At 60.6% G+C, this 57,671-nt stretch carries 45 protein-coding genes and 1 pseudogene (2 of these 46 running past the window's edge); 22 read left to right on the top strand and 24 right to left on the bottom strand.

Going from position 1 to position 57,671, the window contains the following annotated elements:
- The 8 genes from AC1D2Q_RS19225 to betI all read right to left on the bottom strand — a co-directional run.
- Positions 1-532, bottom strand: partial view of a BaiN/RdsA family NAD(P)/FAD-dependent oxidoreductase gene (locus AC1D2Q_RS19225; RefSeq protein WP_477814210.1) — the start only. The gene continues 647 nt to the left of window position 1, outside the view; 532 of the gene's 1,179 nt are visible here — the first part of the coding sequence; the start codon lies at positions 530-532; its stop codon lies beyond the left edge, outside the window.
- 150 nt (positions 533-682) lie between these two features.
- Complete coding sequence (gene dbpA / locus AC1D2Q_RS19220) at positions 683-2,020, bottom strand: ATP-dependent RNA helicase DbpA (protein WP_230175555.1); 1,338 nt, start codon at positions 2,018-2,020, stop codon at positions 683-685.
- A 105-nt stretch (positions 2,021-2,125) separates the two neighbouring features.
- Positions 2,126-3,553 carry a multidrug transporter subunit MdtD gene (gene mdtD, locus AC1D2Q_RS19215; RefSeq protein WP_477814203.1) on the bottom strand — a complete coding sequence of 476 codons (1,428 nt, stop codon included), beginning with the start codon at positions 3,551-3,553 and terminating at the stop codon, positions 2,126-2,128.
- Between the two features lie 145 nt (positions 3,554-3,698).
- A complete protein-coding gene (locus tag AC1D2Q_RS19210) occupies positions 3,699-5,036 on the bottom strand; it encodes a TldD/PmbA family protein (protein WP_477814202.1) in 1,338 nt (445 codons plus the stop codon).
- Positions 5,036-6,478, bottom strand: a complete 1,443-nt coding sequence (locus AC1D2Q_RS19205) for a TldD/PmbA family protein (protein WP_019580662.1) — start codon at positions 6,476-6,478, stop codon at positions 5,036-5,038. The genes AC1D2Q_RS19210 and AC1D2Q_RS19205 overlap by 1 nt, the downstream gene beginning before the upstream one ends.
- Before the next feature lie 274 nt (positions 6,479-6,752).
- Positions 6,753-8,450 carry a choline dehydrogenase gene (gene betA / locus AC1D2Q_RS19200; RefSeq protein ID WP_477814201.1) on the bottom strand — a complete coding sequence of 566 codons (1,698 nt, stop codon included), beginning with the start codon at positions 8,448-8,450 and terminating at the stop codon, positions 6,753-6,755.
- 154 nt (positions 8,451-8,604) lie between these two features.
- Positions 8,605-10,077, bottom strand: coding sequence for a betaine-aldehyde dehydrogenase (betB, locus tag AC1D2Q_RS19195; protein WP_477814200.1), 1,473 nt, complete (start codon positions 10,075-10,077; stop codon positions 8,605-8,607).
- A gap of 111 nt (positions 10,078-10,188) precedes the next feature.
- Positions 10,189-10,782, bottom strand: coding sequence for a transcriptional regulator BetI (gene betI / locus AC1D2Q_RS19190; RefSeq protein WP_018928769.1), 594 nt, complete (start codon positions 10,780-10,782; stop codon positions 10,189-10,191).
- Positions 10,783-11,162: 380 nt separating this feature from the next.
- Here betI and AC1D2Q_RS19185 point away from each other — a divergent pair, with 380 nt between their 5' ends.
- Entirely contained in the window at positions 11,163-13,112 is a 1,950-nt protein-coding gene (locus AC1D2Q_RS19185) for a BCCT family transporter (RefSeq protein WP_477814209.1), read from the top strand.
- A 230-nt stretch (positions 13,113-13,342) separates the two neighbouring features.
- Here the strand turns inward: AC1D2Q_RS19185 and choV are convergent, their stop codons facing one another.
- The 3 genes from choV to AC1D2Q_RS19170 form a co-directional block, all read right to left on the bottom strand.
- Positions 13,343-14,521, bottom strand: a complete 1,179-nt coding sequence (gene choV / locus AC1D2Q_RS19180; RefSeq protein ID WP_007937962.1) for a choline ABC transporter ATP-binding protein — start codon at positions 14,519-14,521, stop codon at positions 13,343-13,345.
- A complete protein-coding gene (gene choW / locus AC1D2Q_RS19175; protein ID WP_018928772.1) occupies positions 14,518-15,363 on the bottom strand; it encodes a choline ABC transporter permease subunit in 846 nt (281 codons plus the stop codon). The genes choV and choW overlap by 4 nt, the downstream gene beginning before the upstream one ends.
- A gap of 77 nt (positions 15,364-15,440) precedes the next feature.
- On the bottom strand, positions 15,441-16,391 hold the full coding sequence (locus tag AC1D2Q_RS19170; protein ID WP_477814199.1) for a choline ABC transporter substrate-binding protein: 951 nt from the start codon (positions 16,389-16,391) through the stop codon (positions 15,441-15,443).
- 436 nt (positions 16,392-16,827) lie between these two features.
- On the opposite strand from AC1D2Q_RS19170, the gene AC1D2Q_RS19165 reads away from it, so the two are divergent.
- Both AC1D2Q_RS19165 and gbdR read left to right on the top strand, forming a co-directional pair.
- Complete coding sequence (locus AC1D2Q_RS19165) at positions 16,828-18,204, top strand: L-serine ammonia-lyase (protein WP_477814198.1); 1,377 nt, start codon at positions 16,828-16,830, stop codon at positions 18,202-18,204.
- Positions 18,205-18,694: 490 nt separating this feature from the next.
- On the top strand, positions 18,695-19,798 hold the full coding sequence (gene gbdR, locus AC1D2Q_RS19160) for a choline metabolism transcriptional regulator GbdR (RefSeq protein ID WP_007975492.1): 1,104 nt from the start codon (positions 18,695-18,697) through the stop codon (positions 19,796-19,798).
- 131 nt (positions 19,799-19,929) lie between these two features.
- On the opposite strand, the gene AC1D2Q_RS19155 is transcribed toward gbdR, so the two are convergent.
- The 6 genes from AC1D2Q_RS19155 to AC1D2Q_RS19130 all read right to left on the bottom strand — a co-directional run bounded on the left by AC1D2Q_RS19155 (position 19,930) and on the right by AC1D2Q_RS19130 (position 25,409).
- On the bottom strand, positions 19,930-20,193 hold the full coding sequence (locus AC1D2Q_RS19155; protein WP_007937979.1) for a hypothetical protein: 264 nt from the start codon (positions 20,191-20,193) through the stop codon (positions 19,930-19,932).
- Between the two features lie 385 nt (positions 20,194-20,578).
- Positions 20,579-21,742 carry a gamma-butyrobetaine dioxygenase gene (locus AC1D2Q_RS19150; RefSeq protein WP_477814197.1) on the bottom strand — a complete coding sequence of 388 codons (1,164 nt, stop codon included), beginning with the start codon at positions 21,740-21,742 and terminating at the stop codon, positions 20,579-20,581.
- A 14-nt stretch (positions 21,743-21,756) separates the two neighbouring features.
- Entirely contained in the window at positions 21,757-22,233 is a 477-nt protein-coding gene (locus tag AC1D2Q_RS19145) for a thioesterase family protein (RefSeq protein ID WP_477814196.1), read from the bottom strand.
- Positions 22,234-22,368: 135 nt separating this feature from the next.
- Positions 22,369-23,334, bottom strand: a complete 966-nt coding sequence (locus AC1D2Q_RS19140) for an L-carnitine dehydrogenase (protein WP_477814195.1) — start codon at positions 23,332-23,334, stop codon at positions 22,369-22,371.
- 142 nt (positions 23,335-23,476) lie between these two features.
- Complete coding sequence (cdhC, locus tag AC1D2Q_RS19135) at positions 23,477-24,364, bottom strand: 3-dehydrocarnitine:acetyl-CoA trimethylamine transferase CdhC (protein ID WP_477814194.1); 888 nt, start codon at positions 24,362-24,364, stop codon at positions 23,477-23,479.
- Between the two features lie 100 nt (positions 24,365-24,464).
- The gene (locus AC1D2Q_RS19130) at positions 24,465-25,409 is read right to left on the bottom strand and encodes a choline ABC transporter substrate-binding protein (protein WP_007937989.1); all 945 of its coding nucleotides are present in this window, start codon (positions 25,407-25,409) and stop codon (positions 24,465-24,467) included.
- A gap of 209 nt (positions 25,410-25,618) precedes the next feature.
- On the opposite strand from AC1D2Q_RS19130, the gene AC1D2Q_RS19125 reads away from it, so the two are divergent.
- Positions 25,619-26,566 carry a GlxA family transcriptional regulator gene (locus AC1D2Q_RS19125; RefSeq protein WP_477814193.1) on the top strand — a complete coding sequence of 316 codons (948 nt, stop codon included), beginning with the start codon at positions 25,619-25,621 and terminating at the stop codon, positions 26,564-26,566.
- A 26-nt stretch (positions 26,567-26,592) separates the two neighbouring features.
- On the opposite strand, the gene AC1D2Q_RS19120 is transcribed toward AC1D2Q_RS19125, so the two are convergent.
- From AC1D2Q_RS19120 to AC1D2Q_RS19110, 3 genes and pseudogenes are all read right to left on the bottom strand, one after another.
- Positions 26,593-27,009, bottom strand: a complete 417-nt coding sequence (locus AC1D2Q_RS19120; protein ID WP_477814192.1) for a DUF3010 family protein — start codon at positions 27,007-27,009, stop codon at positions 26,593-26,595.
- 32 nt (positions 27,010-27,041) lie between these two features.
- Positions 27,042-27,365 carry a helix-turn-helix domain-containing protein gene (locus AC1D2Q_RS19115; RefSeq protein ID WP_477814191.1) on the bottom strand — a complete coding sequence of 108 codons (324 nt, stop codon included), beginning with the start codon at positions 27,363-27,365 and terminating at the stop codon, positions 27,042-27,044.
- Positions 27,349-27,602, bottom strand: a pseudogene (locus AC1D2Q_RS19110) (type II toxin-antitoxin system RelE family toxin). The gene AC1D2Q_RS19115 and the pseudogene AC1D2Q_RS19110 overlap by 17 nt, the downstream one beginning before the upstream one ends.
- On the opposite strand from AC1D2Q_RS19110, the gene AC1D2Q_RS19105 reads away from it, so the two are divergent.
- Positions 27,601-27,768: a hypothetical protein gene (locus AC1D2Q_RS19105; protein WP_477814190.1), complete on the top strand. Its 168-nt coding sequence runs from the start codon at positions 27,601-27,603 to the stop codon at positions 27,766-27,768. The pseudogene AC1D2Q_RS19110 and the gene AC1D2Q_RS19105 overlap by 2 nt on opposite strands.
- Before the next feature lie 46 nt (positions 27,769-27,814).
- Here the strand turns inward: AC1D2Q_RS19105 and AC1D2Q_RS19100 are convergent, their stop codons facing one another.
- A complete protein-coding gene (locus AC1D2Q_RS19100; RefSeq protein WP_258671396.1) occupies positions 27,815-28,216 on the bottom strand; it encodes a lysozyme inhibitor LprI family protein in 402 nt (133 codons plus the stop codon).
- A gap of 236 nt (positions 28,217-28,452) precedes the next feature.
- On the opposite strand from AC1D2Q_RS19100, the gene AC1D2Q_RS19095 reads away from it, so the two are divergent.
- The 10 genes from AC1D2Q_RS19095 (at position 28,453) to AC1D2Q_RS19050 (ending at position 45,311) form a co-directional block, all read left to right on the top strand.
- Positions 28,453-29,430, top strand: coding sequence for a dipeptidase (locus AC1D2Q_RS19095; protein ID WP_007907542.1), 978 nt, complete (start codon positions 28,453-28,455; stop codon positions 29,428-29,430).
- A 79-nt stretch (positions 29,431-29,509) separates the two neighbouring features.
- Entirely contained in the window at positions 29,510-30,040 is a 531-nt protein-coding gene (locus AC1D2Q_RS19090; protein WP_477814189.1) for a DUF5943 domain-containing protein, read from the top strand.
- 15 nt (positions 30,041-30,055) lie between these two features.
- Positions 30,056-32,116, top strand: coding sequence for a dimethylglycine demethylation protein DgcA (dgcA, locus tag AC1D2Q_RS19085; RefSeq protein WP_086944436.1), 2,061 nt, complete (start codon positions 30,056-30,058; stop codon positions 32,114-32,116).
- Positions 32,117-32,261: 145 nt separating this feature from the next.
- Positions 32,262-34,211: a dimethylglycine demethylation protein DgcB gene (gene dgcB / locus AC1D2Q_RS19080; protein WP_018928784.1), complete on the top strand. Its 1,950-nt coding sequence runs from the start codon at positions 32,262-32,264 to the stop codon at positions 34,209-34,211.
- Positions 34,211-35,431, top strand: coding sequence for an electron transfer flavoprotein subunit alpha (gene etfA, locus AC1D2Q_RS19075; RefSeq protein WP_477814188.1), 1,221 nt, complete (start codon positions 34,211-34,213; stop codon positions 35,429-35,431). The genes dgcB and etfA overlap by 1 nt, the downstream gene beginning before the upstream one ends.
- 15 nt (positions 35,432-35,446) lie before the next feature.
- Positions 35,447-36,223 (top strand): electron transfer flavoprotein subunit beta, encoded by a 777-nt coding sequence (etfB, locus tag AC1D2Q_RS19070; RefSeq protein ID WP_018928786.1) that lies wholly within the window; start codon positions 35,447-35,449, stop codon positions 36,221-36,223.
- 99 nt (positions 36,224-36,322) lie between these two features.
- Complete coding sequence (locus AC1D2Q_RS19065; RefSeq protein WP_477814187.1) at positions 36,323-36,889, top strand: N-acetyltransferase family protein; 567 nt, start codon at positions 36,323-36,325, stop codon at positions 36,887-36,889.
- Positions 36,890-38,581: 1,692 nt separating this feature from the next.
- Complete coding sequence (locus AC1D2Q_RS19060) at positions 38,582-42,034, top strand: GMC family oxidoreductase N-terminal domain-containing protein (RefSeq protein WP_477814186.1); 3,453 nt, start codon at positions 38,582-38,584, stop codon at positions 42,032-42,034.
- A gap of 131 nt (positions 42,035-42,165) precedes the next feature.
- Positions 42,166-44,034 carry a c-type cytochrome gene (locus tag AC1D2Q_RS19055; RefSeq protein ID WP_477814185.1) on the top strand — a complete coding sequence of 623 codons (1,869 nt, stop codon included), beginning with the start codon at positions 42,166-42,168 and terminating at the stop codon, positions 44,032-44,034.
- A gap of 26 nt (positions 44,035-44,060) precedes the next feature.
- Entirely contained in the window at positions 44,061-45,311 is a 1,251-nt protein-coding gene (locus AC1D2Q_RS19050) for a metallophosphoesterase family protein (protein ID WP_477814184.1), read from the top strand.
- A 100-nt stretch (positions 45,312-45,411) separates the two neighbouring features.
- On the opposite strand, the gene gbcA is transcribed toward AC1D2Q_RS19050, so the two are convergent.
- Positions 45,412-46,704: a glycine-betaine demethylase subunit GbcA gene (gene gbcA, locus AC1D2Q_RS19045; protein ID WP_477814183.1), complete on the bottom strand. Its 1,293-nt coding sequence runs from the start codon at positions 46,702-46,704 to the stop codon at positions 45,412-45,414.
- Between the two features lie 295 nt (positions 46,705-46,999).
- On the opposite strand from gbcA, the gene gbcB reads away from it, so the two are divergent.
- Positions 47,000-48,100 (top strand): glycine-betaine demethylase subunit GbcB, encoded by a 1,101-nt coding sequence (gene gbcB / locus AC1D2Q_RS19040; RefSeq protein ID WP_477814182.1) that lies wholly within the window; start codon positions 47,000-47,002, stop codon positions 48,098-48,100.
- A gap of 128 nt (positions 48,101-48,228) precedes the next feature.
- Here the strand turns inward: gbcB and AC1D2Q_RS19035 are convergent, their stop codons facing one another.
- Both AC1D2Q_RS19035 and AC1D2Q_RS19030 read right to left on the bottom strand, forming a co-directional pair.
- Positions 48,229-49,053, bottom strand: coding sequence for an SDR family oxidoreductase (locus AC1D2Q_RS19035; protein WP_477814181.1), 825 nt, complete (start codon positions 49,051-49,053; stop codon positions 48,229-48,231).
- Positions 49,054-49,277: 224 nt separating this feature from the next.
- Positions 49,278-50,318, bottom strand: coding sequence for a threonine aldolase family protein (locus AC1D2Q_RS19030; protein WP_018928794.1), 1,041 nt, complete (start codon positions 50,316-50,318; stop codon positions 49,278-49,280).
- A 127-nt stretch (positions 50,319-50,445) separates the two neighbouring features.
- Between AC1D2Q_RS19030 and AC1D2Q_RS19025 the strand changes: the two genes are divergently transcribed.
- From AC1D2Q_RS19025 to AC1D2Q_RS19000, 6 genes are all read left to right on the top strand, one after another.
- The gene (locus tag AC1D2Q_RS19025) at positions 50,446-51,162 is read left to right on the top strand and encodes a TraX family protein (protein ID WP_477814180.1); all 717 of its coding nucleotides are present in this window, start codon (positions 50,446-50,448) and stop codon (positions 51,160-51,162) included.
- A gap of 256 nt (positions 51,163-51,418) precedes the next feature.
- On the top strand, positions 51,419-52,672 hold the full coding sequence (gene glyA, locus AC1D2Q_RS19020) for a serine hydroxymethyltransferase (RefSeq protein ID WP_477814179.1): 1,254 nt from the start codon (positions 51,419-51,421) through the stop codon (positions 52,670-52,672).
- A gap of 23 nt (positions 52,673-52,695) precedes the next feature.
- The gene (locus AC1D2Q_RS19015; protein ID WP_007936415.1) at positions 52,696-53,946 is read left to right on the top strand and encodes a sarcosine oxidase subunit beta; all 1,251 of its coding nucleotides are present in this window, start codon (positions 52,696-52,698) and stop codon (positions 53,944-53,946) included.
- Between the two features lie 14 nt (positions 53,947-53,960).
- The gene (locus AC1D2Q_RS19010; protein WP_007907563.1) at positions 53,961-54,290 is read left to right on the top strand and encodes a sarcosine oxidase subunit delta; all 330 of its coding nucleotides are present in this window, start codon (positions 53,961-53,963) and stop codon (positions 54,288-54,290) included.
- Positions 54,287-57,304, top strand: coding sequence for a sarcosine oxidase subunit alpha (locus AC1D2Q_RS19005; RefSeq protein ID WP_477814178.1), 3,018 nt, complete (start codon positions 54,287-54,289; stop codon positions 57,302-57,304). The genes AC1D2Q_RS19010 and AC1D2Q_RS19005 overlap by 4 nt, the downstream gene beginning before the upstream one ends.
- Before the next feature lie 57 nt (positions 57,305-57,361).
- Positions 57,362-57,671, top strand: partial view of a sarcosine oxidase subunit gamma gene (locus AC1D2Q_RS19000; RefSeq protein ID WP_305410345.1) — the start only. Its footprint extends 323 nt past the window's final position; only the first 310 of its 633 coding nucleotides appear in the window; its start codon is at positions 57,362-57,364; its stop codon lies beyond the right edge, outside the window.

Here is a 57,671-nt window from a genome sequence, read left to right as displayed (position 1 = left end):
TGGCCACCTGATAGCCGAAACCGGTGGCGCCGAGGGTCGGAATCGACAGGCCGCCGGTGGCGATCACCAGGGATTGGCAAGTGATCTGACCCAGCGTGGTGTCCAGCAGATAACCGCTTTCGAGCTTCTCGATGGTCTGGATCGAAGTGTCCAGGTGCAGGCTGACGCCGACCTGATCGCATTCGTCGAGCAGCATGTCGAGGATGTCGCTGGATTTGTTATCGCAGAACAACTGGCCGAGTTTCTTCTCGTGGTATGGCACGCCGTGTTTGGCCACCAGACCGATGAAGTCCCACTGGGTGTAACGTGCCAACGCAGATTTGCAGAAATGTGCGTTCTGCGAGAGGAAATTGCCCGGCTCGGTGTACATGTTGGTGAAATTGCAGCGGCCACCGCCCGACATCAGGATTTTCTTGCCGGCCTTGTTCGCGTGGTCGAGCAACATCACCTTGCGCCCGCGCCCGGCGGCGGTCAGCGCACACATCAACCCTGCGGCGCCAGCGCCAATGATCACGACTTCGGTAGAGCGCAAAACGGTGTCCTCACACATTGATCGTTCCCACGCTCTGCGTGGGAATGCCGCCATGGACGCTCTGCGTCCGCCGTTATGTGACGCGGAGCGTCACGGGATGCATTACCACGCAGAGCGTGGGAACGTCAGCAACAGGGAAATACAGTGTTCTTACAGGATGCGAACGCGCAGCGAACGGCCTTTGATTTTACCGTCGTTCAGGCGCTGCAAGGCTTGCTTGGCGATCCCGCGCTCCACGGCCACATAGGCCTGGAAGTCGAAAATCGCGATCTTGCCGACCTGGGCGCCAGGAATGCCCGCCTCGCCGGTCAGTGCACCGAGAATGTCACCCGGACGGACTTTGTCTTTACGGCCCGCACCAATGCACAGCGTGCTCATCAGCGGCAGCAGCGGACCGCCGCCCTGGGACGTGAGGTTATCCACCTGATCCCAATTCAACGGCGACTTCTGCAGTTGCTCGATGGCTTGGGCGCGATGGGCTTCGGACGGTGCGACCAGGCTGATCGCAATGCCTTTCTCACCGGCACGACCGGTACGGCCGACACGGTGAATGTGGATTTCCGAGTCACGGGCCAGTTCGACGTTGATCACCATGTCCAGCGCATCGATGTCCAGGCCGCGTGCGGCGACGTCGGTGGCAACCAGTACCGACGTACTGCGGTTGGCGAACATTGCCAGTACCTGGTCGCGGTCACGCTGTTCCAGATCGCCGTGCAGGCCGACGGCGGAGATGCCTTTGGAGGTCAGGTGATCGACGGTTTCCTGAACCTGCTGCTTGGTGAAACAGAAGGCCACGCAGGACGCCGGGCGGAAGTGGCCGAGCACCTTGGTCACCGCGCTCATGCGCTCTTCCGGGGAGATTTCGTAGAAACGCTGCTCGATCTGCGTGTCGTCGTGGAACGCCTCGGCCTTCACTTGCTGCGGATTACGCATGAACTTCGATGCCAACTGCTTGATGCCCACCGGATAGGTGGCGGAGAACAGCAGGGTCTGGCGACGTTCCGGGCACTGGGCGATGATTTCTTCGATGGAATCGTAGAAACCCATGTCGAGCATGCGGTCGGCTTCGTCGAGAATCAGTGTGTTCAGGCCGTGAAGCACCAGCGAACCCTTGCGCAGGTGTTGCTGGATACGCCCCGGAGTGCCGACGATGATGTGCGCGCCGTGCTCCAGCGAGCCGATCTGCGGGCCGAAAGACACACCGCCGCACAGGGTCAGGACCTTGATGTTGTCTTCGGAACGGGCCAGGCGACGGATTTCCTTGGCGACTTGGTCGGCCAGCTCACGGGTCGGGCAGATGACCAGTGCCTGGCAACCGAAGAAGCGCGGATTGATCGGGTTCAACAGGCCGATACCGAAGGCGGCGGTCTTGCCGCTGCCGGTCTTGGCCTGGGCGATCAGGTCCATCCCCTTGAGGATCACCGGCAAGCTTTGCGCCTGGATCGGCGTCATCTGGGCATAACCGAGGGAGTCGAGGTTAGCCAGCATGGCGGCGGACAGCGGCAAAGTATTAAAAGCGGTGGCGATGGTGGTCACGGGACTGGCCTGCAAAACAAAATGTCGCGCAGTGTATCAGTCCCATGGCCATTCGCCCTAAGGCTCTATGTGTTGTTCCGGACGTTTGACGCGCCGTCCGTCTTCTCTCGACAGCTGCGAGAAGATGGTTGCAGCCAGCATCGCCATGATTCCTACCGTCACAAACGTCAGCTGGAACGCGCCCAGCACCGTGTCCACGTCGTCATTGCCCATCTCCGCCGTGAAGCCGCCGAGCAGCGCACCGGCGCACGCCACGCCCAGGCTCAGGGACAATTGCGCGACCACCGACAGCAAGCTGTTGCCGCTGCTGGCGCTGGCGTCGTCGAGGTCGATCAGTGTCACGGTATTCATCGCGGTGAACTGCAAGGAGTTGATTGCCCCCAGAATCGCCAACTGGCCCAGCAACAACCAATACGGCGTCTGCTCGCTGACCAGGCCCATGCTCGCCAGCATGATCCCCAGCGCCAGGGTGTTGCCGGTCAGCACGATGCGGTAGCCGAAACGTTCGATCAACGGCCGCGCCACCGATTTGGCGACCATCGCGGCCGCGGCCAGGGGCAGCATGCTCATCCCGGCCTGTGACGGCGAATAGCCCAGCGCCACTTGCAGCAGCAACGGCACCAGGAACGGCAATGCGCCGCTGCCCAGCCGGGCGAACAGGTTGCCGAGGATGCCCACGGCGAAGGTCCGGGTCTTGAACAGCGATGGCGCAAACAGCGGATTGTCGGTGTGCCCGGCCCGCAACCAATACGCCGCCAGACAGGCCATGCCGGCAAACAGCAGCAACATCACCCGCAAGTGCGGCAGGTGCAGTTCGCCGAGGCCCTCCATGGCGATGGTGATCAGCACCATCGCCGCGCCGAACAGCAAAAAGCCCAGGCTATCGAAGCGGGTGCGTTCACTGCCGCGCAGGTCGGGAATGAATTTCCACACGGCGTAGCAGCCGATCACACCCACCGGCAGGTTGATCAGGAAGATCCAGTGCCAGGTCAGGTATTGCACCATCCAGCCGCCCATGGTCGGGCCGATCAGCGGGCCGAGCAGGCCGGGAATGGTGATGAACCCCATGATCCGCACCAGATCCGAGCGCGGATACGCGCGCAGCACTACCAAGCGTCCGACCGGCAGCATCAAGGCGCCGCCCAGGCCCTGGATCACCCGGGCGCCGATCAGCATGCTCAGAGTGCTCGACAAGGCGCAGAGCAATGAGCCGATGCTGAACAACAGGATGGCGCCGAAGAAGATCTTCTTGGTGCCGAAACGGTCGGCGATCCAGCCGGAGGCGGGAATCAGCAAGGCGACGGTGAGCATGTAGGCGATGATCACACCCTGCATGCGCAGCGGGTCTTCGGCCAGGTCCCGGGCCATGGCGGGGAGGGCGGTGTTGAGGATTGTCCCGTCGAGGGACTGCATGAAGAAGGCAATGGCCACGACCCATGGCAACCAGCGGGCGGTGACGGCGTCGAGAGGTGGGCGGTTGGGCATGAGACCTCTTGGTGTCGGAAATGATCGTTCCCACGCTCCGCGTGGGAATGCCTCAATGGACGCTCCGCGTCCGCTTCGGTAGGGACGCGGAGCGTCCCGGGCTGCATTCCCACGCAGAGCGTGGGAATGATCTGCGCGAAGCTTTTTACAGGGTCAAGGTCAATCGGCTGACGAGCGCTCCCGGCAGCAATGCCGAAGACGTGTTCCGCTGACTGTAGGTGCTGGCCGACAACATCAGCTCGCGTTCCTCGGTCAACGCTTCCAGCTGCGAACCGAGCAGGCTGTAGGCGCTGTCATCGAAACGCATGGTGCTGACCGGTGCCTGAATCTCGCCGTTCTCGACCCAGAAGGTCGCGAACCGTGTCATGCCGGTCAGGCGCGCTGCCGGTTGGTCCGAGTAGTTCAGGTACCACAGGTTGCTGATGTACAAGCCGGTGCCCAGTTGCTTGAGAATCTCGGAGTCAGGTAAAGAGCCCGCCGCCATGTTCAATGCACTTGGGGCTTCACCGCCACCGGCACCGTTGGCGGTCAGGCCGTATTCGGCGGCGCTGCGTGAACCGACCAGTTGTTCGTCAGCCTTGCCATCCACAATCAGCCTCAGATCACTGCGCGGATAACCTTCACCGGAGAACGCCGGGCTCAGGGAGCCGCTGACTTTTTCATCCAGGGACACCAACGGGCTGAACGAACTGTCGCCACCGTAGAGCTTCTGCAACGGACTGCTCTTGCTGGCAATCGACTGCGCCGAGAACCCGCCCCAGCTGAGCATGCCCATGATTTCTTCCAGGGCCGCCGGCGCGAGGTAGGCGCGGTACTGACCCGGCGCCAGCGTGCGCAATGGCCGCCCGAGAAACGCCAACTGCTCGCGGGCCTGCTGGAAACGCCGGGCAAAGCCTTCGCTGTTCCAGTCGTGCCCGGCATAGCTGGCTTTCACCGCCTGACCGTTTTCATGGAACAGGCTGAAATCGAAGTTGAAGCTGTTGGCCTGATGCCAGCCGAACGCGCCCGAAGAACTGGCGAAACCGCGACTGATCGGCCCGGCGGCATAGAAACCGACCAGATCCAGCCCCTCGGCGGCCTGAGTGATTTCAGCGACCACTTGCTCGGTGTCCGGCAGCGGATGATTCTGCACGTTGTTGCTCTGCCAGTCGTCATGGTTGAGCAGCAGGTACGGGTCCTGAGGCAGCAACGGCAGGGTTTCGCGCAACTGCTGCAGCCCCTCGGCCAGACGCTGAAGATCGACTTCCGGATCGCCCGACAACGTGATATCGAGGTCGGCGTGGCGCCCATCGTTGATCAGTTTGAAGCCGATGCTTGCCTGCTGCACCTGCCCGGCCTGACGCACCTTGGCGTGGTTGAAACGCACGAAGGCCGACGATTCGGCGGCGTAGCTGAGGGTGAATTGTTCAGGCTCATGCAGCGCATCACGCAGCCAGTTGACCAATGTTTTAAACGACTCGGCCTGACCTTTGAATGTACTCATCAGGCATCTCCCCCAAACACATCAACGTTGCTGAACACACAGGCCGGCGACGCGTGGCCGACACGGATCACCTGGTTCGGTTCGCCCTTGCCGCAGTTCGGCGTCCCCAGCACCTTGAAGGTGCTGGCGTCACCGACGGCGCTCAGGCTCTTCCAGAATTGCGCGGAAATCGCCCGGTAATTCGGGTTCTTCACCACGCCTTTGAGTTCGCCGTTTTCGATCAACTGGCCCCATTCGCAACCGAACTGGAATTTGTTGCGCGCATCGTCGATGGACCACGAACGGTTGGTGCTCATCAAAATGCCGTGCTCGATGTTGCCGATCAGTTGCTCAAGCGGCTGATCGCCGGGCTCGATGTTGAGGTTGGCCATGCGGTCGATCGGCGGACGGTTCCAGCCGCAGGCGCGGCTGTTGGCCACGCCGTCGAGGCTGGCCCGGAACTGCGAGAGCGCGCCGCCCAATGGTCGCAGCAGCAAACCTTGCTTGATCAGGAATTGCTTGCTGGCGGCGGTGCCTTCGTCGTCATGGCCGTAGCTGGCGAGCTGTTCGGGGATGTCCGGGTCGAATGTCACGTTGAGCAGTTCGGAGCCGTATTGCAGGCGGCCGAAGTCTTGCGCCTTGACGAAACTGGTGCCGGCGTAATTGCGCTCGTCGCCCAGGATGCGGTCCAGTTCCAGCGGGTGACCGATGGACTCGTGGATCTGCAGCATCATCTGGTCGGGCATCAGCAACAGGTCGCGCGGGCCTTGTGGGGTGTTCGGTGCCAGCAGCAATTGCAACGCCTGGTCGGCGACTTTCGGGCCGGCGCCGATCAGGCCGCAGCGGCTGATCACATCAAAGCCGCCCTGCTGACCGAAATTCTCGCGGCCGAGGGTGCGGGTCTGGCTGTCGCTACCGTCGTAGGCGGTGACGTCCATGCTCGGGTAGACGAAGCGCTGGGCCTGGCGCAGTTCGGCGCCGGCGCTGTTGAGGTAGATCTGCTCGACGTTGGTGATACCGATGCTCGCCTGCCAGTTCACCAGGCGTTCGTCCTTGGGCACGGCGGCGGATTCGGCGCCGAGCAGTTGGTAGCAATCGCTGAGAGACGGGAAGGGCTGGTCGAGGCTCGGCGAGAAATAGTCGGCGCGCTCGCTGGAAACCGCTTGCTCACGCAAGTCGAGGAGGGCGTGTGGCTTGAGTCGACGGGCTTGTTGCTCGGCCTTCTCCAGCGCAGCTTGCAGCCCGGACTGGGACAAGTCGTTGGTCGCGGCATAGGCTTCGACGCCGTTGACCCGAACGGTCAGCATCGCACCTTCGTCCCGGCTCAGGCTCGGCGGTTCGGCGACGTTCTTGCGCACCGACAGGTACTGGCCGGACTCGCGCACATAACGCAGCGAAAAGAATTCAGCGCCCGTGCGCAAGGCAGCGAAGCGCTGCTTGAGCTGGGGGTGGAAATCGAACATTCGGGAACCTCCTTGGTATGGAGTGGCGGCGAATCGGTGTTGCGAGGGGGGGTGAAACGTTTGCGTGGCGCTAGATTAGGCCTGCGTGGGGGTAGGATCAAGTGAAGAGCGGTGTAGGAAGAGTTGAGGTTGGGTGAGTCAGGAATTTATCTATTGCTTGGGCGGACGCTTTCGCGGGCAAGTCGGATCGCCGCATCGCTCGCTTCTACAGGGAATCGCATTCGCCCTGTAGAAGCGAGGCTTGCCCGCGAAGGGCGCGCCTCGGTGTTACGGCTTACTGAGCGCTCACATCCCGCAACGGCTTGCCCTTCACCGGTGCATCACCGGCCACGTAGTACTTGGCCTTGCTGCGTGGCAGTGGCTTGCGACCGCGGATCTTGTCGGCGATTTTCTCGGCCATCATGATCGTTGGCGCGTTCAGGTTGCCGGTGGTGATGATCGGCATGATCGAGGCATCGACCACGCGCAGGCCTTGCATGCCATGCACACGACCTTCGCCATCGACCACGGCCATTTCGTCGGTGCCCATCTTGCAGGAGCAGGACGGGTGGAACGCGGTTTCGGCGTGCTCGCGGATGAACTTGTCCAGCTGCTCGTCGGTTTGCACCTCGATGCCGGGGCTGATTTCGCGACCACGGAAGGCGTCCAGTGCTGGCTGTTGCATGATTTCACGGGTCAGGCGGATGCCGTCGCGGAATTCCTGCCAGTCCTGCTCGGTGGCCATGTAGTTGAACAGGATGCTCGGGTATTCGCGCGGATCCTTGGACTTGGCCTGGATACGACCGCGACTTGGCGAACGCATGGAACCCATGTGCGCCTGGAAGCCGTGCTCTTTCACGCCGTTGCTGCCGTTGTAGTTAATCGCTACCGGCAGGAAGTGATACTGGATGTTCGGCCATTCGAATTCCGGACGGGTACGAATGAAACCGCCGGCTTCGAATTGGTTGCTGGCGCCGATACCGGTGCCCTTGAACAGCCACTCGGCACCGATGGCCGGTTGGTTGTGCAGGAGCAGCGACGGGTACAGCGAGACCGGTTGGGTGCAGGCGTATTGCAGGTACAACTCAAGGTGATCCTGCAGGTTTTCACCGACGCCCGGCAGGTCATGGACCACCGGAATATCAAGCTTTTTCAGCAGTTCGGCCGGGCCGACACCGGAGCGTTGCAGAATCTGCGGCGACGCGATGGCACCGGAGCACAGCAGCACTTCTTTGCGGGCACGGACTTCAACGCGCTCTTCAGCCGCGCCGATCAGGTAACGCACGCCGACCGCACGCTTGCCTTCGAACAGGATCTTGTCGGTCAGGGCGTGGGTGACGATGGTCAGGGTCGAACGCTTCTTGGCGACGTCCAGGTAACCGCGAGCAGTACTGGAGCGACGGCCTTTCGGCGTCACGGTACGGTCCATCGGGCCGAAACCTTCCTGCTGGTAACCGTTCAAGTCTTCGGTGCGCGGGTAACCGGCCTGCACGCCTGCTTCAACCATCGCGCTGAACAGCGGGTTGTTGCCGGCTTTGGGCGTGGTCACGCTGACGGGACCGTCGCCACCGTGGTAGTCGTTCGGGCCGATGTCACGGGTTTCCGCCTTGCGGAAATACGGCAGGCAGTCGAGGTAGGTCCAGTCTTCCAGGCCTGGCAGTTTCGCCCAGTTGTCATAATCCATCGCGTTGCCGCGGATGTAGCACATGCCGTTGATCAGCGAAGAACCACCCAGGCCCTTGCCGCGACCGCATTCCATCCGGCGACCGTCCATGTGTGGCTCCGGATCGGTTTCGTATGCCCAGTTGTAGCGACGACCTTGCAGCGGGAACGCCAGGGCGGCCGGCATTTGCGTACGGAAATCCAGACGGTAATCCGGGCCGCCCGCTTCGAGCAGCAGGACGGTGACGCCTTCGTCTTCAGTCAGACGGGTCGCCAGGGTGTTACCGGCCGAGCCGGCACCGATGATGATGTAATCGAATACTTGGGACATTGAATGCACCCTCTTTGAAGTTGGTCAGGTCATGGCCAAGGCGAGTGCTGTGCACTCATTCGCGAGCAAGCCCGCTCCCACATTGGAATGGTGACTCCTGTGGGAGCGGGCTTGCCCGCGAAGGCGGCCTCGCGGGCAACACAAGACTCGGGGCTTAGAACACCGAGGCGTAATCGCCCAGTTCGACCTGTACCGATTTGATGCGTGTGAAGTTGTTCAGCGAGCTGATGCCGTTCTCACGGCCCACGCCCGACTGCTTGTAACCGCCGACCGGCATCTTGGCGTCGGACTCGCCCCAGGCGTTGATCCAGCAGATACCGGCTTCCAGTTGATGAATCACGCGGTGCGCGCGGTTCAGGTCTTTGGTAACGACGCCGGCAGCCAGACCGAAGTCGGTGTCGTTGGCACGACGGATCACTTCTTCTTCGGTTTCGTAGGTCAGGATGCTCATCACCGGGCCGAAGATTTCTTCGCGCACGATGGTCATCTCGTCGGTGCAGTCGGTGAACACGGTCGGGGCCACGAACGCGCCTTTGGCGAATTCGCCGTCGGTCAGACGATCGCCGCCGCACAGCAGGCGAGCGCCTTCTTCCTTACCTTTGGCGATGTAACCCAGCACGCTTTCCATGTGGGCGAAGCTGACCAGCGGGCCGAAGTTGGTGTTTTCGTCTTCCGGGTTGCCAACGCGGATGCGCGCAACGCGCTCAACGATCTTGGCTTCGAACGCGGCTTTCAGGTGGCTCGGAACGAATACGCGAGTGCCGTTGGTGCAAACCTGACCGGAGCTGTAGAAGTTGGCCATCATGGCGGTGTCGGCGGCGCGATCGAGGTCGGCGTCGTCGAAAATGATCAGCGGGGATTTGCCGCCCAGTTCCATGGTCACGTCTTTCAGCGTGGAGGCGGAAGCGCTGGCCATGACCTTCTTGCCGGTGTCGGTGCCGCCGGTGAAGGAGACTTTTTCGATGCGTGGGTGTTCGGTCAGCCAGGTGCCGACTTCACGGCCGCTGCCGGTCAACACGTTGAACACACCAGCCGGCAGGCCGGCTTCGGTGTAGATCTCGGCCAGTTTCAGGGTTGTCAGCGAGGTGACTTCGCTTGGCTTGAAGATCATCGCGTTGCCGGCCGCCAGGGCTGGAGCGGATTTCCACAGGGCGATCTGGATCGGGTAGTTCCACGCGCCGATACCGGCCACGATGCCCAGCGGCTCGCGACGGGTGTAGACAAAAGAGGTAGTGCGCAGCGGAATCTGCTCGCCTTCGATGGCCGGTACCAGACCTGCGTAGTATTCCAGCACGTCAGCGCCGGTGACGATGTCGACGTAACGGGTTTCGGAGTACGCCTTGCCGGTGTCCAGGGTTTCCAGGGCGGCCAGTTCATCGTTGCGCTCGCGCAGGATTTCCACGGCACGACGCAGGATGCGCGAACGCTCCATGGCGGTCATCGCGGCCCAGATTTTCTGGCCCTTTTCGGCACTGACCACTGCACGCTCAACGTCTTCCTTGGTCGCACGCTGTACTTTTGCGAGGACTTCACCGTTAGCCGGGTTGATGGCTTCGAAGGTGGCGTCGCTGCTGGCGTCACTGTAGCCGCCGTCGATGTAGAGTTTTTGCAGTTCGAAACGGGCCATAAAGTCCTCGCAAGTGCATAAGTTGGTTGGCGTTAACCACTGGGACGTGCCGTGTAGCGTTGGCGACGCTGATCAGTGGCGGTTCAGGGGCTGAGCGGTTTTATGTGTGCTCTAACTCACCTGCTTGGCCAATTGGATATCCATGTATTCGTAAGCGATCCGTTGCGCCTGCTCGGTGTCGAAAGCATCTCCCGACAGCGCGCCGCGCAACCACAAACCGTCAATGAGGGCTGCCAGGCCCCGGGCGGCGCTGCGTGCTTGATCAAGCGGCAACGCACGGCGGAACTGGCAGCACAGGTTGGAATACAGACGGTGATCGTTGATCCGCTGCAACCTGTGCAAAGACGGCTGGTGCATGCTGGTGGCCCAGAAGGCCAACCAGGTTTTCATTGCCGGGCCATTGACCTGGCTGGCGTCGAAGTTGCCTTCGATAATCACCTGCAGATGCGCCCGTGGGCTGTCATCTGCCATCGCCTGACGGCGCGCGGTGACGTTCTCGCTGAGGACGCTCATCAGATACCGCATCGTGGCGGCGATCAGGCCGTTCTTGTCCTGAAAGTAGTGACTGATGATGCCATTCGAGACACCGGCCAAACGGGCGATCAGCGCAATGCTGGCGTCCCCCATGCCGACCTGATCGACGGCCTGTAGCGTGGCTTCGATCAATTGCTGGCGGCGGATGGGTTGCATACCGACCTTGGGCATCTTGCACATCTCCTTAGGCCTTCCGGTGGGCGAAATACGCCTACCGGATTGAGGGCCAGTCTATTTTGTTTTGATTGAACGTTCAATCAACAAAGAATAAGATCTGCGACAATTCGTCGCTGCCTACAGGTTTTTCCTACGTGTAGTGGGCGGAAAAACGACATCTGAACATGCTCGAAATCCACACGCACTGGCGTTCCATGGGTTTCGGGCTTTTTTCGGGGTGTCTTTATATCACCCGCCGGTCGGCTGCCAACTAATCGATTGGTCGGGTAACGCGTTGCCTTGTGTTCTTCTCTCGCACTGCCCGGAGCATCTGTGCCATGAGTTCTGCCTCTCTAATAAAGACCCCACCCGAGAAGGTGATGGTCAACGGTTGGGTGTTCTACACCTCTACCGCGTTGATTCTGTTGTTGACCGCCATTCTGATCATCGCCCCGCAAGAGGCCGGCAGAATGCTCGGCATTGCCCAGGCCTGGTTGTCCCGCAGCTTCGGCTGGTACTACATGGTGGTGATCGCCGCCTATCTGGTTTTTGTCGTCGGCCTGGCGTTTTCGTCTTACGGCAAGCTCAAGCTGGGCAGCAAGGACGATACCCCGGACTTCAGCTACGGTGCGTGGGCGGGAATGCTGTTCTCGTCGGGTATCGGCATCTCGCTGCTGTACTTCGGTGCGTCCGAGCCGCTGGACCATTACTTCAATCCACCGGAAGGTGTGGCCGGCAGCAACCTTGCCGCGCGTCAGGCAGTGCAGCTGACGTTCCTGCATTGGGGCCTGCATGGCTGGGCGATCTACGCCTTGGTCGGCCTGGCCGTGGCGTACTTTGCGTACCGTCATAACCAGCCGCTGGCGTTGCGTTCGGCGCTGTATCCGTTGGTCGGTGAGCGTTGGGTCAAAGGCGCGGCCGGTCATGCGGTGGACGGCTTCGGCATGTTCGTGACCCTGCTGGGGCTGGTGACGAACCTGGGGATCGGTTCGCTGCAAGTGTCGTCGGGGCTGGAAAACCTGTTCGGTATGGAACACAGCAACACCAATCTGCTGATCGTGATCATCGTGATGAGCACCGTGGCGACCATCGCTGCCGTGTCCGGCGTGGAAAACGGCATTCGTCGTCTGTCCAACCTGAACATCGTGCTGTTCAGCGGTCTGCTGATTTTCGTGCTGTTGTTCGGCCCGACCTTGCACCTGCTCAACGGCTTTGTGCAGAACATCGGTGACTACCTGAATGGCGTGGTGCTGAAGACCTTCGACCTCTACGTGTATGAAGGCGACAGTGAGAAGTCTGACCGCTGGTTGGGCCTGTGGACCCTGTTCTACTGGGCCTGGTGGATTTCCTGGGCGCCATTTGTCGGCATGTTCATCGCGCGTATTTCTCGTGGTCGCACGGTGCGTGAACTGGTCGCCGGTGTGCTGCTGATCCCGCTGGGTTTCACCCTGGCATGGCTGTCGATCTTCGGTAACTCGGCTCTGGACCTGGTGATGAACCATGGGGCGGTGGAACTCGGGAAGACGGCGCTCGAGCAGCCGTCGATGTCGATCTACCAGTTGCTTGAGCATTACCCGGCGTCGAAAGTTGTAATCGGCGTGTCGATTTTTGTTGGTTTCGTGCTGTTCCTGACCCCGGCGGAYTCCGGCGCGGTGATGATGGCCAACCTTTCGTGCAAGGGCGGCAACGTCGACGAAGACGCGCCGCACTGGCTGCGGATTTTCTGGTCGGTGGTGATCACCCTGGTGACCATCGGTTTGCTGTTCGCCGGTAACTTCGAAGCCATGCAAACCATGGTGGTGCTGGCGGGGCTGCCATTCTCGGTGGTGCTGGTGTTCTTCATGTTCGGTTTGCACAAGGCCATGCGCCAGGACGTGCAGGTCGAACAGGAGCAAGCGGAGTTGGCGGCACGCGGTCGTCGCGGTTTCAGCGAGCGTCTGACTCAGCTGGATCTGCAACCGAACCAATCGATCGTTCAGCGTTTCATGGACAAGCAAGTCAGCCCGGCGCTGGAAGAGGCCGTGGTTCAACTGCGTGGCAAGGGCCTGGACGTGCAGACGTTGCTGGGTAAAGCCAAGCGCTGCATGGGCCTGCGGATCGAGATGGAAGAGGGCAACCCTTTTGTCTACGAAGTGAGCCTGGACGGTTATCTGGCGGCGGCGAGCGAAACGGTGTCGGCCGAAAGTGCCGATGAACCGCGTGCACGTTACTACCGCGCCGAGGTGTACCTGCACAACGGCAGCCAGGACTACGACTTGATGGGCTTCACTCAGGATCAGATCACCCGTGACGTGCTCGATCAGTTTGAAAGCCATCGGCAGCTGCTTGGCCGGGTCTACAGCTAAAACAGAAGGGGCTCAATAGAGCCCCTTTTTTGTGCCTTGTCGATCGTTCCCACGCGCTGCAAAGGGATGCCTCCTGTGACGCTCAGCGCGTCCACAAAGATCGCAGCCTTCGGCAGCTCCTACAGGGGAATGCGTTCGGCGTAGGAGCTGCCGAAGGCTGCGATCTTTTGATCTTCTTCAAACAAAAACGCCGCGATCATCTCGCGGCGTTTTTGTATCTGCTGTCTTGCTTACCCCAGGTTCTTGCCGAGCAGCGCGTGGTACAGCTCGCTGTCGCCCAGGATCCCGACCACTTTGTTGTTGTCGTGCAGCACCAGCTTGTTGCCGGTCTGGTAACGAATCTGCAGTGCATCGCGCATGCCGATGTTGGAGTCCACCAGCGTTGGTCGACGACCCAGGGCTTCAACCGCTTGCCCCGGTATCCAGTTCTGCAGGTCCAGGCTCGAGCCATTCTGGCGTGCGCCTTTGATGGTGTTGCCTTCGGCCAGGTCCAGCCACGAATCGCCGCCCGGATCCAGGCACACCGAACCGTTGATGCGTTTGCAGTTGTCCAGGGTGCGCATCAGGCTGCGACCACACAATACGTTCAGCGGATTGGTGTGGGCGACGAAGGTGCGCACGTAATCGTCCGCAGGGTTCAGGACGATTTCTTCCGGCACGCTGTACTGGATGATCCGGCCGTCTTTCATGATAGCGATACGGCTGCCCAGCTTCAGGGCTTCATCGAGGTCGTGGCTCACGAAGACGATGGTCTTGCTCAGCTTGTTTTGCAATTCCAGCAGTTCGTCTTGCAGGCCTTGGCGAATCAGCGGGTCGAGGGCCGAGAACGGTTCGTCCATCAGCAGGATGTCGGCGTCCATCGCCAGCGCACGGGCCAGGCCGACACGCTGCTGCATGCCGCCGGAGAGCTCATTGGGTTTCTTGTTGCGCCACTGGGTCAGGCCCACCAGCTCAAGTTTCTCGTCCACCAGTTTGCGGCGTTCTTTCTCGGGGCGACCCTGCATTTCCAGACCGAAGCTGATGTTCTCGCGCACCGTCAGCCAAGGCATCAGGGCGAACTTCTGGAACACCATCGCGATGCGCTTGGTGCGCATCATTTTCAGCTCCGCCGGGGTGCAGGATGCGATGTCGATCTGCCGGCCTTCGTGTTCGACGAACAACTTGCCACGGCTAACGGTGTTGAGGCCGTTGATACAGCGCAACAGGCTGGATTTGCCAGAGCCGGACAGGCCCATCAGTACACAGATTTCACCTTTCTCGATGTCCAGGCTGGCCTTTTCGACACCGACGATTTGCCCGGTCTTTTTCAGAATCTCGTTGCGGGTCATGCCCTGGTCGAGCAGTTTGAGAGCCGCGCGTGGATCTTTGGAGAAGATCACGTCCACGTCTTCGAAGCGAATAATGCTCATGCGTCACCCCCTACTTTGGCTTCGGGTTGTTTGCAGATACGGTCGAGCATGATCGCCAGCAGTACGATCGCCAGGCCTGCTTCGAAGCCCAGTGCGATATCAGCAGTGTTCAGTGCGTTGACCACGGGTTTGCCCAGGCCGTCGGCGCCCACCAGTGCCGCAATCACCACCATCGACAACGACAGCATGATGCACTGGGTGATACCGGCCGCGATGCTTGGCATGGCGTGAGGCAGTTCGATGCGCGAGAGCAACTGACGGCGCGAGCAGCCAAAGGCCTTGCCGGCGTCCATCAGTTCGTCCGGAACATCGCGGATGCCCAGGTAGGTCAGGCGGATGGGCGCGGCAATCGCGAACACCACCGTCGAGATCAGACCCGGGACCACACCCAGACCGAAGAGGGTCAGGGTAGGAATGAGGTACACGAAAGTCGGCACGGTCTGCATCAGATCGAGCACCGGCCGCATCAGTGTGTAGAACATCGGTTTGTGCGCGGCGACGATGCCCAACGGCACGCCGATTACCACGCAGACCAGGGTGGCGAACAACACCTGGGCGAGGGTTTCCATGGTTTCCTGCCAGTACCCCAGATTGAGGATCAGCAGAAAGGAGGCGATGACGAAAACGGTCAGGCCCCATTTGCGTTGGATGAAATGTGCCAGTAGCGCGATGAGGCCGATCAATGCCAGCGGGTTGAACCAGGTCAGCGCAAAAGTCACGCCGTGGATCATCGTTTCCAGTGACACGGCGATGGCGTCGAAGGTGCTGGCGCCGTGTTGCGTCAACCATTCAACGAAGCTCGCGATGTACTGGCCTAAAGGTATTTTCTGATCAATCAGCATGGTAGTGAACGTCCGCATGCAAGGAAATAAACAGCCCGGGCGAGCTGGCTCGCCCGGCGTAAGCGATGCTTCCTAATTCAAGGCTGCGCAAGCTTGGTTTTCACGGCTTCCAGGCCAGGTTTACCGTCAATGGTGGTCACGCCAGCGAGCCAGGTATCGAGCACCTGTGGATTGTTTTTGAGCCAGGCCTTGGCGGCCGCTTCAGGCTTCATTTTGTCGTCCAGGATGTTGCCCATCAGAGAGCTTTCCATATCGACGGTAAATTCCAGGTTTTTCAGCAGTTGGCCGACGTTGCTGCACTCTTGGGTATACCCCTTGCGAGTGTTGGTCGCAACTGTTGCGGCACCGAAGTCCGGGCCGAAGAAGTCATCACCACCGGTCAAGTATTGAATCTTGAAACGCTTGTTCATCGGGTGCGGTGCCCAGCCGAGGAATACCACCGCGGTGTCGCGTTTTTGCGCGCGGTCGACTTGTGACAGCATGCCCGCTTCGCTGGACTCGACGACTTTGAACCCGGCGGTTTTGAGACCGAAGGCGTCTTTGTCGATCATGCTCTGGATCAGACGGTTGCCGTCGTTGCCTGGCTCGATACCGTAGATCTTGCCGTCGAGTTCTTTCTTGAATTTGGCGATGTCGGCAAAGTCATGCAGCCCTTTGTCGTACAGCGCTTGTGGCACGGCGAGGGTGTATTTGGCGCCTTTGAGGTTGGTGCGCACGGTTTCCACGGTGCCGGCATCCCGATAGGCCTTGATGTCGTTTTCCATGGTCGGCATCCAGTTACCCAGGAAGACGTCCATGTTCTTGCCGTCGGCCAGGGACTTGTAGGTCACCGGCACCGAAATCATCGTGGTCTTGGTCTTGTAGCCGAGGGCGTTGAGCACAACGCTGGTGGTCGCGGTGGTCGCGGTAATGTCCGTCCAGCCGACATCGGAGAAGTTTACGGTGCTGCATTGGGCCGGTTCCGCGGCTTGAGCCAGGAACGGCAGACTCAGCATGGCGGCCAACAACAACGACGGGGAACCTTTCATAGGGGCGACTCCTAAGTGTTTTTTTTGGCAGTGTTCCGACTGGACCACCGCACTTATCTGTTGCGGTTGGATGGCGTTTTGGAGACAGCTCTACCACAGCGCCTTGCAATCGAGTCGATACGATCATGTACCAGTGAAAATCTGACGCCTACAGGGTGCGTCGTAACCAGTACAGGGATGGTCGCATCCAGTGTCGGTGACGTCGTTTACAGCTTTTTTCAGCCCGATTTGCCCCTCTGATCCRCAAAAAAACGGCGAAAACATTGCGTAAGAGACCCGCGGCGCTAGTGGGCATGAGTGCGTCGGTGTGAGACGTTGAACGACATGGTAAAAGCCTGATGATGCGGCCATCTCGACGGATTGCAGCTTGAGCGTAGCAGCTCCGTCACTGGGCGCTTTTGCGCCTGGAGCAGGCACATCCAGGAGTTCAGCAGTAATGGCTATCAGTGTTTTCGACCTGTTCAAAATCGGCATCGGCCCTTCCAGTTCGCACACCGTGGGGCCTATGCGCGCCGCGGCGCTGTTCGTGCAAGATTTGCGCGAGCGGGGGCTTCTGGAGCAGGTGTGTCGCGTCGAAGTTCAGCTATATGGATCGCTCTCGGCCACCGGCATCGGCCACGGCAGCGACAACGCGGTGATCATGGGGCTGATGGGCGAGTGGCCCGACGCGATCGATCCGTCGCAAATCGGCATCCGTATAGAAGCCTTGCGTGAAACCCAAACGCTATTGCTCGACGGTCGTTTGTCGGTCCCGTTCATCTGGGCCCGGGACATGCGCCTGATCGACGAGAACCTGCCGTTCCATCCGAACGCCATGACCCTGGTCGCCGAAGGCGATCACGGCGAGCTGCATCGCGACACCTACTATTCCATCGGCGGCGGTTTTGTCGTCGACGAGGCGCAAGCTTCCAGCGGTGTGGTGGATCTGGATAACACCGTGTTGCCTTACGACTTCTCCAGTGCCGTCGAATTGCTCAGCCTGTGCAAGAAGCACAACCTGCGCGTGGCCGAATTGATGATGGCCAACGAGAAAGTCTGGCGCAGCGAAGAAGAAATCCGCAGCGGCCTGATGAAGCTCTGGCGCGCCATGCAGGATTGTGTGGAGCAAGGCCTCAAGCACGAAGGCATCCTGCCCGGTGGTCTTAATGTGCGCCGTCGCGCGGCCAAGTTGCACCGCAGCTTGCAAGAGCTGAACAAGCCCAACGTGATCGGCTCGACCTTGAGCGCGATGGAGTGGGTCAACCTGTTCGCGTTGGCGGTCAACGAAGAAAACGCTGCCGGCGGGCGCATGGTCACGGCACCGACCAACGGTGCGGCGGGGATCATTCCGGCGGTGTTGCACTACTTTATGAAATTCAGCGAGGCAGTGACTGACGCCAACGTGGTCGATTACTTCCTTAGTGCCGCGGCGGTGGGGATTCTGTGCAAGAAGAACGCCTCGATCTCCGGTGCCGAAGTCGGTTGCCAGGGCGAAGTCGGTTCGGCTTGCGCCATGGCGGCAGCCGGGTTGGCGGAGGTTCTTGGTGCCACGCCGGAGCAGTTGTGTAACGCGGCGGAAATCGGCCTGGAGCATAACCTCGGCTTGACCTGCGACCCGGTGGGTGGGCTGGTGCAGGTGCCATGTATCGAGCGCAATGCGATTGCCGCGGTGAAAGCGATCAACGCGGCGCAGATGGCGCTGCGCGGTGACGGTCAGCACTTTATCTCGCTGGACCGGGTGATCCGCACCATGCGTGACACCGGTGCCGACATGCACGACAAATATAAAGAGACGTCGCGCGGTGGTTTGGCGGTTAGCGCGGTGGAGTGCTGAAACCGAGTTGACCTGTGGAGAGGGGGCAAGCCTGCTCTCCACAAAGACCTCATGTGCTACACCAGACCAGTCAAAACTGCGCACCAAGTGAACACGCGCACTAAAACGCGCCACCTTTTGGCGCGTCGCAAACAGGCAAGCCCACCTCTCCGGTCGGGGATCAAATTCAAACCCTGACCGTTCGTCACCTGTGCCAGCGGTGACACTCTTGACCGCCGCGTCGCAGACCTGTTCCCACAAGTGCTACCGATTTGCTCACACGCAACGGGGGCACGGGTTTGGGGCCTTTGATGGCACTTTTAACCTCTTATCTCTGCGCGCCATATCTAGACGCATCGCGACGTCGTTTTCAGGAGTTATTGAACGCGCATTCAATTTAGGCATGGCAATTGCTCTGTCATTACAAAGCCCGTCTCCCACGCGAGAACGATGGCAATAAAAAGAGCCTCCGCCTGAGGCCATCACCCGCTTTGTGTGAGGAGATACCGCGATGACGACGTTCAACTCCGGGGCCCAACCCCAGAACCGTGCGCCTCAATCCATCGGCTTTCTGCTGCTGGACAATTTCACGCTGATTTCTCTGGCCTCCGCAGTAGAACCCCTGCGTATGGCCAACCAATTGTCCGGCCGCGAGCTGTATCGCTGGACCACGCTCACCGTCGATGGCGGTCAGGTCTGGGCCAGTGACGGCCTGCAGATCACCCCCGACGCCTCCATGCACAAAGCACCACCCATGGACACCGTCATTGTCTGTGGCGGCATCGGCATTCAGCGCACCGTAACCCGTGAGCATGTGTCGTGGCTGCAAAGCCAGGCGCGTCAGTCCCGTCGTCTCGGCGCGGTGTGCACCGGCAGCTGGGCCCTGGCGTGCGCCGGCCTGCTGGACGGTTTCGATTGCAGCGTGCACTGGGAATGTCTGGCCGCTATGCAGGAAGCTTTCCCTCGGGTGGCCATGAGCACCCGGCTGTTCACCCTGGACCGTAACCGGTTCACCAGCTCCGGCGGCACCGCGCCGCTGGACATGATGCTGCACCTGATCAGCCGCGATCATGGCCGTGAACTGTCGGCCGCGATTTCGGAGATGTTCGTCTACGAGCGCATCCGCAACGAGCAGGATCACCAGCGCGTGCCGCTCAAGCACATGCTCGGCACCAACCAGCCGAAGTTGCAGGAAATCGTCGCGTTGATGGAGGCCAACCTCGAAGAGCCGATCGACCTCGATGAACTGGCGGTTTATGTCGCCGTTTCGCGTCGTCAGTTGGAGCGGCTGTTCCAGAAATACCTGCACTGCTCGCCGTCGCGTTACTACCTGAAACTGCGCCTGATCCGCGCCCGGCAACTGCTCAAGCAAACGCCGATGTCGATCATCGAAGTGGCGTCGGTGTGTGGGTTCGTGTCCACGCCGCACTTCTCCAAGTGCTACCGCGAATACTTCGGCATTCCACCGCGTGACGAGCGCGTAGGCTCCAACACCACGCAACAAGTGGCGATGATGCCACTGCCGCAAGCATTGGTGCTGTCGCCGTTGTCCGGGCCGCTGTCGGCGTTGAGCCAGGCGCGTAATGAATCGACGTTTGCTAGCGTAAGGCTCTAAAGCTCTGATCGTTCCCACGCTCTGCGTGGGAATGCCTCAATGGACGCTCTGCGTCCGCTTCGGCAGGGACGCGGAGCGTCCCGGGCTGCATTCCCACGCAGAGCGTGGGAATGATCATGGCGAGGCGGTACTCAGGCGCTACGGCTTTGCTGATACTCCGCCAACGCAGGCAGCAATTGCTTGTCGATCGCCTGGCGCACGGCCGGCAGGATGGTCGCGCTGCTGGTGTACATCTGCTTGACCATGGTCCGCAGCGTCATCGCCCGTTCATCGTTCAAGCCTCGCACCGCACACTCGCAAGCCTGCTCGGCTGTAGAGCCACTCGGTACTTGAAAACCCAACGATTTTAGCTGGCCCAACAGGTCTTCCTGGTCAATCAAATCGGCGTGCATCATGACGCAATCCTTCTTCAGGGAACGGTGTCGTGGTTCGATTCTGGTAGGGGCTGTAGGCGTCGGCAAGGACGATTTGTCGCAATGGCCGCAATACCTATGAACAGGTCGCTTTCGGCTAACTTGCTAAGGATGGGAGTAGGCACACTGGACTCAGCTGGCTCCACGAAGGTTTGGTCACCCTCGCGCATCAGCTCCTCAACAGTACCCTCCTCAGCTCCGATCTTGTCACGGCTTGATCGGGGTTTTTTTTGCCTGCGAATCCAGAATTTGTGTTGTTTGTGCGGACGCCATCGCGGCGGTGCGGCGATCCGACAAGCCACGCTCCCACAGGGGGCGTGAGTAACCTGTGGGAGCGTGGCTTGCCCGCGATGAACGATGACGCGGTCTAGCGTTGTAAAACGAGAATGCGCGACAGCAATTCATCCCGGTCGACATAGCACCCCTGGAAATGCCGGGCGCCGGTGGCGGGGTCGAAGGCGTTGCGGGCGTGGAGGGTGCGGCGGTTGTCGAAGCACCACAACTCGCCGGGGTTGAGCCGTGTCATCACCCGGAAACGCGCCTCGCGGGTCATCGCAATGAAGCGCCGGTAAGCGCGATACAGCCTGGGCATCTGCTCCACTGAAGCATCGAATGGCCCACGCAGAAAGTTCGCCATGCGGATTTCCGACACTTGCCCGAACGCATCCAGTGCGATGATCGGCGCCAGGCAGCGGTAGTCGCTGTGGCGGTCCTTGTTGCGGAACTCCACGGGGATTTCACACAAGGCTTGAAACGCCTCGGGGTCTTCCTGGCGCAAGGCTTGGGCGATGGCAAAGCCGTCGACGAAAATACTCTCGCCACCGTCGGCGTCATTCACCAGGCAATGCAGAAATTGCAGCCCCGGTTGCAACTCCCGGGTCGGCAAATCGCTGTGCAGTGGCAGGTTGAAGGCGGTGTAGGCATTGCTGTCGGCATCGGCCTTGGATTGCACGTTGAACAGCACGCCGAAATTGCTCTCGCGGATGAACGAAATCCGCTGGGCGATCAGCTTCAGCGAGCCGGGTTCGGTGGGCACGCCGCGCACTTGGGTCAGGCCGAGGTCGCGCACCGCCAACAGCCATTGCAACAAGGCGCCGTTGTCGTTCATCAGCGCCTGGTAGTCGAATACCGGCAGCTTCAGGTTGCTGTTCCACAGCTGGCTTTTGGGCTTGGCGGCGCGACGTTCGGCGCGGGAATCGTCGTCGTAGGCATGGGCGCGTAACCAGCCGGGATCGAAGCGGCTGAGGTGGCCGTCTTGCCACTCGACGTTGAGGCAACCTTCGGCATCGACATCTGCCTTTGACGGCGTCAGGTCTTGCGCGACATCGACGATTTCCAGCACCTGTTCGCGCGTCACGGTGTAGACACACAGCGGGCACGGGCAGTTGTCGCGCAACCATTGGTGATGGAAAGGGCTGAGACGACCGTCAGCCCATTGCACGTGAATACGGTCCGCCAGGGTTTGCACGGCGGTCAACGCGCTGATCAACGGGTAAGTACGGAAGTCGGCAAAAGCGGCGGCGGTGTTCAATGGCGATCTCCTTGTCATTTTTTAGGCGGTAAAGCGATCACTCGGCCAATGTAGTCGGGGGCTGGAAGGTCGGTTTGCTCGGCGACGATGGCTTGCAGCTTGCTTAACGTGGCTTCGCTGAACGGCGCGGATCGCGGACCGGCGAGATCAACGTGGAGCAGCATTTGTTCGTTGCCGGCCAGTTCCTTGTCGTCACCGACCAGATGCAGGCTGTGATAGAGGTGCAGGCGTTTGCTGTCGTGGCCGATGATCTGGGTTCGCACTTCGACGTCAGCATCGAGCTTCACTTCGTGCAGGTAATTGAGGTGCAGTTCGAGGGTAAACAGCGAGTGGCCGCTGGCCTCGCGGTTGTTGCTGTCCATACCCAGCCGATCCATCAACGAGTCAGTGGCGTAGCTGAAAATCAGCAGGTAGAAGGCATCGCGCAGATGGCCGTTGTAGTCGACCCAGTCGGGGATGATTCTGGTTTGGTAGGTGGTGAGGGTGGGCATCTTTATCTCCGAACGTGATCGTTCCCACGCTCTGCGTGGGAACGCTTCCTGTGACGCTCTGCGTCACGCCTTTGGAACGCGGAGCGTCCCGGGCTGCATTCCCACGCAGAGCGTGGGAACGATCTGTGCGAAGGGTTATTCGCTGAAGGCCATCCCATGCTTCTCTTTGGTGGTCTTCACCGCCTCCAGCACCGCCAGCAAGCAATCGTCACGATAGCGTTCCAGTGCCGAGATGCTGTGTTTGCCCAACTGATCGCGGGTGCCATCCACCACATCGTCAATCAACTTGTCGGTTAGCTCCGGTGCCGGCAGGTACGTCCAGGGCAACTGCAACGCTGGCCCGAACTGCGCCATGAAGTGCCGCATCCCGGCATCGCCGCCCGCCAGGGTGTAAGTCAGGAAGGTGCCCATGAACGACCAGCGCAGACCCGCGCCAAAACGAATCGCATCGTCGATTTCACCCGTGGTCGCCACGCCGTCGTTGACCAGGTGCAGCGCCTCACGCCACAAGGCTTCGAGCAAACGGTCGGCGATAAATCCCGGCACTTCCTTGCGCACATGCAGCGGGCGCATCCCCAGGGATTCATAGACTTTCATCGCCGCTTGCACCGCTTCTGGCGCGGTGTTCTTGCCGCCGACCACTTCCACCAATGGCAGCAGATAAACCGGGTTGAACGGGTGCCCGACCACGCAGCGTTCCGGGTGCGTCGAACTCTCGTAAAACTCGCTCGGCAATAGTCCCGAGGTGCTGGAACCGATCAACGCATTGGGCTTGGCCGCCGCGCTGATTTTGCTGTGCAGTTCCAGTTTCAGTTCCAGACGCTCAGGGGCGCTTTCCTGAATGAAATCCGCGTCGCGAACACATTCTTCGATGGTGGCGACAAAGCGCAGCCGATCCTGCGATGCGCCGGGTGCCAGGCCTTGTTTCTCCAGCGCGCCCCAGGCATTGGCGACGCGTTTGCGCAGCGCCGCTTCGGCACCGGGCGCCGGGTCCCAGGCCACCACATCGAGGCCGTGGGCGAGGGCGCGGGACACCCAGCCGCTGCCGATGACACCGCTGCCCAGTGCTGCGAAGGTTTTGATATCAGTGATAAAGCTCATGGCGACTTCCTGAATTGGGCTCAAAAAAATGTGGGAGCGAGCCTGTTTGGCGATGGGGCTTGTCGGACCGCTTCGCGACCCAACGGGGGCAAGCCCCCTCGCCACACAAACTCGCTCCCACAGGGGGAAAGGGTGATTTGTTTCAACCGCGCTTGGTCAGGCCCATTTTTGCCCGGCCTTCGGCCGGGGTCAGAACGCGGGCGCCGAGGCGGCTGAGGATTTGCGAAGCGCGTTCAACCAGTTGGCCGTTAGTCGCCAACACGCCCTTGTCCAGCCACAGGTTGTCTTCCAGACCAACCCGCACGTTACCGCCGAGCAGCACCGCTTGCGCCGCCATCGGCATCTGCATGCGCCCGATGCCGAACGCCGCCCAGACCGCATTGGCCGGCAGGTTGTCGACCATGGCTTTCATGGTGGTGGTATCCGCTGGCGCACCCCACGGGATGCCCAGGCACAGCTGGAACAATGGGTTATCCAGCAGGCCTTCCTTGATCATCTGCTTGGCGAACCACAGGTGACCGGTGTCGAAGATTTCCAGCTCAGGCTTGACGCCCAGCTCTTGAATGCGTTTGGCGCCAGCACGCAGCTGGGCAGGGGTGGACACGTAAATGGTGTCGCCGTCGCCGAAGTTCAGGGTGCCGCAATCCAGGGTGCAGATTTCCGGCAGCAATTCTTCGACGTGGGCCAGACGGGTCAGTGGGCCGACCAGATCGGTGTTCGGGCCGAATTCCATCGGGTTCTCGCCTGCGCCGATTTCCAGATCGCCGCCCATGCCGGCAGTGAGGTTGACGATGATGTCGACGTCCGCCTCGCGGATGCGCTCCATCACTTCGCGGTACAGCGCCACGTCACGGCTGAACTTGCCGGTTTGTGGGTCGCGAACGTGGCAGTGGACCACGGTAGCGCCCGCCTTGGCGGCCTCCACGGCGGCCGCGGCAATTTGTTTCGGGGTGACCGGCACGTGTGGGCTCTTGGCGGTCGTGTCGCCAGCACCGGTGAGTGCGCAGGTGATGATGACGTCGTGGTTCATGAGGCGGTTTCCTTCAGGCTTGAGTTTTTTGGCGGAGCTTTGGCGTGTCTATCCCGCTCGCAGCCCGCATCGGGCTGCGAATCGGTGGTTCATTTCGGTTCTATTTGCTGGTCAGCTTCAGGTTTTCAGCGGCCGGTTTGCCATCGAAGGTGGTCACGCCTTCAAGCCAGCGTTGCTTGTCTTGCGGATGATCCTTGAGCCACTGTTTGGCCGATTCGAAAGCGTCCTTGTGATCCAGCAGCGGCTGCATCATCCGGCTCTCGTCTTCGGCGGTGAACGTCAGGTTACTCAGCAGGCGACCGACGTTCGGGCATTGCTGCGCGTAGTTCGGCGAGGTGACGGTCCAGACCGTGGCCATGCCTTCGTTCGGGCCGAGGGCGTCGTCGCTGCCGGTGAGGTAGGTCATCTTCACGTTGACGTTCATCGGGTGCGGCGCCCAGCCGAAGAACACCACGGCTTCCTTGCGGCGTACCGCGCGATCTACTGCCGCCAGCATGCCGGCTTCGCTGGACTCGACCAGCTGGAACTTGCCGAGGCCGAACTGGTTCTTGGCGATCATCGCCTTGATCTGGGTGTTAGCGCCCGAGCCAGGTTCGATGCCGTAGATCTTGCCGCCCAGTTCTTTTTCAAACTTGGCGATGTCGGCGAAGGTTTTCAGGCCCTTGTCGGCGAGGTAAGTCGGAACGGCGAGGGTGGCGCGGGCGTCCTTGAGGCTTGGCGCTTCAAGCACTTTGACCTGCTTGGCATCGACAAACGGCGTGATGGTCTGGGTCATCAGCGGGTTCCAGTAGCCCAGGAACAAATCCAGGCGCTGGTCGCGAATGCCGGCAAAGACGATTTGCTGGGAGGCGCTGGTTTGTTTGGTGCTGTAGCCGAGGCCGTCGAGCAGGACCTGGGTCATGGCGCTGGTGGCGATCACGTCGGTCCAGTTCACTACGCCCATGCGCACGTTCTGGCACGACGCGGGTTCGGCTGCCATGACACTGGCGCTCAAGAAAGCGGTACCGCTGAGTGCAAGAACACAGCTGCTGATCAGTCGTTTCATGTCGGGTTCCTCGGCAGGTCGTTATTGTGGGGTCCGGCATCTTCGTGTGCCGGTGATGCCAAGTTACGCAGCAACGCCCCCGTGAAAACGCACTGCGGCGACCAGCTCTTGCACTGCGGCGACCTGCGCACTTGAATGCCTCTTGCAAGTGGCGTATCAACGTCCACACGCTTCCCGCCCTCTCGTTACCTGCCAGTCGAGTGCGCTCCATGTCCCAGGATTTCTACTTCTTGTTGATGCCGGGTTTTTCGGCGATCGGTTTTATCTCGGCGATCGAGCCGCTGCGGGTCGCCAATCGTTTTCGTGGCGAGCTGTACCGCTGGCATGTGTTGAGCGCCGATGGCGGGGCGGTTCTGGCCAGTAACGGCATGTCGGTCAACGCCGATGCAGCGCTGGAGCCGCTGAAGAAAGGTGCGACTTTGCTGGTGGTCGCCGGTTTCGAACCGCTGAAGTTCACCACTCCGGCCCTGGAGCATTGGTTGCGCCGCCTGGACAACGAAGGCGTGACCCTCGGCGCCATCGACACCGGCAGCTTCATCCTCGCCGAGGCCGGCCTGCTCGACGGCCATCGCCTGACCCTGCACTGGGAAGCCATCGACGCCTTCAAGGAATCTTATCCACAGCTGAGCGTCACCCAGGAACTGTTCGAGATCGACCGTCGGCGCATCACCTCCGCCGGCGGCACCGCCTCTATTGACCTGATGCTTGACCTCATCGGTCAGGCCCATGGCCCGGAACTGGCGATTCAGGTCAGCGAACAATTCGTACTCGGGCGCATCCGTCCGCGCAAAGACCACCAACGCATGGAAGTCGCCACGCGATATGGCATCAGCAACAAGAAACTGGTGCATGTCATTGGGGAGATGGAACAGCACAGCGAACCGCCGCTCAGCACTTTGGAGCTGGCGGAATCGATCAAAGTGACCCGGCGTCAGCTAGAGCGCCTGTTTCGCCTGCACCTGAACGACACGCCGAGCAATTTCTATCTGCGATTAAGGCTGGAGAAGGCGCGGCAGCTGCTGCGCCAGACGGACATGAGTGTGCTGGAGGTGAGTATCGCCTGCGGGTTTGAATCGCCATCGTATTTCACCCGCAGTTATCGGGCGAGGTTTGAGCGGTGCCCGCGGGAGGATCGCCGACAAAGCCAGAAGGCCTGAAACCGACCTCCTACAGGATTACGTCGTTACTTCTTCATCAGTGCCGAGCACGCCGCTTTGTAAGCCTCGTGCTGATACTTGTTCAGCGTGGCCGGCAGTTCAAAGTCGAACTTTTTGTTCTGCGCATTGATGGTTTGCGGCGACAGCAGCGTCACCTCGCAATTTTCCAGCAACTGGAAAACCCCTTCGATCTTGAACGTGGTCGGCCCACCGGCGAACTCACCTTTCTTGCTGCGCTTCTTGATTGCGATCCGGTCGATTGAATTCTCACGAATAAACGACGCCACCTGAGCGGCAAAGACTTTGACGTTGGCGGCTTCGTCGTTATCGTCGAGGGCGATTTTCTTGGTGGCCAGCGCGACGTGGGTCAGCCCCTGATCGTCGAGGGAGGCCACGGCAAGGATTGCTTCGCTGCCTTTGATTTCGATACCGCAGATTTTCATTTGAATCCCTTTTCCTGATGCTGGCGTGCAGCTTACAGCTCTAGTTGATTGGCGGTGATGCCAAAAGCCGCGGCGATTTTCTCACGCGTGGCCTTGCGGGGCTTGGCAACCGTTTCCTGCTGGGCAAAGGCCGGTTGGGAGATGCCCATGCGTCTGGCCACTTCATCCTGCGTAAGGTTCAGGTGTTCACGCCAGGCACGAATTGGCGTCGCGCCGTCGACGATGCGACTGACCACTTCATGGGGGATCAGATCGGGCTCAATTTTTTGTGCCACATACTGCGCGTATGGAATGACTACGAATGCCGGTTTTCCCTCCGCGTCGTTGATGATTTGAATGTCAGTAGGGGCGTTCATCGCGTTTTTGACCTCTTGGATACTGACCACTTTGATCGCGCCATCCCAGTCGAACATAACCCGATAACTACCGACTCGCAGTCGATAGGCGTAGTCATGACCAACCAGTACTTTGACATTGCCTGCGTCAGGCATACCAGCTAGCGCCGTGATGGCATCCCTAACCTGGATCTGATGAACGGAATGCAATTTCAAGAGCTGCTTAACGGCCTTTCGAGTCCAGTGAATGCTGTTCATGGAAGAATATAAGTCTTTTATAAGATTTGCGAATATTTACTTATATTTTTCAGGTGGCCAACAAATGAAATTTGTCAGCATGTTGCTCGAAAAAACTGCGTTAAGCCTTGCTCGGCGGGGAATTGTAGGCTTGCTCAGTGAGGCTTGTGGGAAAGGTCTTTATTGAGGGTAAAAGCTGGTAGGGCTACCAGCTTTCGACGGACGATTCAGGATCACTCCTGCCCAATCGACTCCAAAAACTCCGACCGCTCGTCACTCATCCGCGCCACGCAATCATTTTGCGCAATGTTGAAGGCTTTACTGCCGCTCGTCGCCGGGAACGCTTCCACCGCGCAATCGGCATCCCGGGTCTTCAGCCATTGTTGTTGCGCAGTCTTGATTTTGGCGGTGATGTCGGCCAGTTGCGCCTTGTTACTGCCGTAGCGCGTTTGCATGCGCTCGCTCAGGTTTTGGTAGTTGTCGCTCAGCAGTTGTTCTGCGGTATTCCTGCTGTAAGCCGAGCATTCCAGAGTCTGGACTTCGTTTGCGACGGCGTCGCAGGGGTTGTCGTCGGCTTCTTCGGCCGCCTGTACGCCGGTCGCTATCAGTGCCAAAGCCAGGAAGATTGATTTCATTGCGTCGCCGCCCCTAAATTCAGTAATGCATCCAGTGATGCGGCGAATTCTGGCCCATGCGAACGGGCTTGAACAGGTAGGCAATCATGTCGGTTGGCGACCCTTTGTCGCGGATTGACGCTTTCGGCAATTCCCCTGTCGTTTTTGCACCCGGCTGCACCGTCCCTCAGGCATATGCTGGCCCCAAAGCGCCGGCACACGATTCGGCGCATGAATCGCTAATAGGGGACTGCCTGATGAGCCCAGCCGAATTACACGCCGACAGCATCGTTATCGACGGCCTGATCATTGCCAAGTGGAACCGTGAGCTGTTCGAAGACATGCGCAAGGGCGGTCTGACCGCGGCCAACTGCACCGTGTCGGTGTGGGAGGGCTTCCAGGCCACTGTCAACAACATCGCCGCCAGTCAGAAGCTGATTCGCGAGAACAGCGACCTGGTGATCCCGGTGCGCACTACCGCCGACATCCGCAAAGCCAAGGAGCAGGGTAAGACCGGCATCCTGTTCGGCTTCCAGAACGCTCACGCCTTCGAAGACCAGATCGGCTATGTCGAGGTCTTCAAGCAGCTGGGCGTCGGTATTGTGCAGATGTGCTACAACACCCAGAACCTGGTCGGTACCGGTTGCTACGAGCGCGATGGCGGCCTGTCGGGTTTCGGTCGTGAAATCGTTGCCGAGATGAACCGCGTTGGTGTCATGTGCGACCTGTCCCACGTCGGCTCGAAGACCTCCGAAGAAGTCATCCTCGAATCCAAGAAGCCGGTCTGCTACTCCCATTGCCTGCCGTCGGGCCTGAAAGTGCACCCGCGCAACAAGTCCGATGAAGAACTGAAGTTCATCGCCGATCACGGCGGTTTCGTCGGCGTGACCATGTTCGCGCCGTTCCTGGCCAAGGGTATCGATTCGACCATCGACGATTACGCCGAAGCCATCGAATACACCATGAACATCGTCGGCGAAGACGCCATCGGCATCGGCACCGACTTCACCCAGGGCCATGGCCAGGACTTCTTCGAATACCTGACCCATGACAAGGGCTACGCCCGCCGTCTGACCAGCTTCGGCAAGATCATCAACCCGCTGGGCATCCGCACCGTGGGCGAGTTCCCGAACCTGACCGAAACCCTGCTCAAGCGCGGCCATTCCGAGCGCGTCGTGCGCAAGATCATGGGCGAAAACTGGGTCAACGTTTTGAAAGACGTTTGGGGCGAATAAGCCGCCGCATCTGAAGAATCCTTTCCCCCGGCCGTTCGTGCCGGGGGCAACACAACGAATTTTCTGGAGTTAAGTTTCCATGGCCAAGATCGCCCCGCAATTGCCAATCGAAGTCGACAGCGAAACCGGTGTCTGGACCTCCGACGCCCTGCCGATGCTGTACGTGCCGCGTCACTTCTTCGTCAACAACCACATGGGCATCGAGGAAGTGCTGGGCGCCGACGCCTACGCCGAAATCCTCTACAAGGCCGGCTACAAGTCCGCCTGGCACTGGTGTGAAAAAGAAGCTGAATGCCACGGCCTGGAAGGCGTCGCGGTGTTCGAGCACTACATGAAGCGCCTGTCGCAGCGCGGCTGGGGCCTGTTCAAGATCCAGGACATCRACCTCGACAAAGGCACCGCCAGCGTCAAGCTCGAACACTCCGCATTCGTCTACGTGTACGGCAAGGTCGGGCGCAAGGTCGACTACATGTTCACTGGCTGGTTCGCCGGCGCCATGGACCAGATCCTGGCTGCTCGCGGCAGCAAGATCCGCACCGTCGCCGAACAAGTTTACGGTGGCTCCGAAGAAGGCCACGACGACGGTTTGTTCACCGTCAAGCCGTTGTAAGTCGAGGAACCCGCCATGGCTTTCGAAGCAATGTTCCAGCCGATCCAGATCGGCAAACTGACCATCCGCAACCGCGTGCTCAGCACCGCGCACGCTGAGGTCTACGCCACCGACGGCGGCATGACCACCGATCGGTACGTCAAGTATTACGAAGAGAAAGCCAAGGGCGGGATCGGCYTGGCGATTTGCGGCGGTTCCTCCAGCGTGGCCATCGACAGCCCGCAAGGCTGGTGGAAGTCGGTCAACCTGGCCGACGACCGGATTATTCCGCACTTCCAGAACCTGGCCGATGCCATGCACAAGCATGGCGCCAAGATCATGATCCAGATTACCCACATGGGTCGCCGCTCCCGCTGGGACGGTGAGCATTGGCCAACCCTGCTGTCGCCGTCGGGCATCCGCGAGCCGGTGCACCGCGCGACCTGCAAAACCATCGAGCCGGAAGAAATCTGGCGGGTGATCGGCAACTACGCCAGCGCCGCGGCGCGTGCCAAGGCCGGTGGCCTGGATGGCGTCGAGCTGTCTGCCGTGCACCAGCACATGATCGACCAGTTCTGGAGCCCGCGAGTCAACAAGCGTACCGACGAATGGGGCGGCAGCTTCGAGAACCGCATGCGTTTCGGCCTGGAAGTGATCAAGGCTGTGCGCAAGGAAGTCGGTCCGGACTTCTGCGTTGGTATCCGTATCTGTGGTGACGAATTCCACCCTGATGGCCTGAGCCATGAGGACATGAAGCAGATCGCCAAGTACTACGACGACACCGGCATGATCGACTTCATCGGTGTCGTGGGCTCGGGTTGCGACACCCACAACACCCTGGCCAACGTTATTCCGAACATGAGTTATCCGCCGGAGCCGTTCCTGCATCTGGCTGCCGGTATCAAGGAAGTGGTGAAGGCTCCCGTGCTGCACGCGCAGAACATCAAGGACCCGAACCAGGCAACCCGTATTCTGGAAGGCGGTTACGTCGACATGGTCGGCATGACCCGCGCTCACATCGCCGACCCGCACCTGATCGCCAAGATCAAGATGGGCCAGGTCGACCAGATCAAACAGTGTGTGGGCGCCAACTACTGCATCGACCGTCAGTACCAGGGCTTGGATGTCTTGTGCATCCAGAACGCCGCGACCTCCCGTGAATACATGGGCGTGCCGCACATCATCGAGAAATCCACCGGGCCGAAGCGCAAAGTCGTGGTGGTCGGTGCCGGCCCTGCCGGGATGGAAGCTGCTCGTGTATCGGCCGAACGTGGTCACGACGTGACCCTGTTCGAGAAGAAAGAATTCATCGGCGGGCAGATCACTACCGCGTCGAAAGCCCCGCAACGGGACCAGATTGCCGGTATCACCCGTTGGTTCCAGCTGGAACTGGCGCGTTTGAAAGTCGACCTGCGCCTGGGCGTAGCGGCGGATGCGGCGACCATTCTCGACCTGCGTCCGGACGTCGTGGTGCTCGCTGTCGGCGGCCATCCGTTCCTGGAGCAGAACGAGCACTGGGGCGCGGCTGAAGGCCTGGTGGTCAGCAGCTGGGACATCCTCGACGGCAAAGTGGCGCCGGGCAAGAACGTGCTGGTCTACGACACCATTTGTGAGTTCACCGGGATGTCGACGGCCGACTTCCTCGCCGACAAGGGCAGCCAGGTCGAGATCGTCACTGACGACATCAAGCCGGGCGTGGCCATCGGCGGTACGTCGTTCCCGACTTACTACCGCAGCATGTACCCGAAAGAAGTGATCATGACCGGCGACATGATGCTGGAAAAGGTCTATCGCGAAGGCGACAAGCTGGTGGCGGTACTGGAAAACGAATACACCGGCGCCAAAGAGGAGCGGGTGGTGGACCAGGTGGTCGTCGAGAACGGCGTGCGTCCGGACGAAGAAATCTACTACGCCATGAAGGAAGGCTCGCGCAACAAAGGCCAGATGGACATCGAAGCCCTGTTCGCGATCAAGCCACAACCTTCGCTGAGCCAGGCGGGCGACGGCTACTTGCTGTTCCGCATCGGCGACTGCGTAGCCCAGCGCAACACCCACGCGGCGATCTATGACGCGTTGCGGTTGTGCAAGGATTTCTAAGCCGGGCTAACCCCCTGTAGGAGCTGCCGGAGGCTGCGATCTTTTGATCTTGGTATGTCGCGCCTCATGAAGATCAAAAGATCGCAGCCTTCGGCAGCTCCTACGCCGACCGCGTTTCTCCAAGATGTACTGGTGGGAGCTCCACATGTTGAACACCCTTCTTCCAATCCTGTTGTTTGCTGCCCTGGGCCTGGCTGTCCTGGGCGCGTTGCGGCGGGTGGCTATGTGGCGTCAGGGCCGGGCTTCGAAAGTCGACCTGATCGGCGGTCTGTTCGCCATGCCCAAGCGTTACATGGTCGATTTGCACCACGTCGTCGCGCGGGACAAATACATCGCCAATACTCACGTCGCCACGGCCGGTGGTGCGGTGGCGTCCATTGTCCTGGCGATTCTGGTTCACGGTTTCGGCCTGCATAACCGCATTCTCGGTTATGCGTTGCTGTTGATGACGGCAGTGATGTTCGTCGGTGCGATCTTTGTGTTCCTGCGCCGCCGCAACCCACCGGCCCGGTTGTCCAAAGGTCCGTGGATGCGCCTGCCGAAAAGCCTGCTGGCATTCTCGGCGTCGTTCTTCCTGTTGACCCTGCCGGTGGCGGGCATCCTTCCGGAAAACTTCGGTGGTTGGGTGCTGGCGGCGATCCTCGGCGTCGGCGTGCTGTGGGGCGTGTCGGAACTGTTCTTCGGCATGACCTGGGGCGGGCCGATGAAGCACGCCTTCGCCGGTGCCCTGCACCTGGCCTGGCACCGTCGCTCTGAACGGTTTGGCGGTGGTCGTTCCACTGGCTTGAAGCCGCTGGATCTGAACGACCCGACCGCGCCACTGGGCGTGGAAAAACCCAAGGATTTCACCTGGAACCAACTGCTCGGCTTCGATGCCTGCGTGCAGTGCGGTAAATGTGAAGCTGCGTGCCCGGCGTTCGCCGCCGGCCAGCCGCTGAACCCGAAGAAACTGATTCAGGACATGGTCGTCGGTCTGGCCGGTGGCACCGATGCCAAGTTCGCCGGCAGCCCCTACCCAGGCAAGCCGATCGGTGAGCACGCCGGTAATCCGCATCAACCGATCGTCAATGGTCTGGTGGACGCTGAAACCCTGTGGTCCTGCACCACGTGCCGTGCCTGTGTCGAGGAGTGCCCGATGATGATCGAGCACGTCGACGCCATCGTCGACATGCGCCGCCATCTGACCCTGGAAAAAGGCGCGACCCCGAACAAGGGCGCCGAAGTCCTGGAAAACCTGATCGCCACCGACAACCCTGGCGGCTTCGCGCCGGGCGGGCGGATGAACTGGGCGGCGGATCTGAACCTGAACCTGCTCAGCGAAAAGAAAACCACCGACGTGCTGTTCTGGGTCGGCGACGGTGCCTTCGACATGCGCAACCAGCGCACCCTGCGCGCCTTCGTCAAAGTGCTGAAAGCGGCCAAGGTCGACTTCGCAGTGCTGGGCCTTGAAGAGCGCGACAGCGGTGACGTGGCTCGGCGTCTGGGCGACGAGGCGACGTTCCAGCTGTTGGCCAAACGCAACATCCAGACCCTGGCCAAATATCGCTTCAACCGCATCGTCACCTGCGACCCGCACAGCTTCCATGTGCTGAAAAACGAATACGGCGCCTTCGATGGCAACTACCTCGTGCAGCACCACAGCACTTACATGGCGGAGATCATCGGCGAAGGCGCACTGAACCTCGGTCAGCACAAAGGCAACAGCGTGACTTATCACGACCCGTGCTACCTCGGCCGCTACAACGGCGAATACGAGGCACCACGCGAAGTGCTGCGCGCCCTGGGCATCGAGATCAAGGAAATGCAGCGTTCCGGTTTCCGTTCGCGCTGCTGCGGCGGCGGTGGCGGTGCGCCGATCACCGACATTCCGGGCAAGCAACGGATCCCTGACATGCGCATGGAAGACATCCGCGAAACCGGCGCCGAACTGGTGGCCGTGGGTTGTCCACAGTGCACCGCGATGCTTGAGGGCGTGGTCGAGCCACGGCCGTTGATCAAGGACATCGCCGAACTGGTGGCTGATGCGCTGCTCGAAGACGCCGCGCCGGGAAAGCCCTCGGCACCGGCCAAACGTGAACCTGCGGAGGTGCATTGATGAGCGACATTATCCGCCGCGACCCTCGCGCTGAATGGATCGCCCGCAACCGTCTGCACCCGCTGCACGCGGCCATGCAACCGGCGCAACACAGCTGGATGGGGCCTAACGGCGTCATCCGCAAGAATCCTCACGGGATCGGTTTTATCGGTCCCAACGGGATCAAACGGATCGACCGCAGTGGCGCTCAGCAAGGCGGGGCGACTAAACGCTCGGCCACGGTTGAAGTGCAATTGCCGCTGCATCAAGTGGCTGCACCCGCGTTCTACATCAGCGTGGTGCCGGACATGGTCGGCGGCCGCTTGAGCAGCCACGACCGCGATTTGCTCGGCCTGGCCCATCAGTTGGCCGGCAAGGACGGCGCGGTATTGGCGGTGGTCTTCGGTGAGCACAAGGAAAACGCCTTCGCCACGGCTGGCGTTGACCGCTTGCTGGTACTGGAAGGCGACGAATTCAGCGGTTATGCACCGGAACAACGCGTCCAGGGCCTGCGGGCTGTGGATAACCAGTTCAGCCCGCGTCACTGGCTGCTGCCGGACAGCCGCAGTGGTGGCGGCGAGCTGGGTCGACGCTTTGCTGCCGCACTGGGCGAACGCCCGGCCACGCGGGTCTGGCAGGTCAAGGATCAAGAGTGCATCGGCCGTGCCGGTGCCGGTTTGCAGGACCTTGCGCGGCCAGTGGCACGCCTGATTCTGGCGGCTGCCGAATGCGCCGAACCGGTCAGCGAAACCCGTCACGAAGCGTTGCCGGTGGAGTTATCCACAACGGTCGCTCGCAGCCTGTCGCGGATCGAAGATCTGGGCGCGGTGGCGGTGGACCCGGCGGCGATTCCGATGGCCGAAGCCGAGTTCATCTTCTCTGGCGGCAACGGGGTCAAGGACTGGGGACTTTTCCACAGGACGGCCGAAGCGTTGGGCGCGACCGAAGGTGCGTCGCGGGTGGCGGTGGACGATGGTTTCATGGCACGCGACCGTCAGGTCGGCGCGTCCGGCACCTGGGTAACCGCGCGGGTTTACGTGGCGGTGGGGATTTCCGGGGCGATCCAGCACCTGCAAGGCATCGGTGCCTGCGACAAGGTGGTGGCGATCAACCTCGATCCGGGTTGCGACATGATCAAACGGGCCGACCTGTCGGTGATCGGCGAGAGCGCCGAGATTCTTCAAGCCTTGATCGATGCGGTAGAGGCTTACCGCAACGACGCCAAGCGCGATGCGGCTTAAGGGAAGGAAAGGGTTATGAGCACGAAAATCATCAGCCTGGTGTCCATCGGCGCCCACCCGACCTCCGGCCGGCCGCGCCGCGCCGAGCAGGACGCGCGGGCCGTTGAGCTGGGTCTGCAACTGGCTGGGGATAACCTGCAAGTGCTGCACGCCGGCGACGTTGCGGAACCGGCGCTGCGTGCCTATCTGGGCATGGGCCTGGAACAATTGCATGTGCTGGAACAACCGGTCGGCGCAGATGCGCTGCCAGCGTTGACCGACTATTTGCGTGACGCCGGGGCGCAGGTGGTGTTGACCGGCAGCCAGGCGGAAACCGGTGAAGGCTCGGGCATGTTGCCGTTCCTGCTGGCCGAAAGCCTCGGCTGGCCGCTGGTGGTGGGGTTGGCGCAAGTCGAATCCATCGACGGTGGTTCGGCGCTGGTACTGCAAGCCTTGCCTCGCGGTCAACGCCGTCGCTTGAAAGTGCGCCTGCCGTTTCTGGCGACTGTGGATAACGCAGCGCCCAAGCCTCGACAAAGTGCCTACGGTCCGGCGCGACGCGGGGTGTTGCAGGCCGATGAAGTTGAAGTGGTCGACGATGAACTGCTGGCGGTGGCCACGCTGCAACCGGCCAAGCCACGACCCAAACGCTTGAAAGTGATCAAGGCCAAGAGCGGTGCCGACCGCATGAAAGCCGCGACGGCCAAGGCCAGTGGCGGCGGTGGGCAAGTGCTCAAGGGCGTGACCGCGCAGGCGGGCGCTGAAGCCATCCTCAAGTTGCTGATTGAAGAAGGCGTGGTCCGTCAGGGTTGAGCGATAGCGACAACCGGTCATAAAACCGTTGGCCTGGCCGGTTGTGACGCATCAACCTGCACGCTAAGAAGGTCGCTCGTATTCTGGGGAGTTACATCAATGGAAGTTGAATTTCGTCCGGCATTGCGCACGGATGCGCGCGAGATTGCCCGTTTGTTCCAGATTTCGTCAGAGGGCGCTTCGGATTACATCTGGAGCCAGCTGGCGGAGCCCGGGCAGGATCTGCTGGAAGTGGGGGCCATTCGTTACGCCCGTGAAGATGTCGATTTCTCCTATCAGAACTGCGTTATCGCGCAGGCACAGGGGCGGGTCATCGGCATGATGCACAGTTACGTGACGCGTCACGATCCGTTGGCGGCTCCGGTGACTGATCCGGTCCTGGCGCCTTACGCCGACATGGAAGTCCCCGATACCCTTTATATTTCGAGCCTGGCCCTGCATGAGGGGTGGCGAAACAAGGGGCTGGGTGTGCGCTTTCTGGAGCACGCTCAACATCGCGCTGATCAACTGGAACTCAACGGCCTGAGCCTGATCGACTATGCAGCGAATACCGGGGCCCGGCGTTTTTATGAGCGCCATGGTTTTGGGATCGTCAAAACTTGTCAGGTCGTTCCTCATCCGATGATTCGGGTGACGGGTGATGCCTATCTCATGCATCGGGCTTAGGGGCTTCCCGTTTTTGATGGAGTACATATCCGTTTCTGCGGTCACGGCGGCTGGCGGTTTCGCTTTTACAGCGAGTCACTTTCGAAAAGCGCGAAAGTAACCAAAGCGCTTTTGCCCCTCCATTCGGTGCCTCGCCTAGGCTCGGCATGCCCTCACTCCGGCATTGCTCCGGGGGCCCGCCGCCATCGGCCATCCATGGCCGGGGGCGGCTACCGCGGCATCCTTGCCGCGGTGCCCCCTGCGCAACGCCTGCGTTCGGCCTCTGGGAAAGGGGCGGCAGATCCAAAGCCAAAGCAGAAGCCACAGCAAGATCAAAAGATCGCAGCCTCGCTTCGCTCGACAGCTCCTACAGGGAAATGTGTGCACGTGAGATCAGGCCGGCCGGTAGGCCGCCTTGCTTTTGATTTTGACGCACCGCCCCCTCGAGAGGCCGAGTGGAGGTTCTGCGCAGTGGGCAACCCGGCATGGATGCCGGGTTAGCCGCCCCCGGCCATGGATGGCCGATGGCGGCGGGCCCACGGAGCAGGACCGGAGCGAGGGTATGCCGAGCCTAGGCGAGGCACCGAACGAAAGGGGCAAGAGCCCTTTGGTTACTTTGGGGCTTTTCCAAAGTGACTCGCTGTAAGAGCGAAACCGCCAGCCGTCGTTACCGCAGAAATGGATATGTACTCCCGATACCGTAGATGCGGGGCAAGTATCTGGGTTACCCACAATCCCTGTTAGCGCTTCTGTGGATAACATGTTCGCCCCTCGCCACACCCCATGCCAATCAAGCCCTGCAGCCCTCCGTACAAAAAACAACCAGCCTAAGCCACGGTTTTTTCGGGCTTTTTCCACAGAGTAACGTCACTCACTGGCTGGCACTTGCCCCCAATCTCTGTTGGCGCTTCTGTGGATAAGATGTTCGCTGTCCGCTACAGGCCATACAGATCGCGGATTTCAGTGGATTGATCAAATATTGTTCAATTCGGCGTTTTCCTCCGCTAATCGTCCCGTAAACCCCGAATCCTCGCGGGTTTGAGCGGTTTTCCACAGAGACCGCAAAGTTGCCCCCAAAGTCTGTTGGTGCTTCTGTGGATAAGGTGTTCGCCATCCCCTGCACGCTATGTAAAACGTGGCCTGTAAGCTTCTGATTAAAAAACAACCAGTGCCTGGCTAAAACCCTGCTTCTGGATAAGTCACGGTTTTTCTTCGGTTTTTGTGAATAGATTTAGCCTGTCACCCGCCGTTGTCCCCATTTGCTGTGGGTGGAGATGTGGATAACTTGTTCGCTGAACCCTGTAAGCCACGGCCCGTATAGGCCGGAACGCGATAGATCAGATTTCATACAGTTCTAAGGCACTTCCTTGACTTCGATCTGTCGCCTGTCTTCACTCTCATGGCACACGGACAGCCATCGCTTATCCACATCTGGTTCAGGGAGAACGCGTGATGGATAGCCAGCCACATCGCTCGCAGCCACATTCGCACCCCAGCCCCTGCGTGACCTGTGTCCCGACATCCGCCACCTCGTTGCACAAGCGGATTCATCGTCGCGCCGCCAATCAGCGCGCTCGTCTATAGCGCCTGGTCTCCTTATGCCATAACGCCGCTGCCATTGAGACCCGACCGTGCCCGGTGACCAGGCGTTTGTTCGTCTATCGATTGCAGGCAACCGCAGAGTTGCTCCATCTGCCTGAGAGGAAATGACCCATGACACGGATCGCCACGCCCATCAGCGATATCAAGGAACATTACGACGTGATCGTCATCGGCTCCGGCTACGGCGGCGGGATCGCGGCGTCGCGCCTGTCCCGGGCCGGCAAGCGGGTATGCCTGTTGGAGCGAGGCCGGGAAATCCAGCCCGGCGAATACCCCAATACGATGCTGGCGGCCACTGAAGAGCTGCAAGTGCATGACCCGGACGGGCACATCGGCTCGCGCACCGGGCTGTTCGACCTGCACGTCAACGCCCAGCAGAACGTAGTGGTCGGTTGCGGCCTGGGCGGCACGTCGCTGATCAACGCCAACGTCGCGCTGGAACCGGAGCCCGGTGTGTTCGACGACCCGCGTTGGCCGCAGGCGGTACGTGAACATCGTGACACGCTGCTCAAGGACGGTTACGCCCGGGCTCGGGAGATGCTCAAGCCCAATCCCTATCCGAAAACCGCTCCGACCTTGCCCAAACTCGAGGCTAACCAGAAGTCGGCCGATTACCTCAAGCAAGGCGCGCACTTCTACAAGCCGCCGATCAACGTGACTTTCGACAAACTGCCGAACAACCTCAACCACGTCGGCGTCGAGCAATTGCCGTGCAACCACTGCGGCGACTGCGTTTCGGGCTGTAACAACAAGGCCAAGAACACCACGTTGATGAATTACCTGCCGGATGCCTGGAACCACGGCGCGGAGATTTTCTGCCAGGCCGAGGTGCGGCATCTGGAGCGCGACGGCGACGGCTGGATCGTGCACTTTCAATACCTGGACAGCGGCCGTGAGAAATTCTCCGCGCCGACGCTGTTCGTCAAGGCGGACATTGTCGTGGTGTCTGCCGGCACCCTGGGCTCCACCGAAATCCTCCTGCGCTCTCGGGACAAAGGCCTGTCGACGTCCAATCAGCTTGGCGAAAACATGAGCGGCAACGGCGACATCCTCGGTTTCGGCCACAACTGTGATGAAACGATCAATGGCATCGGTTTCGGCGCCCATCCGGCCAAGGAGATGAAACCGGTCGGCCCGTGCATCACCTCGATCATCGACATGCGCACCGAAGGCGACTGGCGCAGCCGCATGGTCATTGAAGAAGGCTCGATCCCCGGCGCGCTGGGCCGGCCGATGGTGCCGAGCATGGCCACATTCGCCGGGTTGATCGGCAAACCCACCGATGACAGCTTCACCGGCAAGCTCAAGTACGCGGAGCGTGAAACCGACAGTTTCCTGCGCGGCCCGTACCACGGCGCCCTGCACAACATGCAGACCTACCTGATCATGAGCCACGACGACGGCAAGGGGCGCATGGTGCTCGACAGCAAGGATCAGTTGCGCATCGACTGGCCGGGCGTTGGCGAGCAGGAGAACGTCAAGATCGGTAACGAGCGCCTGCACCAGAGCACCAAGGCCTTGGGCGGGATCTGGGTTGAGAACCCGATCTGGACCGAGCTGCTCAAACACAGCATTGTTTCCGTGCACCCATTGGGCGGTTGTGTGATGGGTGAGGATGCAGCGCAAGGCGTGGTCAACCACAAGGGCCAGGTGTTCAGCGGCGTCAGCGGCACCGATGTCTATGCCGGGCTGTACGTGGCCGACGGCGCGGTGATCCCGACCTCACTGGCGGTCAATCCGCTGCTGACCATCTCTGCCGTGAGCGAGCGCAACATGGGCCTGCTGGCCGCCGATCGCGGGTGGCACATCGACTACACACTGCCCTCGGCACCGCGTAAGCCGGTGGTGGCGCCGACCCTCGGCGTGCAGTTCACCGAAACCATGAAGGGCTATTTCTCCAAAGATTTCACCCAGCCCCAGGGCACCGATCTAAAACTCTACGAAGCGGCGGCCAAACGCGGCAAGTCGGATAACTCTCCGATCGAGTTCACCTTGACCATCACCGCCAACGACCTCAATCGCATGATCAAGGAGCCGGAACACGCCGCGACGCTGGTCGGTACCCTGGATGCGCCGGGGCTGTCGCCCGAACCGCTGACCGCCAGCAATGGTGTGTTCAATCTGTTCGAGGAGTATCAGGAACAGGTCGGCGTGCGGCACATGAACTACGACATGAAACTGACCGCCGAGGACGGCAGCGATTATTACTTCAGCGCATTCAAGACCGTGCCCGAAGACAACGGCGTGCTGAACGTCTGGCACGACACCAGTACGCTCTACGTGACGTTGTATCGCGGACCGGACAAGACGGGCGAAGTGATCGGCTCGGGGGTGATGCACATCGAGCCGGCCGATTTTGCCAAGCAGATGACCACCATGAAGGTGCTCAATGCACGCAACGAACGCGAGCGCATTGAGGGGCTGGCGCGGTTCGGCAAGTTCTTCGCCGGCATCTTGTGGGAGAGCTACGGCGGGGTATTCGCCGGCGATATCTACTTCAACCCCGATGCGCCGCCCCGGCAGAAACGGCCGCTGGATGCGCCGACGCCAAGCGTGCAGTTCTTCCAGACCGAAGACAGCGTCCAGCTACGCCTGACCCGTTATCAGGGCGGCAGCAAGGGGCCGGTGATGCTGGTGCATGGTTTGGGGGTGGGCTCGAATATTTTCTCCACCGACACTATCCAGACCAATCTGCTGGAATACCTGTGCAAGCACGAGTACGACGTCTGGCTCCTGGATTTCCGGGTCAGCATCCTGCTGCCGGCCAGCAAACACGAATGGAACGGCGACCAGATTGCCCAGTACGACTTCAAGGCCGCCATCGAGCATATCCAGCAGGCAACCCTCGCCGCTGACGTGCAGTGCGTGGTGCATTGCTACGGCGCGACGACCTTCTTCATGTCGCTGCTGGCCGGTTTGCAGGGCGTGCGCTCGGTGGTCTGTTCGCAGATCGCCGCGGACACGGTGGTCGCCACCGCAACGGGGCTGAAGGCCGGTCTGCATTTGCCGGGGATGCTCGACGCCATCGGCATCAAATCCCTCACCGCGTATGCCGACAACAAGGAGAGCTGGTTCAACAAACTCTACGACAAGGCCCTCAACATCTACGCCCGCATCGAGGCTCAAGGTTACTGCACCAACCCGGTGTGCCACCGCATCACCTTCATGTACGCGTCGCTGTACCGCCACGACACACTCAACGAAACCCTGCACGACAACCTGCACGAGTTGTTCGGCGAGTCGAACATACAGACCTTCGAGCACCTGGCGCTGATCCTGCGCAAAGGCCATCTGGTGGACTTCAAGGGCCAGGACGTCTACATGCCGCACTTCGACCGGCTGACCATGCCGATCTGCTTCATCAGCGGCGAAGACAACCAGTGCTACTTGCCCGAAAGCACGCTCAGGACCTATGAGCGCGTGTGCAAAGTCCATGGACCGGAGCGCTACAGCCGGCATGTGGTACCGGGTTACGGGCATATCGACTGCATGTTCGGCAAGAACGCGGTGGTCGATGTGTACCCGATCATCCTGCAGCACCTGGAGAAAACCGCTCAGGGTTGACGCACTCACCGTAGGAGCTGCCGCAGGCTGCGATCTTCTGATCTTGATCTTTTAGAGGCAAAAGATCGCAGCCTGCGGCAGCTCCTACGGGGCGGTGTCGCGCTTGAAATGGACAAAAGGAAAGGGATGCCATGGACAGTTACATCCGCTGGTTTCAACGCTTCATCTGGATAGGCATCGCAATGAACATGGTCTTCGCGATTCCGGCGCTGTTCGCGCCGGCGTTGCTGACCTCGATGCTCGGGATGCCTCCTCAGCTCTCCGATCCTTGGCTGGAGAACGCCGGCATGTTGCTGGTGGGGATCAGCCTGTTTTACATGCCGTCAGGCTTCAATGCTCCCAAATATGTGGTGCATTCGTGGCTGTGCGTGTTGTCGCGGTTGGTCGCCGTGGCGTTCTGGATCTACCTGATCAACACCAGCAACCAGGCCCAGGTGTTTGTGCCGATGCTGCTGGGCGATCTGGGCATGTTCCTGATCCTGGGGATTCTGCTGTACCTGGGCAGCGCGCCGGCCAATCGGCCGTTCGCGTTGCTTCGCGACGGCTGGCGTGAGTGGTGCGCAGCGTGGGCGCGACGCTGGAAGCGGCACAGCTTCAAGGTCGCCACACTGGTCGTGGTGCTGGCGCTTGGGTTTATCAGCTACGAAACCTGGTACCAGATGCTGCGAGTGGTGCCGGCCGAGCAATAYGCTTCCGACGAAGACCACTACAAGTACGCCGCTATCGGCTTGGGCATCGAAGCGCGGATTCCCTATTACCTGTTCGCCGTGTTGCCGCAGATGTGCCCGGAGAAACTGCCGAAGCCCGGCGGCTACGAAGTGTTCGGTTTCCTCTACGAGAACGGCAAGGACCTGCCGATCGGCATGGCCAAGCGGCAGATCGGCTACCCCACCGTGGAGCCCAACTGCGCCTTGTGCCACACCGGCTCCTACCGCGCCAATGCCAGCGACGTTGCTACCCCGGTGGCCTCCGCGCCGGCCAATACCCTGCAACTGCAGGCCTTCCAGTGGTTCGCCTACGATTGCGCCAGCGACCCGAAATTCACTCCCGACGCGGTGATGACTGCGATCAACAGCAAGTTCCAGCTTGGGTTTTTCGAGCGGCTGTACAACCGTTATCTGATCATCCCGATGGCCACCAGCGCGCTGATCAAACAGAAGCAGGCCTACGCCTGGCAGCAACTGCGCGCACCGCAAGGGCCGGGGCGTACCGACACCTTCAACCCGACGAAAATGGTGGTGTTCGGCTTCCCGGATGACTCGACCATCGGCACCGTCGACTTGCCGCAAGTCTGGAACCAGAAACCCCGGGAGTCGCTGTACTTGCACTGGGACGGTAACAACAACGACATCCATGAGCGCAACTACGCGGCGGCCATGGCCGTGGGCGCGACACCGGAGTCGGTGCTGCCGGACAGCTTCAACCGGGTGACCAATTGGCTGCTGGGCCACAAGGCACCGGCCTGGCCGTTCGCGCTGGATCAGGCCAAGGTCGCCCGGGGTAAGCCGGTCTGGGAAAAAAATTGCGCCAGTTGCCATGACTTCGGTCGCACCGACACCGGTCAGGTCACCACCACTATTGATGAACTGGGCACCGATCCCCATCGGCTGAACTCGTTCACCACGGGGCTGGTGACGGCTTTCCACGGCTTCAAGAAACCGCCGTTCGACTTTGGTGCCTACCGCAAGACCCAGAGCTATAGCAACACACCCACCGACGGCATCTGGTTGCGCGCGCCGTACTTGCACAACGGTTCGGTGCCGACCCTGTGGGATTTGCTGCAACCACCGGAACTGCGGCCGCAGGTGTTCTTCACCGGTTCCGACATTTACGACAAGGACAAGGTCGGCTTCGTCACCAGTGGCGAGCAGGTGAAAGCCTCGGCGGACTTCAAATACGACACGCGTCTGGAGGGCAACCACAACGGTGGCCACCTGTACGGCACGCAGTTGTCGGAACTCGATAAGCGGGCGCTTATCGAGTTCATGAAAACCCTGTGATCCCACTACGGATGGAGGAAGTCGATATGTCATTGGTCAGTCATTGGGAACATGAATACGACAAGGTGAAGGTGCGCCTGCACGGGCTGTTCACGCGGCTGGAAATGGCTTGGAAGAAGCTCGTCAGCGAGCTTGAACCGGAGGAGTACCAGGCCATCGTCGCGCTGCTGCAACGGGGGCATGATCAGGCGCAATACGTGCTCAAGCACGGCGACTTGCCGGACGATCAACCGAGTGTGCCGTGGGAGTTGTCACACGGCTTGTCGATCCTGCACATCGGCAACGCCAGCCCGTTGCCGCAATCGGTAGACGAACTGCAAACCCGAGTGCTCAAGGACGGCAGCCTGCTCGGTTGTCGCAAATGGGAGCTGCTGGATCTGTTGTGGAGCGAAGCGCTGCTCAAGTGGATCGAGAACCTGCGGCATCACGCACCGTTCGCCACCAACCCGGCGTTGATGCGCATGGACAGTGACGTGACACTGGCCATCGCCGGCGACTGGGGCACCGGGCCGTTCGACAGCCATGCCCCGGCAGTAGCGGTGGCCAATCAGATGCAACTGGCCCAGGCCGACTTCACCATCCATTTGGGGGATGTGTATTACGCCGGCACTCGCTCCCAGGAAGACGTCGACATGGTCGGCTGGCCGATGGGCAAGCAGGGCTCGTTCACCCTCAACTCCAACCACGAGATGTACAGCGGCGCCCATGGCTACTTCAAGGAACTGGCCAAGCGTTTCCCGGCGCAACAGGGCACCAGCTATTTTGCGTTGTACAACGATGACTGGCTGGTGATCGGGCTCGACACGGCTTATGCCTCGGATCCGATTAACCTGTACATGGACGGTGCGTTGAACAAACAGCAGATCGACTGGATGAAAGACCTGCCCCAACGCAAGAAGATCATGGTGCTCAGTCATCATCAGGGCTTCGACATTACCGGGCATGACAAGACGGCGTTGTATCAGCCGGTGTGTGATGCCTTGGGGCGCGAGCCGGATTACTGGTACTGGGGGCATTTGCACAACGGCATCTGCTACGCCACCCAGGGTGGGCTGCATGCACGTTGCGCCGGGCACGGGGCGATTCCTTACGGCAATGCCAGCGAGTTGAACGGGCATTCGCGGGTGCTGTGGTCGGAAACGCAAAATGCGCGGGATAAGGCGTACCCGGATCGGGTGTTGAACGGTTATGTGAAGGTGCGGCTGGTGGGGGAGAACATCGAAGAGACGTTTATTGGCGAGGATGGGTCGGTGCGGTGGTCTTCGGTATTACAGTAATTGTGCGTTGCCGTTGAAAAGATCGCAGCCTGCGGCAGCTCCTGCAGGTGTACACAAAACCCTGTAGGAACTACCGCAGGCTGCGATCTTTTGATCTTGATTAACCCTGAACCGGCACACCTTTGAGGTACGGCGCAGGCTCGGCCCCCAGGTTGTTCAACAGACGCTCGCTGTACCAGTCCACAAAGTTCACCACACCGAACTCATAGGTCTTGGAGTAAGGCCCTGGCTGGTACGCGGTGGAGTTGATCCCGCGCTGGTTCTCTTCGGCCAGGCGACGGTCCTGGTCGTTGGTCGCATCCCAGACCTGGCGCATGCGCTCTACGTCATAGTCCACGCCTTCGACCGCGTCCTTGTGCACGATCCACTTGGTGGTAACCATGGTTTCCTGGGCGCTGATCGGCCACACGGTGAACACAATGATGTGGTCGCCCATGCAGTGGTTCCACGAGTGCGGCAGGTGCAGGATGCGCATCGAGCCCAGGTCCGGGTTCTTGATCCGGCCCATCAGTTTGGCGCAGCCTTGTTTGCCGTCCATGGTCATCGATACGGTGCCCTTGAGCAGCGGCATGCGCACGATACGGTTACGCAGGCCGAAACTGGCGTGGGCGTAAGGGATCTTCTCGGCTTCCCAGGCAGCAGCGGAAGCCGCTACGTGGTCCTTGAAGGCCTGGTCGGCACGCGGGTCGGTGACGTCGTCCCATTCCAGCAGGGTTTTCAGCAGTTCCGGGTGCGACGCGTTGCAGTGGTAGCACTCGCGGTTGTTTTCCAGCACCAGTTTCCAGTTGGCTTTTTCCATCAAGGTGGTTTGTACCGCCACCTTGGTGTTTTCCATATCGTACGGTTCCATGTAATGGCTGAGCGTCGACAGGAAGTCGTCGATGGCTGGCGGGTTTTCCGCCAGGCTGATGAAGATGTAACCGCCAGCGGTTTTCACGTTTACCGGCTTGAGGCCGTACTGCTTCATGTCGAAGTCGGCGCCCATTTCGGTGCCGGCGAACAGCAGGCGACCGTCCAGCTCGTACGTCCACTGGTGGTAGTGGCAGACCAGTTTGGCGACTTTGCCTTTTTCACTGGTGCACAGGCGTGAACCACGATGGCGGCAGACGTTGTGGAACGCATGCACCACGCCATCGGCGCCGCGAATCACGATGATCGGGTTCTTGCCGACCTGCAGGGTCAGGTAGTTGCCCTTGGTCGGGATCTCGCAGGTCATGCCGGCGATCAACCACTCTTTCTGGAAGATTTCCTGCATGTCGATATCAAACAGCCGCTCGTCAGAGTAAAACGGCTGCGGCAGCGAGAAAGTACGCTCGCGCTCTTGCAGCATCTGTGCGGTGGCCTTGCGTGCGGGTTCCAGTGGATCGCCCAGGCTCAGGGTAGTGGTGACCATCGTTTAATCCTCAAGGCCATTCTGTGTGGCCGGCGAAAGTGGCTAATCAGGTTTGCTGCTCAGGTTGCTACGCAAGGTGTAAAGATTATGTCTTGGTATGGGGCGAGTGTGGGGCCGGCGTTGCTCGGAACCTTATCCATGGGCGACATGGCCCAATCTGTTCCCGACGCGCAACCCCCGGTAATTGGGGGCTGGTCGCGATAAGTATGTGAATGTCGCAGATAGGTAAATGGCGGGGCTGCGCTATACGCAGAATCGCCAACATAAAGGCCGGTAGTCGGCCGTGGAGATCAGCATGTCCAACAACTTCCTGAACCCGGTAACCACCCAGACCTGGGCCAATGGTCGACACATTGTCCGTTGTGTCAAAGTCATCCAGGAAACCTGGGATGTGCGCACCTTCTGCTTTATGGCCGACCAGCCGATCCTGTTCTTCTTCAAGCCCGGGCAGTTCGTCACCCTGGAGCTGGAAATCGAAGGCGTGCCGATCATGCGCTCCTACACCATTTCCAGTTCGCCGTCGGTGCCGTACAGCTTTTCGGTGACCATCAAGCGCGTGCCGGGCGGCAAAGTGTCCAACTGGCTGCACGACACCCTGCATGAAGGCCAGGAGCTGGCGGTGCACGGGCCGGTCGGGCTGTTCAACGCCATGGACTTCACCGCGCCAAAAGTCCTCTACCTCAGCGGCGGTGTCGGCATTACCCCGGTCATGTCCATGGCCCGCTGGTTCTACGACACCAACGGCAATGTCGACATGGTGTTTATCCACAGCGCCCGTTCGCCCAAAGACATCATTTACCACCGCGAACTGGAGCACATGGCGTCGCGGATCGACAACTTCAGTCTGCACCTGATCTGCGAGAAGCATGGTCTGGGTGAGCCGTGGGCCGGTTATCGCGGTTACCTGAACCACAAGATGCTCGAACTGATGGCGCCAGACTTCCTTGAGCGTGAAGTCTTCTGCTGCGGCCCGACCCCGTACATGAATGCGGTCAAGCGCATGCTCGAGGCGGCGGGTTTCGACATGAAGCGTTATCACGAAGAATCCTTCGGCGCGACGCCGCCGGAAGCCCGTGCCGACGCCGTGGAACAAGCCGAACAAGCAGCGGACGCGCCGGAAGTCGACGCGGCGGATCTGCACCAGGTGGAATTCACCGCCTCCGGAAAGAGCATTCGCGTGGCTCCGGGCGAAACCGTGCATGCGGCGGCGGCCAAGCTGGGTCTGCTGATCCCGAAAGCCTGCGGGATGGGGATCTGCGGGACGTGCAAGGTGATGAAGCTGGGCGGCGAGGTCGAAATGGACCACAACGGCGGGATTACCGAGGAAGACGAAGCCGAAGGGTACATCCTGTCTTGCTGCAGCGTGCCGAAGGGTGACGTGCGGATCGAGTATTGATCGGTCGAGATGGCCACTGAATAACTCCCGTAGGAGCTACCGAAGGCTGCGATCTTTTGATCTTGATCTTAAAAAGTAAAGTCAAAAGATCGCAGCCTTCGGCAGCTCCTACAGGGTGTGTAGATCCATCAATCAATGAACAGATCCGGCATCAGCGGCGCGTCGCTGTCCGGCTCAAATCGATAGTGATCAAACTCGGTTGCACCCTGTTCGCGCAAAATCTCCTCATCGATCAATAACCGACCGGTAATGCTGCGACCGCTGCTGTCGAGAATGATGTAGGCGGCATCCGCCATGATCGCGGGTGTGCGGGCATATTTGAACGACTCGCGTGATCCGAGCTGAAATTCGATGGCGGCCGTGGCGATCATGGTCTGCGGCCAGAGGGAGTTGACGCTGATGCCGTAAGCAGCGAATTCCTCGCTCATGCCCAGGGTCAGCATGCTCATGCCGTATTTGGTCACTGTGTAGGGGCTGTACTGGGCGAACCATTTGGTGGCCAGGTTCAGCGGCGGTGACAGGTTGAGGATGTGGCCGCCGGATTTTTTCAGATAGGGCAGGGCGGCCTGGCTGCACAGCAGCACGGCGCGGGTGTTGATCTGGTGCATCAGGTCGAAGCGCTTGAGTTCGATGTGCTGCACGCCGGTCAGCTTGATCGCTCCTGCATTGTTGATCAGTGCGTCGATGCCGCCGAAATGCTCATTGGCGTCAGCCAGGGCCTGGCGCACGATGGCTTCATCGCGCACATCCACCTCCAGGGCCAGCGCCTTGCCGCCCGCGGCTTCGACTTCCGCCGCCACACTGAAGATGGTGCCAGGCAGTTTGGGGTGAGGGGCGGCGCTTTTTGCCGCAATCACGATATTGGCCCCGTCCCGCGCGGCCCGCAGTGCAATCTCACGCCCGATCCCGCGACTGGCGCCGGTGATGAACAGGGTTTTGCCTTGTAGTGACATGCGTACGCTCCCAATGGGTGTGATCCGAGCGGATCGAAAGGGCTCGCAGTCAATGTAGACCAAGTCTTGCGGATTGAAGTCGAACGCTAAATGATCGTTCCCACGCTCTGCGTGGGAATGCCTCTTGGGACGCTCTGCGTTCCTGCCTCACCGCTGATGCGACGCAGAGCGTCATGGGCTGCATTCCCACGCAGAGCGTGGGAACGATCAGTTTGATGAGGGAGTCAGGCTGTCATCACGTGCCGAATATCCGCCGCCAGTTCCCGCACGCGTTCTTCTTCGGTGTCCCACGAGCACATGAACCGTGCACCGCCGTTGCCGATGAAGGTGTAGAAGCGCCAGCCCTTGGCGGTCAGTGCGGCGATGGCCGGTTCCGAGAGTTGCAGGAACACGCCGTTGGCCTGCACCGGGAACATCAGTTCCACGCCAGGGATGTCGCTCACCAGTTCGGCCAGCAGCTGCGCGCAGTGGTTGGCGTGGCGGGCGTATTTGAGCCAGGCGTCGTTTTCCAGAATCCCGACCCAGGGGGCCGAGAGGAAGCGCATCTTCGACGCCAGTTGCCCGGCCTGTTTGCAGCGGTAGTCGAAGTCTTCGGCCAGTTTGTGGTTGAAGAACAGAATCGCTTCGCCCACCGCCATGCCGTTTTTCGTACCGCCAAAGCACAGCACGTCGACACCGGCCTTCCAGGTCAGGTCGGCTGGTGAGCAACCCAGATAGGCGCAGGCGTTGGAGAAGCGGGCACCGTCCATGTGCAGGTTCAGGCCCAGTTCTTTGCAGGTGACGCTGATGGCGCGGATTTCTTCCGGGGTGTACACGCTGCCGACTTCAGTGGCCTGGGTCAGGGTCACGACGCGCGGTTTCGGGTAGTGGATGTCTTGGCGCTTGAGGGCGATTTCGCGGATCGATTCCGGGGTCAGCTTGCCGTTTTCGGTGCGGGCGATGAGCAGCTTGGAACCGTTGGAGAAAAACTCCGGCGCKCCGCATTCGTCGGTTTCGACGTGGGCGGTTTCCGAGCAGATCACGCTGTGGTAACTCTGGCACAGCGACGACAGCGCCAAGGAGTTGGCCGCGGTGCCGTTGAAGGCGAAGAACACTTCGCAGTCGGTTTCGAACAGTTTGCGGAATTGATCCGCGGCGCGTGCGGTCCACTCATCGTCGCCATAAGCGCGCTGGTGGCCGTGGTTGGCCTGTTCCATGGCAGCCCAGGCTTCAGGGCAGATACCGGAATAGTTGTCGCTGGCGAATTGTTGGCTCTTGTCGGTCATGGCCGGCTTCCGTGATCGAGGCGCTTGTGGCGCTTCGTTGGTCAATGATGATGTGCACTTTACCGAAGATCGTCCGGGGAGCACACGGGATGAGTCTGTCAGAAAAATACAAACGCCTTGGGCAATTATGCACATGACGCAGAGGGACGGTGCACTGGATCTGCTCAAGTGGCTGGCGCTGTTGAGCATGGTGCTCRATCACCTGCGATATGTCGGTTATTCCCTCGATCTGTTGTATGTGCCGGGCAGATTGGCGTTCCCGTGGTTCTGTCTGGCGATGGCGGCGAACCTGGCGCGTGTCCGTACAGTGGCGACCGATGGCCAGTGGCGCTACCTCGGTTGGTTGTTGCTGTTTAGTGCCCTGAGCGAAATTCCCTATCGGATGTACATTCCTGATCACGACACCTTGAATGTATTGCCTACGCTGGTCATGGGGTTGCTGGTGGCCCGTGGCTGGCAGCACGGGCCAGTTCAGTCGCGTCTGTTGGCGGTCGTTGCCTTGGTGCTGGCGGCACTGTTCCCGCAGCGATTGATGTTCGGCTTCTTCGGCGTGCTGTTGCCACTGGCGATGTTGCTGGTGATCCGGCGGCCCTGTTATTTCAGCCTGCTGCCGGGGCTGGTGTGCCTGGCGGCCAATCAATGGCAAGTGCTGTATTCCGCTGCCTGGTTCGGCAGTGGTGCGGCGATCCTCGGTATTGCCGCTTGTCTGATTGCGCCATTGTCGGGCCTGCTGCTATTGCGACATGCCCAAGGCATCCAGCCACCACCGATGCGCCGCTGGGCCTACGCCCTCTATCCCGGGCATTTCCTGCTGTTGCTGGCTCTACGCCAAGTCATTGCCTGACCCCTGTAGGAGCTGCCGAAGGCTGCGATCTTTTGATCTTCTAAAAGCCAAATCAAAAGATCGCAGCCTTCGGCAGCTCCTACAGGGGCGTGCAAAACCCCGCTCCCGCGGTTCATGTCGTAAACGCACCTTTGCGTGGCGTCCATAGGCATTTGACCTGTCTGCGCCGGTCATACCATCGCATCCAAAGGGCACTGCCGTAACGCCAGTGCCTTACCGAGACGAATGGCGCATAGATGCCGCTGGGAGAGACGCGATGTTCAGCAAGCAAGACCAGATCCAGGGTTACGACGATGCACTGCTGGCGGCGATGAATGCCGAGGAGCAACGCCAGGAAGATCACATCGAGCTGATCGCGTCAGAGAACTACACCAGCAAGCGCGTGATGCAAGCGCAAGGCAGTGGCCTGACCAACAAATACGCCGAAGGCTATCCAGGCAAGCGCTACTACGGTGGCTGCGAGCACGTCGACAAGGTTGAAGCGCTGGCCATCGAACGCGCCAAGCAATTGTTCGGTGCCGATTACGCCAACGTGCAGCCGCACTCCGGTTCTTCGGCCAACAGCGCCGTTTACCTGGCCCTGTTGCAAGCCGGCGACACCATCCTGGGCATGAGCCTGGCCCACGGCGGTCACCTGACCCACGGCGCCAAAGTGTCGTCCTCGGGCAAGCTGTACAACGCCGTGCAGTACGGCATCGATACCAAGACCGGGCTGATCGATTACGACGAAGTCGAGCGTCTGGCCGTCGAATGCAAGCCGAAGATGATCGTCGCCGGTTTCTCGGCCTACTCCAAGACCCTCGATTTCCCGCGTTTCCGCCAGATCGCTGACAAGGTCGGTGCCCTGCTGTTCGTCGACATGGCTCACGTCGCCGGTCTGGTCGCTGCTGGTCTGTACCCGAACCCGCTGCCTTACGCCGACGTAGTGACCACCACCACCCACAAGACCCTGCGCGGTCCACGTGGTGGCCTGATCCTGGCCAAGGCCAACGAAGAAATCGAGAAGAAGCTCAACGCCGCAGTATTCCCTGGTGCCCAGGGCGGCCCGTTGATGCACGTCATCGCCGGTAAAGCAGTGTGCTTCAAGGAAGCACTGGAGCCCGGCTTCAAGGCCTACCAGCAACAAGTGATCGACAACGCCAAGGCAATGGCCGGCGTATTTATCAAACGCGGCTACGATGTAGTGTCCGGCGGTACCGATAACCACCTGTTCCTGGTCAGCCTGATCCGTCAGGGCCTCACCGGTAAAGAGGCGGACGCAGCACTCGGTCGCGCCCACATCACCGTGAACAAGAACGCTGTCCCGAACGATCCACAGTCACCGTTCGTGACCTCCGGCCTGCGTATCGGTACCCCGGCGGTGACCACTCGCGGCTTCAAGGTCGCCCAGTGCACGGAACTGGCCGGCTGGATCTGCGACATTCTCGACAACCTCGGCGACGCCGATGTCGAGGCCAATGTCGCCAAGCATGTGGCAGCCCTGTGCGCGGACTTCCCGGTTTATCGCTGAGTGCGGTTTTGGAGTAAATGACTATGCAACGCTACTCGGGCTTCGGCCTCTTCAAGCACTCTCTCAGCCACCACGAAAACTGGCAGCGCATGTGGCGCACGCCGACCCCGAAAAAGGTCTACGACGTGGTCATCGTCGGCGGTGGCGGGCATGGTCTGGCGACCGCCTACTACCTGGCCAAGGAACACGGCATCACCAACGTGGCCGTGGTCGAGAAAGGCTGGCTGGGCGGCGGTAACACCGCGCGCAACACCACCATCGTGCGTTCCAACTACCTGTGGGACGAGTCGGCGCACCTGTACGAACACGCGATGAAATTGTGGGAAGGCCTGTCCCAGGACCTGAACTACAACGTGATGTTCTCCCAGCGTGGCGTCTACAACCTGTGCCACACCCTGCAGGACATTCGTGATTCCGAGCGTCGGGTCAGCGCCAACCGCCTCAACGGCGTGGACGGCGAACTGCTCGATGCCAAGCAAGTGGCGGACGAGATCCCGTACCTCGACTGCTCGAAGAACACCCGCTACCCGGTGATGGGCGCTACCGTCCAGCGTCGCGGCGGCGTGGCCCGTCACGATGCCGTGGCGTGGGGCTTTGCCCGTGCCGCCGACGCCTTGGGCGTGGACCTGATCCAGCAGACCGAAGTGATCGGTTTCCGTAAGGAAAACGGTGTGTGCATCGGTGTTGAAACCAACAAGGGCTTCATCGGCGCCAAGCGCGTTGGTGTGGTGACTGCCGGTAACTCCGGGCACATGGCCAAACTCGCCGGTTTCCGTCTGCCGATCGAATCGCACCCGCTGCAAGCGCTGGTGTCCGAACCGATCAAGCCGATTATCGACAGTGTGATCATGTCCAACGCCGTACACGGTTACATCAGCCAGTCCGACAAGGGCGACCTGGTGATCGGCGCCGGTATCGACGGCTACAACGGCTACGGCCAGCGTGGTTCGTACCCGGTGATCGAGCACACCATCCAGGCCATCGTCGAGATGTTCCCGGTGCTGTCGCGCGTACGCATGAACCGTCAGTGGGGCGGCATCGTCGACACCACGCCGGATGCGTGCCCGATCATCTCGAAGACTCCGGTACCGAACATGTTCTTCAACTGCGGTTGGGGCACCGGTGGCTTCAAGGCAACACCTGGCTCGGGCAACGTGTTTGCCGCCAGCCTGGCCAAGGGTGAAATGCACCCATTGGCTGCACCTTTCTCCATCGACCGCTTCCACAGCGGTGCGTTGATCGACGAACACGGCGCTGCAGCAGTCGCCCACTAACAGGAGAAATCCCTATGTTGCATATCTTCTGTCCTCACTGTGGCGAACTGCGCTCCGAAGAGGAATTCCATGCATCCGGCCAGGCGCACATCCCGCGTCCACTGGATCCGAACAGCTGCACCGACGAGGAGTGGGGCGACTACATGTTCTTCCGCGATAACCCTCGCGGTCTGCACCACGAACTGTGGGATCACGTCGCCGGTTGCCGTCAGTACTTCAACGTGACCCGTGACACCGTGACCTACGAGATTCTCGAAACCTACAAGATCGGCACCAAGCCGCAGTTCACCGACAAGACCGACAGCCCGAAAGCGGCCGCCACGGCTCTGGGAGAGAAGGTATGAGCCAGATCAATCGCCTGTCCAACGGCGGACGCATCGACCGCAACAAAGTGCTGAGCTTCACCTTCAACGGCCAGGTCTACAAAGGCTTTGAAGGCGACTCCCTGGCCGCCGCCTTGCTGGCCAACGGTGTCGATATCGTCGGCCGCAGCTTCAAGTATTCGCGCCCACGCGGCATCTTCGCCGCCGGTGCCGAAGAGCCGAACGCCGTGCTGCAGATCGGTGCGACCGAAGCCACGCAGATCCCGAACGTACGCGCCACGCAACAAGCGCTGTACCAAGGCCTGGTCGCCACCAGCACCAACGGCTGGCCAAGCGTGAACAACGACATGATGGGGATTCTCGGCAAGGTCGGCGGCAAGCTGATGCCACCGGGCTTCTACTACAAAACCTTCATGTACCCGCAATCGTTCTGGATGACTTACGAGAAGTACATTCGTAAGGCAGCAGGTCTTGGCCGTTCGCCGACCGAGAACGATCCGGACACCTACGACTACATGAACCAGCACTGCGACGTGCTGATCGTCGGCGCTGGCCCTGCGGGTCTGGCGGCTGCACTGGCGGCTGCCCGCAGCGGTGCCCGTGTGATCCTGGCCGATGAGCAGGAAGAGTTCGGCGGCAGCCTGCTCGATTCCCGCGAAAGCCTCGACGGCAAGCCTGCCACCGAGTGGGTTGCCAGCGTCATCGCCGAGCTGAAAAACACCCCCGACGTGCTGCTGTTGCCGCGCGCCACGGTCAACGGTTACCACGACCATAACTTCCTGACCATTCACGAGCGCCTCACCGATCACCTCGGCGACCGCGCCCCGATCGGCCAGGTGCGTCAGCGCATCCACCGGGTTCGCGCCAAGCGCGTGGTGCTGGCCACCGGCGCTCACGAGCGTCCACTGGTTTACGGCAACAACGACGTGCCGGGCAACATGCTCGCCGGCGCTGTGTCGACTTACGTACGTCGCTACGGCGTGGCACCGGGCAAGAAACTGGTGCTGTCGACCAACAACGACCACGCCTACCGCGTTGCCCTGGACTGGCTCGACGCCAGCCTGCAAGTGGTGGCCATCGCCGATGCCCGCAGCAACCCTCGCGGTGCGCTGGTGGAAGAGGCTCGTGCCAAAGGCATTCGCATCCTGACCGGCAGCGCCGTGATCGAGGCCCGTGGCAGCAAGCACGTGACCGCCGCTCGCGTTGCAGCGATTGATGTAAAAGCACACACCGTGACCAGCCCGGGCGAATGGCTCGATTGCGACCTGGTCGCCAGTTCCGGCGGTTACAGCCCAGTGGTTCACTTGGCTTCGCACCTGGGTGGCAAGCCGATCTGGCGTGAAGACATCCTCGGTTTCGTACCGGGCGAAGCACCGCAGAAACGCGTGTGCGTCGGTGGCATCAATGGCGTCTACAGCCTCGGCGATTCGTTGGCCGATGGTTTTGAAGGCGGTGCTCGCGCTGCCAGCGAAGCCGGTTTCGGCAAGGTCGAAGGCGTACTGCCCAAAGCCCTGAGCCGTCTGGAAGAGCCAACGCTGGCGCTGTTCCAGGTGCCTCACGAGAAAGCCACTGCCCGTGCGCCGAAGCAATTCGTCGACCTGCAGAACGACGTCACCGCGGCCGCCATCGAACTGGCGACCCGCGAAGGCTTCGAATCGGTCGAGCACGTCAAGCGCTACACCGCACTGGGCTTCGGCACCGATCAGGGCAAGCTCGGCAACGTCAACGGCCTGGCCATTGCCGCCCGTTCGCTGAACGTGACCATCCCGCAGATGGGCACCACCATGTTCCGTCCGAACTACACGCCGGTGACTTTCGGCGCCGTGGCCGGTCGTCACTGTGGGCACATCTTCGAGCCGGTGCGCTTCACCGCGCTGCATCACTGGCACGTGAAGAACGGCGCCGAATTTGAAGACGTCGGTCAGTGGAAACGTCCTTGGTACTTCCCGAAAAACGGTGAAGACCTGCATGCCGCGGTTAAACGCGAATGCAAAGCCGTGCGCGACAGCGTCGGCCTGCTGGACGCTTCGACCCTGGGCAAGATCGACATCCAGGGCCCGGACTCCCGCGAGTTCCTCAACCGCATCTACACCAATGCCTGGACCAAGCTCGACGTGGGCAAGGCGCGCTACGGCCTGATGTGCAAAGAAGACGGCATGGTGTTCGACGACGGCGTGACTGCATGCCTGGCCGACAACCATTTCGTGATGACCACCACCACCGGCGGCGCTGCGCGCGTGCTGCAATGGCTGGAAATCTACCACCAGACCGAATGGCCAGACCTGAAGGTGTACTTCACTTCCGTGACGGATCACTGGGCAACCATGACCCTGTCCGGGCCGAACAGCCGCAAGCTGCTCAGCGAAGTCACCGATGCCGACCTGAGCAACGATGCCTTCCCGTTCATGACCTGGAAAGAAGCCCTGGTCGGTGGCGTGCCGGCGCGGATTTTCCGGATTTCGTTTACCGGTGAGCTGTCGTACGAAGTCAACGTGCAGGCCGACTATGCGATGGGCGTGCTGGAAAAAATTGTTGATGCTGGCAAGAAGTACAACCTGACGCCATATGGCACTGAAACCATGCACGTGCTGCGGGCCGAGAAGGGCTTCATCATCGTCGGTCAGGACACTGACAGCTCGATGACCCCGGACGACCTGAACATGGGCTGGTGTGTCGGTCGCACCAAACCGTTCTCGTGGATCGGCTGGCGTGGCATGAACCGCGAAGACTGTGTACGTGATCAGCGCAAACAGCTGGTTGGCCTGAAGCCGATCGATCCGACCAAATGGCTGCCGGAAGGTGCGCAACTGGTGTTCAACACCAAGCAAGCCATCCCGATGACCATGGTGGGTCACGTGACTTCCAGTTACCTGCACAACTCCCTGGGCTATTCGTTTGCCATGGGCGTGGTCAAGGGCGGCTTGAAGCGCATGGGTGAGCGGGTGTTCGCACCGCTGGCCGACGGCAGCGTGATCGAGGCGGAAATCGTTTCTTCGGTGTTCTTCGATCCGAAAGGCGATCGCCAGAACGTGTAATCGATCACCCCCCGCGCCAGGCGCGGGGGGCGACAAAGAATTCAGGACAGGTGCTTTATGACCGCAGCCAATGTTTACCAACAACGCCCAACCACCGGGGCCAAGGCCGAGTCGTCGCTGCATCATGCCGACCTCGCCAGCCTGGTGGGCAAGGGTCGCAAGAACGCCGGCGTGATCGTGCGTGAGAAAAAACTCCTCGGTCACCTGACCATCCGTGGCGATGGCCACGACGCCGCGTTCGCCGCTGGCGTGCACAAGGCCCTCGGCATCGAATTGCCAGGTGCGCTGACCGTGATCATCAAAGGCGAAACCAGCCTGCAATGGATGGGGCCGGATGAATGGCTGCTGATCGTGCCGACCGGTGAAG

Source organism: Pseudomonas sp. P1_A1 (assembly GCF_056406935.1).
The sequence above is the reverse complement of the archived record's forward strand: the minus strand, read 5'-3'. Positions and strand labels throughout refer to the sequence as shown.

Bases quoted from the DNA above. Each gene is read 5' to 3' on its own strand.
- AC1D2Q_RS19155 (WP_007937979.1), bottom strand. From the start codon at position 20,193: ATGATGCACGCCGATTTGATTGACCAGGAAGACCTGTTGGGCCAGCTA.
- AC1D2Q_RS19125 (WP_477814193.1), top strand. From the start codon at position 25,619: ATGTCCCAGGATTTCTACTTCTTGTTGATGCCGGGTTTTTCGGCGATC.
- dbpA (WP_230175555.1), bottom strand. From the start codon at position 2,020: ATGCTGGCTAACCTCGACTCCCTCGGTTATGCCCAGATGACGCCGATC.
- gbcB (WP_477814182.1), top strand. From the start codon at position 47,000: ATGTCCAACAACTTCCTGAACCCGGTAACCACCCAGACCTGGGCCAAT.
- AC1D2Q_RS19035 (WP_477814181.1), bottom strand. From the start codon at position 49,053: ATGTCACTACAAGGCAAAACCCTGTTCATCACCGGCGCCAGTCGCGGG.
- AC1D2Q_RS19145 (WP_477814196.1), bottom strand. From the start codon at position 22,233: ATGCCCACCCTCACCACCTACCAAACCAGAATCATCCCCGACTGGGTC.
- etfA (WP_477814188.1), top strand. From the start codon at position 34,211: ATGAGCGACATTATCCGCCGCGACCCTCGCGCTGAATGGATCGCCCGC.
- AC1D2Q_RS19210 (WP_477814202.1), bottom strand. From the start codon at position 5,036: ATGAGTACATTCAAAGGTCAGGCCGAGTCGTTTAAAACATTGGTCAAC.
- mdtD (WP_477814203.1), bottom strand. From the start codon at position 3,553: ATGCCCAACCGCCCACCTCTCGACGCCGTCACCGCCCGCTGGTTGCCA.
- AC1D2Q_RS19005 (WP_477814178.1), top strand. From the start codon at position 54,287: ATGAGCCAGATCAATCGCCTGTCCAACGGCGGACGCATCGACCGCAAC.
- AC1D2Q_RS19060 (WP_477814186.1), top strand. From the start codon at position 38,582: ATGACACGGATCGCCACGCCCATCAGCGATATCAAGGAACATTACGAC.
- gbdR (WP_007975492.1), top strand. From the start codon at position 18,695: ATGACGACGTTCAACTCCGGGGCCCAACCCCAGAACCGTGCGCCTCAA.
- dgcB (WP_018928784.1), top strand. From the start codon at position 32,262: ATGTTGAACACCCTTCTTCCAATCCTGTTGTTTGCTGCCCTGGGCCTG.
- AC1D2Q_RS19100 (WP_258671396.1), bottom strand. From the start codon at position 28,216: ATGAAATCAATCTTCCTGGCTTTGGCACTGATAGCGACCGGCGTACAG.
- AC1D2Q_RS19010 (WP_007907563.1), top strand. From the start codon at position 53,961: ATGTTGCATATCTTCTGTCCTCACTGTGGCGAACTGCGCTCCGAAGAG.
- AC1D2Q_RS19170 (WP_477814199.1), bottom strand. From the start codon at position 16,391: ATGAAAGGTTCCCCGTCGTTGTTGTTGGCCGCCATGCTGAGTCTGCCG.
- AC1D2Q_RS19165 (WP_477814198.1), top strand. From the start codon at position 16,828: ATGGCTATCAGTGTTTTCGACCTGTTCAAAATCGGCATCGGCCCTTCC.
- AC1D2Q_RS19130 (WP_007937989.1), bottom strand. From the start codon at position 25,409: ATGAAACGACTGATCAGCAGCTGTGTTCTTGCACTCAGCGGTACCGCT.
- AC1D2Q_RS19120 (WP_477814192.1), bottom strand. From the start codon at position 27,009: ATGAAAATCTGCGGTATCGAAATCAAAGGCAGCGAAGCAATCCTTGCC.
- gbcA (WP_477814183.1), bottom strand. From the start codon at position 46,704: ATGGTCACCACTACCCTGAGCCTGGGCGATCCACTGGAACCCGCACGC.
- AC1D2Q_RS19205 (WP_019580662.1), bottom strand. From the start codon at position 6,478: ATGTTCGATTTCCACCCCCAGCTCAAGCAGCGCTTCGCTGCCTTGCGC.
- AC1D2Q_RS19105 (WP_477814190.1), top strand. From the start codon at position 27,601: ATGGAAGAATATAAGTCTTTTATAAGATTTGCGAATATTTACTTATAT.
- AC1D2Q_RS19050 (WP_477814184.1), top strand. From the start codon at position 44,061: ATGTCATTGGTCAGTCATTGGGAACATGAATACGACAAGGTGAAGGTG.
- betB (WP_477814200.1), bottom strand. From the start codon at position 10,077: ATGGCCCGTTTCGAACTGCAAAAACTCTACATCGACGGCGGCTACAGT.
- choW (WP_018928772.1), bottom strand. From the start codon at position 15,363: ATGCTGATTGATCAGAAAATACCTTTAGGCCAGTACATCGCGAGCTTC.
- AC1D2Q_RS19015 (WP_007936415.1), top strand. From the start codon at position 52,696: ATGCAACGCTACTCGGGCTTCGGCCTCTTCAAGCACTCTCTCAGCCAC.
- cdhC (WP_477814194.1), bottom strand. From the start codon at position 24,364: ATGAACCACGACGTCATCATCACCTGCGCACTCACCGGTGCTGGCGAC.
- AC1D2Q_RS19095 (WP_007907542.1), top strand. From the start codon at position 28,453: ATGAGCCCAGCCGAATTACACGCCGACAGCATCGTTATCGACGGCCTG.
- etfB (WP_018928786.1), top strand. From the start codon at position 35,447: ATGAGCACGAAAATCATCAGCCTGGTGTCCATCGGCGCCCACCCGACC.
- betA (WP_477814201.1), bottom strand. From the start codon at position 8,450: ATGTCCCAAGTATTCGATTACATCATCATCGGTGCCGGCTCGGCCGGT.
- AC1D2Q_RS19065 (WP_477814187.1), top strand. From the start codon at position 36,323: ATGGAAGTTGAATTTCGTCCGGCATTGCGCACGGATGCGCGCGAGATT.
- betI (WP_018928769.1), bottom strand. From the start codon at position 10,782: ATGCCCAAGGTCGGTATGCAACCCATCCGCCGCCAGCAATTGATCGAA.
- AC1D2Q_RS19115 (WP_477814191.1), bottom strand. From the start codon at position 27,365: ATGAACGCCCCTACTGACATTCAAATCATCAACGACGCGGAGGGAAAA.
- glyA (WP_477814179.1), top strand. From the start codon at position 51,419: ATGTTCAGCAAGCAAGACCAGATCCAGGGTTACGACGATGCACTGCTG.
- AC1D2Q_RS19140 (WP_477814195.1), bottom strand. From the start codon at position 23,334: ATGAGCTTTATCACTGATATCAAAACCTTCGCAGCACTGGGCAGCGGT.
- choV (WP_007937962.1), bottom strand. From the start codon at position 14,521: ATGAGCATTATTCGCTTCGAAGACGTGGACGTGATCTTCTCCAAAGAT.